Origin of the sequence: Streptomyces ficellus (genome assembly GCF_009739905.1) — a bacterium.
In the GTDB taxonomy this organism is placed as follows: domain Bacteria; phylum Actinomycetota; class Actinomycetes; order Streptomycetales; family Streptomycetaceae; genus Streptomyces; species Streptomyces ficellus_A.
Genome location: NZ_CP034279.1, coordinates 6975967 through 7031667, shown reverse-complemented (window position 1 = coordinate 7031667; position 55701 = coordinate 6975967). Strand labels below are relative to the sequence as shown.

54 protein-coding genes (2 of these 54 cut by a window edge) are annotated in these 55701 nt (G+C 72.2%); 24 read left to right on the top strand and 30 right to left on the bottom strand.

What is annotated here, in order from left to right:
- Nucleotides 1-609, top strand: partial view of a vWA domain-containing protein gene (locus EIZ62_RS31630; RefSeq protein ID WP_156696083.1) — the 3' portion only. It extends 432 nt beyond the left edge of the window; only the last 609 of its 1041 coding nucleotides appear in the window; its start codon lies beyond the left edge, outside the window; it ends in the stop codon at nt 607-609.
- Between the two features lie 246 nt (nt 610-855).
- On the opposite strand, the gene EIZ62_RS31625 is transcribed toward EIZ62_RS31630, so the two are convergent.
- On the bottom strand, nt 856-1344 hold the full coding sequence (locus EIZ62_RS31625) for a MarR family transcriptional regulator (protein ID WP_156696082.1): 489 nt from the start codon (nt 1342-1344) through the stop codon (nt 856-858).
- A 94-nt stretch (nt 1345-1438) separates the two neighbouring features.
- Here EIZ62_RS31625 and EIZ62_RS31620 point away from each other — a divergent pair, with 94 nt between their 5' ends.
- Nucleotides 1439-1816, top strand: a complete 378-nt coding sequence (locus EIZ62_RS31620; protein WP_156696081.1) for an HGxxPAAW family protein — start codon at nt 1439-1441, stop codon at nt 1814-1816.
- A 58-nt stretch (nt 1817-1874) separates the two neighbouring features.
- Here the strand turns inward: EIZ62_RS31620 and EIZ62_RS31615 are convergent, their stop codons facing one another.
- Nucleotides 1875-2126, bottom strand: a complete 252-nt coding sequence (locus tag EIZ62_RS31615; protein ID WP_425281890.1) for a DUF3253 domain-containing protein — start codon at nt 2124-2126, stop codon at nt 1875-1877.
- Nucleotides 2127-2234: 108 nt separating this feature from the next.
- Between EIZ62_RS31615 and EIZ62_RS31610 the strand changes: the two genes are divergently transcribed.
- Nucleotides 2235-3140: an NAD-dependent protein deacetylase gene (locus tag EIZ62_RS31610; RefSeq protein WP_156696079.1), complete on the top strand. Its 906-nt coding sequence runs from the start codon at nt 2235-2237 to the stop codon at nt 3138-3140.
- 145 nt (nt 3141-3285) lie between these two features.
- Here the strand turns inward: EIZ62_RS31610 and EIZ62_RS31605 are convergent, their stop codons facing one another.
- On the bottom strand, nt 3286-4029 hold the full coding sequence (locus EIZ62_RS31605) for a class I SAM-dependent methyltransferase (RefSeq protein WP_156696078.1): 744 nt from the start codon (nt 4027-4029) through the stop codon (nt 3286-3288).
- Nucleotides 4030-4291: 262 nt separating this feature from the next.
- Between EIZ62_RS31605 and puuE the strand changes: the two genes are divergently transcribed.
- Entirely contained in the window at nt 4292-5200 is a 909-nt protein-coding gene (gene puuE / locus EIZ62_RS31600) for an allantoinase PuuE (RefSeq protein ID WP_156696077.1), read from the top strand.
- Between the two features lie 58 nt (nt 5201-5258).
- Here puuE and EIZ62_RS31595 read toward each other — a convergent pair whose 3' ends face one another.
- The 4 genes from EIZ62_RS31595 to EIZ62_RS31580 all read right to left on the bottom strand — a co-directional run bounded on the left by EIZ62_RS31595 (nt 5259) and on the right by EIZ62_RS31580 (nt 9457).
- Nucleotides 5259-5639 (bottom strand): STAS domain-containing protein, encoded by a 381-nt coding sequence (locus EIZ62_RS31595; protein ID WP_167536453.1) that lies wholly within the window; start codon nt 5637-5639, stop codon nt 5259-5261.
- Between the two features lie 22 nt (nt 5640-5661).
- Nucleotides 5662-6945 (bottom strand): cobalamin B12-binding domain-containing protein, encoded by a 1284-nt coding sequence (locus EIZ62_RS31590; RefSeq protein ID WP_244376070.1) that lies wholly within the window; start codon nt 6943-6945, stop codon nt 5662-5664.
- Complete coding sequence (locus EIZ62_RS31585; protein ID WP_156696075.1) at nt 6942-8561, bottom strand: PP2C family protein-serine/threonine phosphatase; 1620 nt, start codon at nt 8559-8561, stop codon at nt 6942-6944. Before EIZ62_RS31585 ends, EIZ62_RS31590 begins: the two co-directional genes overlap by 4 nt.
- A gap of 479 nt (nt 8562-9040) precedes the next feature.
- On the bottom strand, nt 9041-9457 hold the full coding sequence (locus tag EIZ62_RS31580; protein ID WP_156696074.1) for a CBS domain-containing protein: 417 nt from the start codon (nt 9455-9457) through the stop codon (nt 9041-9043).
- 325 nt (nt 9458-9782) lie between these two features.
- On the opposite strand from EIZ62_RS31580, the gene EIZ62_RS31575 reads away from it, so the two are divergent.
- Nucleotides 9783-10343, top strand: coding sequence for a hemerythrin domain-containing protein (locus EIZ62_RS31575; RefSeq protein ID WP_156696073.1), 561 nt, complete (start codon nt 9783-9785; stop codon nt 10341-10343).
- 205 nt (nt 10344-10548) lie between these two features.
- Nucleotides 10549-11403 carry a tat (twin-arginine translocation) pathway signal sequence gene (locus EIZ62_RS31570; RefSeq protein ID WP_156696072.1) on the top strand — a complete coding sequence of 285 codons (855 nt, stop codon included), beginning with the start codon at nt 10549-10551 and terminating at the stop codon, nt 11401-11403.
- 17 nt (nt 11404-11420) lie between these two features.
- On the opposite strand, the gene EIZ62_RS31565 is transcribed toward EIZ62_RS31570, so the two are convergent.
- Nucleotides 11421-12332: a phenylalanine 4-monooxygenase gene (locus tag EIZ62_RS31565; RefSeq protein ID WP_156696071.1), complete on the bottom strand. Its 912-nt coding sequence runs from the start codon at nt 12330-12332 to the stop codon at nt 11421-11423.
- A 137-nt stretch (nt 12333-12469) separates the two neighbouring features.
- Nucleotides 12470-13366, bottom strand: a complete 897-nt coding sequence (locus EIZ62_RS31560; protein WP_156696070.1) for an SDR family oxidoreductase — start codon at nt 13364-13366, stop codon at nt 12470-12472.
- A 194-nt stretch (nt 13367-13560) separates the two neighbouring features.
- Here EIZ62_RS31560 and EIZ62_RS31555 point away from each other — a divergent pair, with 194 nt between their 5' ends.
- Nucleotides 13561-13947 carry a MazG-like family protein gene (locus EIZ62_RS31555; RefSeq protein ID WP_425281865.1) on the top strand — a complete coding sequence of 129 codons (387 nt, stop codon included), beginning with the start codon at nt 13561-13563 and terminating at the stop codon, nt 13945-13947.
- 52 nt (nt 13948-13999) lie between these two features.
- Here the strand turns inward: EIZ62_RS31555 and EIZ62_RS32870 are convergent, their stop codons facing one another.
- The 3 genes from EIZ62_RS32870 to EIZ62_RS31540 all read right to left on the bottom strand — a co-directional run bounded on the left by EIZ62_RS32870 (nt 14000) and on the right by EIZ62_RS31540 (nt 17569).
- A complete protein-coding gene (locus EIZ62_RS32870; RefSeq protein ID WP_341873994.1) occupies nt 14000-14527 on the bottom strand; it encodes a phospholipase in 528 nt (175 codons plus the stop codon).
- Nucleotides 14528-14714: 187 nt separating this feature from the next.
- The gene (locus EIZ62_RS31545) at nt 14715-15920 is read right to left on the bottom strand and encodes a PP2C family protein-serine/threonine phosphatase (RefSeq protein WP_156696069.1); all 1206 of its coding nucleotides are present in this window, start codon (nt 15918-15920) and stop codon (nt 14715-14717) included.
- The gene (locus tag EIZ62_RS31540) at nt 15917-17569 is read right to left on the bottom strand and encodes a sensor histidine kinase (RefSeq protein ID WP_156696068.1); all 1653 of its coding nucleotides are present in this window, start codon (nt 17567-17569) and stop codon (nt 15917-15919) included. Before EIZ62_RS31540 ends, EIZ62_RS31545 begins: the two co-directional genes overlap by 4 nt.
- Nucleotides 17570-17676: 107 nt before the next feature.
- Between EIZ62_RS31540 and EIZ62_RS31535 the strand changes: the two genes are divergently transcribed.
- The 4 genes from EIZ62_RS31535 (at nt 17677) to EIZ62_RS31520 (ending at nt 20579) form a co-directional block, all read left to right on the top strand.
- The gene (locus EIZ62_RS31535) at nt 17677-18447 is read left to right on the top strand and encodes a response regulator (RefSeq protein ID WP_208828118.1); all 771 of its coding nucleotides are present in this window, start codon (nt 17677-17679) and stop codon (nt 18445-18447) included.
- A 213-nt stretch (nt 18448-18660) separates the two neighbouring features.
- Nucleotides 18661-19542: a SigB/SigF/SigG family RNA polymerase sigma factor gene (locus EIZ62_RS31530; RefSeq protein WP_156696067.1), complete on the top strand. Its 882-nt coding sequence runs from the start codon at nt 18661-18663 to the stop codon at nt 19540-19542.
- Nucleotides 19543-19589: 47 nt separating this feature from the next.
- Nucleotides 19590-20021 (top strand): hypothetical protein, encoded by a 432-nt coding sequence (locus EIZ62_RS31525; protein WP_156696066.1) that lies wholly within the window; start codon nt 19590-19592, stop codon nt 20019-20021.
- 69 nt (nt 20022-20090) lie between these two features.
- Nucleotides 20091-20579, top strand: a complete 489-nt coding sequence (locus EIZ62_RS31520) for a hypothetical protein (RefSeq protein ID WP_156696065.1) — start codon at nt 20091-20093, stop codon at nt 20577-20579.
- A 57-nt stretch (nt 20580-20636) separates the two neighbouring features.
- Here the strand turns inward: EIZ62_RS31520 and EIZ62_RS31515 are convergent, their stop codons facing one another.
- From EIZ62_RS31515 to EIZ62_RS31505, 3 genes are all read right to left on the bottom strand, one after another.
- Complete coding sequence (locus EIZ62_RS31515) at nt 20637-21860, bottom strand: NAD(P)/FAD-dependent oxidoreductase (RefSeq protein ID WP_156696064.1); 1224 nt, start codon at nt 21858-21860, stop codon at nt 20637-20639.
- A 119-nt stretch (nt 21861-21979) separates the two neighbouring features.
- A complete protein-coding gene (locus EIZ62_RS31510; RefSeq protein WP_156696063.1) occupies nt 21980-22924 on the bottom strand; it encodes an RNA polymerase sigma-70 factor in 945 nt (314 codons plus the stop codon).
- A gap of 33 nt (nt 22925-22957) precedes the next feature.
- Entirely contained in the window at nt 22958-23659 is a 702-nt protein-coding gene (locus tag EIZ62_RS31505; protein WP_156696062.1) for a TetR/AcrR family transcriptional regulator, read from the bottom strand.
- A 130-nt stretch (nt 23660-23789) separates the two neighbouring features.
- On the opposite strand from EIZ62_RS31505, the gene EIZ62_RS31500 reads away from it, so the two are divergent.
- From EIZ62_RS31500 to EIZ62_RS31490, 3 genes are all read left to right on the top strand, one after another.
- Entirely contained in the window at nt 23790-24998 is a 1209-nt protein-coding gene (locus EIZ62_RS31500; RefSeq protein WP_156696061.1) for a saccharopine dehydrogenase family protein, read from the top strand.
- A 151-nt stretch (nt 24999-25149) separates the two neighbouring features.
- The gene (locus tag EIZ62_RS31495) at nt 25150-26664 is read left to right on the top strand and encodes an APC family permease (RefSeq protein ID WP_156696060.1); all 1515 of its coding nucleotides are present in this window, start codon (nt 25150-25152) and stop codon (nt 26662-26664) included.
- Nucleotides 26665-26867: 203 nt separating this feature from the next.
- Entirely contained in the window at nt 26868-27440 is a 573-nt protein-coding gene (locus tag EIZ62_RS31490; RefSeq protein ID WP_156696059.1) for a dihydrofolate reductase family protein, read from the top strand.
- A gap of 76 nt (nt 27441-27516) precedes the next feature.
- Here the strand turns inward: EIZ62_RS31490 and EIZ62_RS31485 are convergent, their stop codons facing one another.
- The 8 genes from EIZ62_RS31485 to EIZ62_RS31450 all read right to left on the bottom strand — a co-directional run bounded on the left by EIZ62_RS31485 (nt 27517) and on the right by EIZ62_RS31450 (nt 35897).
- The gene (locus tag EIZ62_RS31485; RefSeq protein ID WP_156696058.1) at nt 27517-28350 is read right to left on the bottom strand and encodes an endonuclease I family protein; all 834 of its coding nucleotides are present in this window, start codon (nt 28348-28350) and stop codon (nt 27517-27519) included.
- 239 nt (nt 28351-28589) lie between these two features.
- Nucleotides 28590-30104: a SpoIIE family protein phosphatase gene (locus tag EIZ62_RS31480; RefSeq protein ID WP_156696057.1), complete on the bottom strand. Its 1515-nt coding sequence runs from the start codon at nt 30102-30104 to the stop codon at nt 28590-28592.
- 201 nt (nt 30105-30305) lie between these two features.
- Nucleotides 30306-30494: a hypothetical protein gene (locus tag EIZ62_RS31475; protein ID WP_156696056.1), complete on the bottom strand. Its 189-nt coding sequence runs from the start codon at nt 30492-30494 to the stop codon at nt 30306-30308.
- Between the two features lie 43 nt (nt 30495-30537).
- Nucleotides 30538-31542: a TerC family protein gene (locus tag EIZ62_RS31470; RefSeq protein ID WP_156696055.1), complete on the bottom strand. Its 1005-nt coding sequence runs from the start codon at nt 31540-31542 to the stop codon at nt 30538-30540.
- Between the two features lie 155 nt (nt 31543-31697).
- Nucleotides 31698-32213 carry a tetratricopeptide repeat protein gene (locus tag EIZ62_RS31465; protein WP_156696054.1) on the bottom strand — a complete coding sequence of 172 codons (516 nt, stop codon included), beginning with the start codon at nt 32211-32213 and terminating at the stop codon, nt 31698-31700.
- Nucleotides 32214-32276: 63 nt separating this feature from the next.
- Nucleotides 32277-33500 carry a M20 metallopeptidase family protein gene (locus tag EIZ62_RS31460; protein ID WP_156696053.1) on the bottom strand — a complete coding sequence of 408 codons (1224 nt, stop codon included), beginning with the start codon at nt 33498-33500 and terminating at the stop codon, nt 32277-32279.
- A gap of 181 nt (nt 33501-33681) precedes the next feature.
- Entirely contained in the window at nt 33682-34191 is a 510-nt protein-coding gene (locus EIZ62_RS31455; RefSeq protein WP_156696052.1) for a WapI family immunity protein, read from the bottom strand.
- Between the two features lie 32 nt (nt 34192-34223).
- Entirely contained in the window at nt 34224-35897 is a 1674-nt protein-coding gene (locus EIZ62_RS31450) for a serine/threonine-protein kinase (RefSeq protein WP_156696051.1), read from the bottom strand.
- A gap of 418 nt (nt 35898-36315) precedes the next feature.
- On the opposite strand from EIZ62_RS31450, the gene EIZ62_RS31445 reads away from it, so the two are divergent.
- Genes EIZ62_RS31445 through EIZ62_RS31430 form a run of 4 tightly spaced genes read left to right on the top strand, consistent with a single transcriptional unit; the run spans nt 36316 to nt 41309 of the window.
- Entirely contained in the window at nt 36316-37785 is a 1470-nt protein-coding gene (locus EIZ62_RS31445) for an aldehyde dehydrogenase family protein (protein WP_156696050.1), read from the top strand.
- Nucleotides 37782-39374, top strand: coding sequence for an APC family permease (locus EIZ62_RS31440; protein WP_156696049.1), 1593 nt, complete (start codon nt 37782-37784; stop codon nt 39372-39374). Before EIZ62_RS31445 ends, EIZ62_RS31440 begins: the two co-directional genes overlap by 4 nt.
- 52 nt (nt 39375-39426) lie before the next feature.
- Nucleotides 39427-40992, top strand: coding sequence for a GMC family oxidoreductase (locus EIZ62_RS31435; RefSeq protein ID WP_208828116.1), 1566 nt, complete (start codon nt 39427-39429; stop codon nt 40990-40992).
- A complete protein-coding gene (locus EIZ62_RS31430) occupies nt 40992-41309 on the top strand; it encodes a hypothetical protein (protein WP_156696702.1) in 318 nt (105 codons plus the stop codon). The genes EIZ62_RS31435 and EIZ62_RS31430 overlap by 1 nt, the downstream gene beginning before the upstream one ends.
- Nucleotides 41310-42147: 838 nt before the next feature.
- Here EIZ62_RS31430 and EIZ62_RS31420 read toward each other — a convergent pair.
- The 5 genes from EIZ62_RS31420 to EIZ62_RS31400 form a co-directional block, all read right to left on the bottom strand.
- Complete coding sequence (locus EIZ62_RS31420; RefSeq protein ID WP_156696048.1) at nt 42148-42660, bottom strand: hypothetical protein; 513 nt, start codon at nt 42658-42660, stop codon at nt 42148-42150.
- Nucleotides 42661-42738: 78 nt separating this feature from the next.
- Nucleotides 42739-42918 carry a hypothetical protein gene (locus tag EIZ62_RS31415; protein WP_156696047.1) on the bottom strand — a complete coding sequence of 60 codons (180 nt, stop codon included), beginning with the start codon at nt 42916-42918 and terminating at the stop codon, nt 42739-42741.
- 177 nt (nt 42919-43095) lie between these two features.
- Nucleotides 43096-43863: a hypothetical protein gene (locus EIZ62_RS31410; RefSeq protein ID WP_244376068.1), complete on the bottom strand. Its 768-nt coding sequence runs from the start codon at nt 43861-43863 to the stop codon at nt 43096-43098.
- A 46-nt stretch (nt 43864-43909) separates the two neighbouring features.
- Nucleotides 43910-44248 (bottom strand): hypothetical protein, encoded by a 339-nt coding sequence (locus tag EIZ62_RS31405; protein WP_244376066.1) that lies wholly within the window; start codon nt 44246-44248, stop codon nt 43910-43912.
- Entirely contained in the window at nt 44242-44442 is a 201-nt protein-coding gene (locus EIZ62_RS31400; RefSeq protein WP_156696045.1) for a hypothetical protein, read from the bottom strand. Before EIZ62_RS31400 ends, EIZ62_RS31405 begins: the two co-directional genes overlap by 7 nt.
- A 1368-nt stretch (nt 44443-45810) precedes the next feature.
- Here EIZ62_RS31400 and EIZ62_RS31395 point away from each other — a divergent pair.
- A complete protein-coding gene (locus EIZ62_RS31395) occupies nt 45811-46272 on the top strand; it encodes a VOC family protein (RefSeq protein WP_244376064.1) in 462 nt (153 codons plus the stop codon).
- A 107-nt stretch (nt 46273-46379) separates the two neighbouring features.
- Here EIZ62_RS31395 and EIZ62_RS31390 read toward each other — a convergent pair whose 3' ends face one another.
- On the bottom strand, nt 46380-47123 hold the full coding sequence (locus EIZ62_RS31390; protein WP_156696044.1) for a siderophore-interacting protein: 744 nt from the start codon (nt 47121-47123) through the stop codon (nt 46380-46382).
- Between the two features lie 195 nt (nt 47124-47318).
- On the opposite strand from EIZ62_RS31390, the gene EIZ62_RS31385 reads away from it, so the two are divergent.
- Complete coding sequence (locus tag EIZ62_RS31385) at nt 47319-47978, top strand: GNAT family N-acetyltransferase (RefSeq protein ID WP_156696043.1); 660 nt, start codon at nt 47319-47321, stop codon at nt 47976-47978.
- Between the two features lie 111 nt (nt 47979-48089).
- On the opposite strand, the gene EIZ62_RS31380 is transcribed toward EIZ62_RS31385, so the two are convergent.
- Nucleotides 48090-49298 (bottom strand): erythromycin esterase family protein, encoded by a 1209-nt coding sequence (locus tag EIZ62_RS31380; RefSeq protein ID WP_156696042.1) that lies wholly within the window; start codon nt 49296-49298, stop codon nt 48090-48092.
- Between the two features lie 125 nt (nt 49299-49423).
- On the opposite strand from EIZ62_RS31380, the gene EIZ62_RS31375 reads away from it, so the two are divergent.
- The 4 genes from EIZ62_RS31375 to EIZ62_RS31360 all read left to right on the top strand — a co-directional run.
- Nucleotides 49424-50146, top strand: a complete 723-nt coding sequence (locus EIZ62_RS31375) for a TioE family transcriptional regulator (protein WP_156696041.1) — start codon at nt 49424-49426, stop codon at nt 50144-50146.
- A gap of 344 nt (nt 50147-50490) precedes the next feature.
- Entirely contained in the window at nt 50491-51837 is a 1347-nt protein-coding gene (locus EIZ62_RS31370; RefSeq protein ID WP_156696040.1) for an MFS transporter, read from the top strand.
- Nucleotides 51838-51901: 64 nt separating this feature from the next.
- On the top strand, nt 51902-53245 hold the full coding sequence (locus tag EIZ62_RS31365; RefSeq protein WP_156696039.1) for a condensation domain-containing protein: 1344 nt from the start codon (nt 51902-51904) through the stop codon (nt 53243-53245).
- 167 nt (nt 53246-53412) lie between these two features.
- Nucleotides 53413-55701, top strand: the 5' portion of a protein-coding gene (locus tag EIZ62_RS31360; RefSeq protein ID WP_156696038.1) for a non-ribosomal peptide synthetase. 996 nt of this gene lie beyond the right edge of the window; 2289 of the gene's 3285 nt are visible here — the first part of the coding sequence; the start codon lies at nt 53413-53415; the stop codon falls past the right edge of the window.

The following is a 55701-nucleotide window of genomic DNA, read 5'->3' as shown; positions in this document are numbered from 1 at the left end:
ATGATCGACACACAGAAGGACAACTGGACGCTGGCCGTTCTCGTGCCGGACCAGATGGGCAAGCGCGAAGCCACGCAGTACGGCTTCCCGAAGGAGAACATCGCCATCTGGGACGCCACCAGCACACAGGGCCTCGAAGAGGCCGGGCAGGTCATCCAGCAGGCCACCGAGAAGTTCATGGTCGGCCGCACCCAGGGCATCCGTGGCTCGCGGGCCGTGTTCTCCACCGGCGCGGAAGCGGTGAACAAGGACACCGTCGCCGCGGCCGGCCTCACCCCCGTGGAACCGTCGCAGTACCACCTGATCCCGGTGACCCGGGCGGCCGCGATCCGCGAATGGGTCACCGAGTCCGGCCACACCTACCGCACGGGCGGCGCCTTCTACCAGCTCAGCAAGCTGGAGAAGATCCAGGCACAGAAGCAGATCGCGGTCCTGGAGAAGGCGACCGACCGTGTCTTCACGGGACCCGAGGCCCGGGCCCTGCTCGGCCTGCCGGACGTGGAGGTGCGCATCAAGCCCGACCACAACGACGACTACACCATCTTCGTGCAGAGCACGAGTGTGAACCGCAAGCTCGTGCCGAACACCCGTCTGCTGCTGATGAACTGACGGCTCCACAGCACGTCGTGGGCGGCCTCCTCACACGGTGGGCGCCGCCCGCCCCGTAGGCATCTCCCGGCGGTCCCGGCTCCGCGCGGCCCGGGCCGCCGACCCCTGGCAGACGCACTGCCCCGGCGCGCGTACGGCGCCGGCGCGCGCACGGCGGCGAACCGGCCTGGCCGGCCGGCGGGCTGACGGAAGCGCGCGCCGGGCCCGGCTTCGCGCAGGGGCAGGGCTCGCCCCGGGTGCGCCGGGTCAGCCCGTTCCGCCGCTGCGGACCTCTTCCAGCGACGCGCGCATGATGTCGGTCGCGCGGGTGAGCCAGTCGGACAACACCGCCACCTCCTCCGCGGAGTAGTCGGCGAACAGCTCCGCGATCCGGCGGTAGTTGCCCTCGTAGACCTCGTACACACGGGCGGCGGCGGATACGTCGGCGACGACGCGCACGCGGCGACGGTCGCCCGGGTCGCTCTGCCGGTGGGCGTACCCCGCCCGCTCCAGACGGTTGATGACGCCCGTGACCGCCCCGGTCGTCAGCTTCGCCCGCTGGGCCAGGTCTCCGGCGCTGATCGGTTCGCCCAGGTTCTCCGCCTCCAGGATGAAACCGAGGCAGGTGACGTCGGTGACGTTCAGCCCCAGCCTCTGTGCGACGTCGTGCTGGGCGATGATCCCGAGCGCGATCAGGTGATCCATCTGGGCGTGGGCCTGTTCCGCCGTGGCGGGGGGCCGTACCTTGCCGTCCACCGGACTTTTCCTTACTCTCTAAGTAACTTAGTTCGCGAGATAAAGTTCTCTACCGACGCGGGGAGCCTATCTCCAGCCACGGGAAGGTACCGCCATGAGCGCACACGGAGACGTCGATCTGGGGCACACCGTCGCCGGCTGGACCGGTACGGCGCTGGGGCTGCTGGGCCTGTGCGTCACGGGGCTCGCGGTGATCACCGTGTCGCCGCCCCTGGCGCTCGCCGGAGCCGGGATCGTCGCCGCTGCCGCCGCTGTGACCTGGGCGCTGCACCTGCTCGGCTGGGGCAAGCCGAGCGGTCCGCGCCCGCGTGAGGAGTGGTCCTGGAAGGTCCGCGACCGTGCGGTGAGGCATGGGCACCCGGACTGTCTCGGTTGCCGTATGGCGGGCCGGCGCCCCATGGCGGCCGCCGCCCCCGAACCGGCTGCGCTCCCCCACCCGGCCACGGCGCCGGAGGTGGTCGCCGCGCGATGAGCCGTGGGACGGGCGAGCCGCGGCCCGCCGCCCGGCACGTCCACACGCCCTCGGTACGTCAACGGGCGCGGCGGATACGGATCGGGCCCCGGGCCTTCGCCGGCTCGACCGGGTGACCGCCCTGGGTGATCTCCACCTCCCCGGCCGCCACCAGCCGCCGCGCGGCGCGACGGGCCGGCTCCATGAGCGCGCGCCAGCCGTCCCCCTCCCCCGAGTACACCGCCCGGGCGGCGTCGGAGGGGCAGATCGTCGCGGTGGGGGCCCGGCGCTCCAGCAGCTCCAGAATGGCTCTCTCCAGGAGCCGGTCCATCCGCTGTTCGCTGTCCGTCACCCCACCAGTATTGCCCCGCGCGCGGGCCACGGGCGGGGCGCGGCGTGCGGGCAGCGACGTGCGCGGACGGTTCCGTACCCTGGCTGCATGCGCATGCGCCCCACCTTGAGCTGGACCCCGGCCGAGGACTGGCCGCCGGGCACCACGGACCCGCGGCCGGTTGCCGACGCGCTGAGCGCCGGTGGTGTGCTGGTGCTGAGCGGGGCGGGCCTCTCCACCGAGTCCGGCATCCCCGACTACCGGGGCGAGGGCGGGAGCCTGAGCCGACACACCCCCATGACCTACCAGGACTTCACGGGCGGCGCCCGGGCCCGGCGCCGGTACTGGGCGCGCAGCCACCTCGGCTGGCGCACCTTCGGCCGCGCCCGGCCGAACGCAGGGCACCGGGCCGTGGCCGCGTTCGAGCGGCACGGTCTGCTCGCCGGCGTGATCACACAGAACGTCGACGGGTTGCACCAGGCCGCGGGCAGCGCGAGCGTCGTCGAGCTCCACGGGAGTCTGGACCGGGTCGTGTGCCTCTCCTGCGGCACGTTCGGTTCGCGCCGGGAGCTGGCCCTTCGTCTGGAGGAGGCCAACGCGGGCTTCGCGCCGGTGGCCGCCGGAATCAATCCGGACGGCGACGCCGATCTCACCGACGACCAGGTCGGGGACTTCCGTGTGGTGCCCTGCGCCGTCTGCGGCGGCATCCTCAAACCGGACGTGGTGTTCTTCGGCGAGGCCGTTCCACCGCACCGGATCGATCACTGCCGGAGTCTGGTGCGCGAGGCGTCCTCGCTGCTGGTCCTGGGATCCTCGCTCACGGTGATGTCGGGCCTGCGATTCGTCCGGCAGGCGGCCGAGGCCGGGAAGCCGGTGCTGATCGTCAACCGGGATCCGACGCGGGGCGACCAGCACGCCCTGACCCGGGTCGCGCTCCCGCTGGGCGCGACCCTCACCACGGTGGCGGAGCGACTCGGCGTGCCCGTCGACGACGGGACGCCGCGGACCGGCTGACGCCGTCATGCGTGCACCGGCCGTCTGCCGCACACCGCCGCTCCGGTTCCGGCCGACCAGCCGGTCAGCCGGTCAGCCGGTCAGAGCTGATCAGACAGCCAGGAGCCGGACGCCCCGCCGGCCAGGCACCCCGCCGGCCAGGCACTCAGGCACGGCAGCGCAGCATCTCCAAGGGCGGGTTCGCGAGGAGGTCCGCCCAGAAGTCCTCGCCGAACTCCTGGATCCCGGCTTCGGACACCTCCAGGGGCACCCACTCCACCTCGCTGAAGCCGGCCGCCCGCAGGCACTTCTCGTAGACCTCCCGGCGCGGGGCCGAGGTGACGATGGTGACCGGCCGGGGATCGAGGAGGGCCGTGACGCGCACCTGCGGTCCGGTCTCCAGCTCCTCACCGGTCGGCTCGCAGCGGAACCCGTACCGTTCCAGGGTCGCGCTGTCGAACCGGTAGTCGGGCTTCTGGGCGAGCACGAAGAACCGTCCACCCGGCAGCAGGTTCCGGTGGATGTTGCGGCACATCCTCTCCATGGCCGCGACGTCCTCGGCGTAGTTGAGGCACTGCACGCCCAGCGCGATGTCGAAGCGCCGGTCCAGGGCCCGCAGTTCGGTCACGTCGCCGACCTCGTAGCGCACACCGAGCGGATCGCGCCGCTCGCGGTCGCGCGCGGCGGCGATCATCTCGACCGAGATGTCGACCCCGAAGACCTCGTCTGCGCCCCGCCGCTTGAACTCCCTGCTGTAGAAGCCGGTGCCGCAAGCCAGATCGAGGACCGACTTTCCGCTCACGTCCCCGACCATGCCGAGGAGGCTCGGCACCTCCCCATGAAGCATCAGCGGCAAGGACTTGAATCCCTCGAAGGCCTCGCCGATCTTGTCGTACTGCTGCACGCTCACGTGCCGTCCCCTCGTTTTCCTCGTCCTGTGAGCGACCGCGCCCGAGCCCTTCGGTCGCCAGAGGGCGCGTGTCGCGGCCGTGACGCACAGTCTGCTCCGTACCGGCCGGCCTTCGCACTGGCAGATGACACAAAGAAGGTGCACCGCCGACGTCGCTCGCGTGGTCCCGCCGCGCAGGAGGCGAGGACGGGAGGCGAGGACGGGAGGGACGCTGTGCGGAGGAGACGCTGTGCGGAGGGGACGCGGCGGTAGAGTGCGGCCCGTGCCTGAGCATGAGCGCGACCTCGTCGGGTACGGCGCCGAGCCGCCGCACGCCGCCTGGCCCGGTGGCGCCCGCGTCGCCGTCAGCCTCGTCCTCAACTACGAGGAGGGCGGCGAGCAGAACGTGCTGGAGGGCGATCCGGCCTCAGAGGGCTACCTCCACGAAATCGTCGGCGCGCCGCCCGTGGTGGGCGGTCGCGACCTGAACGTCGAGTCCATGTTCGCCTACGGCTCGCGCGCCGGGTTCTGGCGCGTCCACCGCACGCTCGCCGCGCACGGCGCGCCGCTGACCGTGTACGCCGTGGCGCAGGCGCTCGAGCGGAACCCGGAGGCGGCGCGGGCCATGGCGGCCGCCGGCTGGGAAGTGGCGAGCCACGGCCGGCGCTGGATCGACTACCGCCACGTCCCGGAGGACGGCGAACGCGCCGACGTTGCGCGCTCGATCGGGACGATCGAGCGGCTCGTCGGGCGCCGGCCCGTCGGCTGGTACACGGGCCGGACGAGCCCCCACACGCGGCGGCTGGTCGCCGAGGAGGGCGGCTTCCTCTACGACTCCGACGACTACTCCGACGACCTGCCGTTCTACGTCCGGGCAGCCGGCCGTCCACACCTCGTGGTGCCGTACGGCCTCGACACGAACGACTTCAAGTTCCTGCTGGTCCACGGCTTCACGACCGCCGAAGACATGCTCGCCTACCTCGTCGACTCGTTCGACGCGCTGCACGCCGAGGGCGCGGACCGGCCGCGGATGATGAGCGTCGGCCTGCACTGCCGGATCATCGGCAGACCCGGCCGCATCCGTGTGCTCGACGGTTTCCTGCGGCACGTCGCCCGGCGCGGCGGGGCGTGGGTCGCCACACGTGAACAGATCGCGCGGCACTGGCTCGCCACCCACCCCCCGGTGCGCTGAGCCGCTGCTTCAAACCCTGGTCCTCGAAAACCGGTTCCTCAGATCCGGGTCCGGCGGTTCAGGTCCCGGATCCGGGGTGGGGGCCCGGGCGGGGGCCGGGCTGCTGAAGGGCGGTCAGGTGTTCGTACGTACCGGTGAGTTCCATCAGGCGTCGCAAGGCCGGGCCGATGTGGTCCAGGTGGAAGCGGATGCCGTTCTCCTCGGCGGAACGGTGGATCTGCAGCAGTGCCGACAGCCCCATGGAGTCGACGAGCCCCGCCTCCCGGCAGTCCAGGCGCAGGTCCGTGACGTCGCTCCGGCCCTCCAGGGCCGCGCGCGCCTGCTGGAGGAATTCGCCGTAGGCGTCGTAGTCCAGGTCGCCGGTGAGAGCCAGGTGCACGGTGTGCGGCCCGGCGGGCGGCGGGGTCACGGCGGGGTCCGGGTCCGGGGTTGCGGTCACAGGTTCGTCCAGCGTTTCGGGGTCAGTGGCGGGGGTCGAGCGCGGCGCGCCCGGCGTCGAGGAGGCGGCGGGTGCGCGGGAAGTCGCGCAACTGTTCCTGCAGCAGGTCCAGGGCGGGCAGGAGGGAGCGGGCGGGCACTCCTCGGACGGTGAGGACGTCGGCCGTCCAGGTGAGGAAGTCTGTGAAGATCTCGTCGGCGTCGGCGTACAGGGCGGCGGTCAGGAAGTCGACGATGTGGGCGAGGTCCTCGGCGGTGCGCTCGCGCTGCTCGTCGCTGTAGCCGCTCATGGCGGGGAAGCGCCGCTCCAGGCGCTGGAAGGTGTCGCGCACCAGTTGCGGCGAGGACTTGGCGACCATGGTGTATTCCTGGTCGGCCAGGTGGGGCAGGTCGTCGACGGCCTGGTGGGGCGGCCGGGGCGGGGGCAGGGGGCCGGCGGCGAGCCTGTCGGCGGCGGTGCGCGCCTCGGGTGCCCAGGCGTCGGCGCCCAGCAAGCGGGCGTAACGGCCGTCGGTGCCGAAGGCGAGACCGCCGACCATGACCGGGGTGCCGGTGGCCTGGCAGGCGGTGATCGAGGTGTGGGCGAGGGGCAGGCGGGTGGGCAGGGAACTGGACAGGCACACCACGTCCGGTGCGGTGCGGTGGAGGTGGCCGATCAGGTGGGCGGTGGGCACCTGCGCCCCGAGGTAGTCGACCTCCCAGCCGCGCAGCCGGAGCGTCTCGGCCACCAGTCGGGCGGGCAGGGCGTGCCACTCCTGGTCCACACAGGCGACGGTGACCCTGCCCCGGTCGGCCGTGGGGCGGCGGGCGGGCAGAGTGGCGATGACGCGGTCGTTGATGGCGGTGGCGGCGTGCTCGCCGGCCACGCTCATGCGGTTGGCGGCCCACTCGAGACCCACCTTGTGCTGGACGACTCCGATGACGTCCAGCAGCACGGCCTCGGGTTCCAGCCCGGCGTCCAGGGCGTCACCGACGACGCCGGCCGCCGCGTGCTCGTCCCCCGCGAGGACGGCGGCCCAGTGCCTGTCGACGTACTCGTCGGCCCTGTCGTCCCGGTACGGCGCCACGGGGCGTGCGCCGACGTGGTGACGGGCCGGCTCGTCGTGCGGGCCGTTGGCGGGCGCGGTCGCGTCGTCGGCGGCGCGCGCGGTCGCGCCGTTGGTACGCGTGGTCGTGTCGTCTGTACGCGTGGTCGCGTTGTCGGCGCGCGCGGTCACGTCGTCGGCGGCGCGCGCGGTCGCGCCGTCATCGGCGCGCGTCATGGTGCCGTCGGCGCGCGTCGTCGTCCCGTTCGTACCCGTCGTCATGCCGTGTACCTACCGCGGGTCGTTCCGTCGACGGCGCTGAGGTGCGCGCCGCGGGGCGCGGTGATGGCCATGACGGCGATGTCGTCGTGACGCCCGTCGCCGATCCACTGGGAGGTGACCATCCGGATGTGTTCGACGACGGCCTCGGCGGGCATGCCGGCGCACTCGGCCGCGGCGCGTTTCAGGCGCTGTTCGCCGAAGAGGGAGTCGCCCAGCGGGCCGCCCTTGGCCTCGGTGACGCCGTCGGTGAACAGCAGGCACGTCTCCCCGGGCCCGAGGCGGATCTCGGAGCTGCGGGACCTGATGCTCGGAAGCACGCCGATCAGAGTGCCTCCTGTGTCGGCCTCCTCGACGGTTCCGTCGCGGCGCACGATGAGCGGCGCGGGGTGCCCGGCGGAGGTCAGCCGTACCGTCACGTCGCGGTCGTCGCGGCGCACGGAGGCCAGGACGAGGGTGGCGAAGCGAGTGTGGTGGCTGCTGCGAATGGCGTTGTTGAGCAGGCGCAGCATCTTGGCGTGGTCGCCGGCCAGGGGCAGCAGGGCGTGCAGGGTGTTGCGGATCTTGCCGGTGAGCACCGCGGCTTCCAGGCCCTTGCCGGCGACGTCGCCGAGGACGGCGAGCGTCTCGGGAAAGTCCTCGGTGGGCGGGTGGACGTCGTAGAAGTCGCCGCCGACGCGTTCGGTGTCCTGGCTGGGCCGGTATCCGCCGGCGTACTCCACTCCCTCGACGTGCCCCAGGGTGGGGGGCAGGAGTTCACGCATGAGGGTGTCGGTGATGGTGTTCTGCTCGGCGTACAGGCGTGCGGCGGACATCGCGACGCCGGCCCGGGCGGCGAACAGTCCGGCCAGTGCCTCTTCCGCGTCGGTGAACGCGGCCTGCGGGACCCGGCGCAGCAAAATCAGCGCTCCGGCTGGTACGCCGTGGCCGGGCAGGGGTGTGACGGCCAGTGATCCGATGTCCCCGAACCCTGGGGGGATCAGCCAGTCCGGGGCCGAGGCGGGGTCGATCCACCGTGAAGGCACCGGCGGGAAGCCGCGCAGCGCCTCGGCGAGGGCCGGCACGGAGTCGGGCACTTCGGCGACGGTGTCCCTCGTCAGCTCACCGCGGTGGTCGCAGACCACGATCGGCAGCTTCCTGGCCGCGGTGGGCGCGACGACCACAGCGGCGTCGGCCAGGTGCTCGGTCGCCAGGCGCGCGGTGACCTCCATGCAGCGGTTCAGGTTCAGCGACGCCAGCAGGGCGCTGGAGGCGTCGGTGAGGAACCGGGTGCGTTCGCGCTCCGCCTCCAGTTCCTCGCGCGCCGCCCGGTAGGCGGTGTCCTCCACCAGCCACCACGCCGTGCCGCCGCCGGCCAGGACGGAGGGGTGCGCCGAGAAGGACCGGTCTCCCACGGCGCCGCTGACGGGTACCGCGTGGGGTGTGTCGCGGGTGGCCGCGAGCCAGGCGGGGGCGGTCAGGGACCGGCCGGTGCGGGCGGCGGGCAGGAGGTCGCGTGCCGCGTCGTTGAGCTCCGCGACACGCCCGTCGGCGTCCATCACCACCACCGGGCAGGGGGCGGTGGCGGCGCTCACCGTGCTCACGGCACCGGTTCGGGGCCTGGCCGGGGAAGAAGTCATCTGACGGGGCCCCTGCGCGTGGACCCTCACCTCACTCTGCGAAGAAGACGGTTCCGAGCAGCGTCCCGCATTTGGGTTGCGCCGTGCAACCACGGTCACCCTCGCAAAGGCGCCGACGAGCGGTCCTGGCTGCGGAAAGGGCCGGAACGCGGGCGTCCGGGCCCCTCGCCGGGGCGGGGTGGTGCGAAGTCTCACACATGGCCGGTCCGGCCTGGCGGCCGTGAGCGGGTCGCCCCGCACACCCCGGCCTGGAGCCCGTTGACGCAGGTGACATGGATGGAGCCGAGGCGGACCTTGGGTGCGCGTCTACAAGGACGAGTCCCTCCGGCGCTGGGAGCTCCTGACAGCCCTGGGCCCCGGCCGGTGCGGCCGGGGCCTCGCAGGCGTCGGTACGCAGGCGTCTGTCCGTATGAGCCGGCCCGCAGGCGTCGGCCATGAGCATGGCCCGTGGGCGTCGGCTTATGGGCTGTCCATTCGTGTCAGTCGGTGGAGAGGGCCTGGAGGAGGTCACCGACCTTCGGGTCGGGCAGGGCGCGGGCGACATCGGCCTGGGCGACCATGCCGACCAGGTCGTGGCCGTCGATGACCGGCAGCCGGCGCACCTTGTGCTCGGTCATCGTGCGCAGGATCTCGTCCGCGTCGTCGTCCGCGCCGATGGTCACGGCCTCGCCCTGGGCCAGTTCCCCAGCCTTGCAGCTCGCCGGGTCCTTCCCCGCACCGAGCACCTTCACCACGATGTCCCGGTCGGTGAGCATGCCCTTGAGCTTGTTGTCCGTACCGCAGATGGGCAGCGCGCCGACACCGAGCTGCTTCATCTTCTTCGCGGCTTCCAGCACCGACTCCTCGGCACCGATGCATTCGGTGCCCTCAGTCATGATCTGTCGTGCCGTGGTCATGGTGTTCCCTCTCCGACGCTTCGCTCGTGTCCCGCCCGGGGCTCTTCGTCCTCCGGGCGGGGCGCTGACGCGTCACGTCTTCCCGATCGGCTCAGGCGCTAACGGGCCGGTGCCCAGATGGGTCCGGTCGGTCCTGCCGCACCACGGCCGGTGCGGCCGGCCCGCCCGGGGTGGCCCGGCGGGTCCTCCTCATGGGCCGCTCGGGTGACACGTGCGGCAAGGGCGGCACTGCGCCCGCCTCGTGCGGGGACCCATAGCCCCGACAGGCACCTGAGCCGAGCCGCCTGTCCCGACCGACCACGACAGAGAAGAGGAGTGACGGATCATGGGTCACGGCGGGAATGTCATCCAGGAACTCACCACCGATCACCGCGAGGTCGACGAGCTCTTCGCGAGGATCGAGTCATTGCCCGCCGGCGACGAGCAGCGGCGGGAGCTCGCCGACGAGCTCACCATGGAGCTGATCCGGCACGCCGTGGCCGAGGAGATGTACCTGTATCCGGCGGTGCGCCGGTTCGTGGACGACGGTGACGACCTGGCGGACAAGGAGATCGAGGACCACAGCGAGGTCGAGCGCATGCTCACGGACCTCGAGGGCTGCCACCCGGGCGACGCCCGGTTCGACGCCCTCATCAACCGCCTCAAGGCGGCGGTGACCACGCACGTCGCCGACGAGGAGAACCGGCTGTTCCCCCTGCTCGCCGAGTCCTGCTCCCCGCAGTCCCTCGACGAGCTGGGAGACAAGATCCGTAGCGCGAAGAAGACCGCCCCCACCCGTCCGCACCCCGCCGCACCCGACACGCCGCCCGCCAACAAGCTCCTCGCCCCGGGCGCCGGAATGGTCGACCGGATGCGCGACATGCTCACCGGTCGCGGGAAGGGCTGACTCCGGCCCACAGCGGCGCGGGCACGACTCGCTTCTTCGTGGGTGGGGGGCAACCCCCGTCCGGGGGGGTAACCCCCGTCCGCAGAGGGAGGTTTGCTCCAGAGACCGGGCGGTCGTGCCCGCGGTAGCTTTCTTGTCCGGAGGGCCCGGCGGTCGGGCCCTGCGGAAGGAAGCTGCCGCCCACGAACCGAGAGCCCGAGCCCTGATGACCAGTCGTGCCCTGTCCCTCCTCACCGCCACGCCACGGCGGCAGGCCGGATTCCTGGCCTGTGCGGCCGGAGTCGTCCTCGTCGCCTTCTTCCTCGCGCCGAACGCGCTGGCCCGGAGTTCCATCGACACGGGGAACGTCGGCGACGCCTTCCGCGAGGGGTTCGTCTCCCATTGGGCGTCGGGCGGCCGGGACCTGCCCGCCCGGCTGGATGCCGCGGTCGCCTTCTGGTTCCGCTTCCACCTGGTCAAGGCCGGCGTCTCCGCGCTGCTCCTCGCGGTGGCCGTGGCGCTCGCCGTCGTGCTCGGGCGGCGATACCGGCAGCTGTCCGGCGGGCGGAACCGCGGGCGGACGGGGCGTGTTCCCGGCGCGCTCGCGTTGCCCCGGGCGCTCGTCCTCGCCGGGGTGCTCGCGCTGTTCGCGCTGGTCGCTCTGGTGGCCAATCTCCAGGGCGCGGTGGCACCGTTCTCCTCGCTGCTTCCCTTTCTGACGAGCGGCGGTGGCCACGGGGAACTCGGCGCGACGCTCGACGAGGTCCGGCAGCAGCTCGCCGCCCTCCCCGCCGGTGAGCGCTCCCCCGCCCTCGCCTTCATGGTCGGTGACTTCGCCGCCTACCACGCCGTGCTGGCCGTGATGGCCGCGCTGGTGGCGGTCGCTTCGGCCGGCGCCGCCGCCGTGCTGTTCAGGCGGCTCAGGGCGTCACGGGACGTACGGTCCCGGCGGGCGCGGACGTGCGGGGCGGCGGCCACGGCGGTCCTGGCGGCCGCCGCCCTCGTCATAGCCGTCGCGAACACCACCAGCGCGGCCGACTCGCCCCGGGCACTCGCCCTGTTCTTCGCCGGGGACTGGTGAACGGCGGGTGGCTGCCGTCACGCACGGGGTGGGCAGGCCATGAAGCCGCGTTCGGAGAGGGCGGGCAGGTGGTAGCGGTCGCGGGTGGTCTCGTCGAAGTCGTCGAGGAAGCCGTGGAGGAGGTCGGAGAGATGCGCAAGGGAGCCGACCGTGAAGAGGACGGGCTGGTAGCCGGCGACCTGGTAGGGCAGCCGGGCCAGTTCGGCGAGGTCGAAGGGGCGCAGGTCCGCCCGGGCGAAGCGCCCCAGCTCGCCGTAGGACGACAACAGGGCCGCCCCGTACGCTCGGGGGCGCCCTTGTTCGAGGGTGACGCCGTATTCGAGGGTGAACCAGTAGACGCGGCTGATCAGGTCCAGGGCGTCGTCCGTCTCCACCCGGGCGGCGGCCCGGCCCACCGTGCGGTACAGGTCGGCGAAGAGCGGGTCGGTGAGGTGGATGCCGTGGCCGAACACGTCGTGCAGGACGTCCGGCTCCGGTGTGTAGAGGGGCATCGCCGGGTGCCTCACGTACTGCACGGCGTGGAAGTAGCCGTCGGCCATGGCGCCCAGGAAGCGTTTGTTCGGCACGATGCCGCCCGCCAGGGTGAACCGGAAGCCGGTCAGGGCCTCCAGGCGGTCGGAGACCTCCTCGTGCTGCGGAACGCCGTCGGCAGGGACGGGCGCGAGGGCGCGGGCGCGCAGGACTTCCCGGCAGGCGAACCTCTCCTGGGGGTGCTGCAGGGCGGCGTACACGGTCCGCCAGGTCGCGTGCTCGGACGCGGTGTACGACACGGCAGGAGAGGGGTCCCCGACCCAGTGCCCCTGCGCCAGTCCGGCGATGCTGTTCCTGCGGCGGACGTAGTCAGGGTCGGCGAAGCCGGGATGTTCCTCGGCGCGGCCCATGAGGGTTCCGTGGGCGTCCAGCGGGGTCAGACCCGTCCAATCAATCATGAACAGATCCTGAACCGCGCGGCTCCGGGCACTCCGTTCCGGGGGCGGGGCTCACCCGGACCGGTGAGCGCGCCTCCTCCAGGGTGCGCACGCGGGACGCCCGTGTCACTGGTGCCCCGTGCCACTGGTGCCCCCTGTCACTGGTGCTCCGAGCGGTGACGCCGCAGTGCGTGCCAGTCCGCCCGTCCGCCGACGCCCAGCAGGCCGGTGGGCTCCACCGAGCTGTCGCGGGCGAGGCGGGGCAGGGCGCGGCGCGATACGGCGGTGACGGCGTACGGGAAGAGTGGCCGCAGGGGCTGGACGAGCCGCAGCCAGGGCGGCGCGTAGACGGTCGCGGACTTGTGGTCGACGCCCTGGGCGACCCAGGAGGCGACGCGCTGGACCGGGTAGGTCTTGCGGGCGCCGGGCGGCATGTGGGCGCGCAGCTCGCGCAGCACGGTGTGGCGGTCGGCGTCGCGGATCATGTCGGTGTCCGTCCAGTGCACGTACGCGATGCCCACGCCGATGCGCTGGTGGGCCAGCTCGGCGCGCAGGGACTGGGCGAACGACTCCACGCCTGCCTTCGAGGCGCAGTAGGCGCTCATCATGGGTGCGGAGCCGAATGCCGCGGTGGAGGCGACCTGCAGGAAGTAGCCGTGCGAGGCCAGCAGGCCGGGCAGGAAGGAGCGGGCGGTGATGGCGCTGCCGATCAGGTTGACCTCGATGACGCGTCGCCAGCTCGCCGCGTCCGAGGTCGCGAAGGGGCCGCCCTCGGCGACTCCGGCGTTGGCGATCACGACGGAGGGGGCGCCCAGGTCGTCGGTGACGGCCTCGGCGGTGCGGCGCATCGCCTCGTCGTCGGTGACGTCGACGGCGTAGCAGCGCGTCTCGACGGGCAGTGGCCGGGCGGCCTTCTCCAGGCGTTCAGCCTCCAGCCCGAGCAGCGCCACCCGCATGCCGCGGTTGGCGAGTTCCCGTGCCAGGGCGGCGCCCAGCCCGCGGGCCGCGCCGGTGACGACGGCCGTTCGTCCCCGCAAGGCGTCCGACTGGCCCATGACGGTTCTCCCTGTTCGGTCCGGTACCGGCTGCCGGACGGCCCTGCGGGCGCCGGCTCCCGCCCATCCGATCATGCCGTCGCGTTCCCGGCACGGCAGCGCGTCGACGATGGGCGTTCCGGAGCGGGGAGCCGGACGCGTACCGTCCGCGTCGGGCATCACTCCGACCGGCGCGAGTTCACGAGGAAGTGCGTATGGACGGCATGGACGGCAGCGACGTCATGCATGGCGCGGACGGCGCGGGTGGCACGGACCGCGTCTGGGGCGGTGTGCAGCGGCTGCGGGGATGGCTGGACGCGGAGGCCGGGTCACCGGAGGCGGGGGACGTGCGGCTGCTGCGCATCTTCAAGATCAGCGAGGAGGTGGGGGAAGTGGCGGAGGCCGTCCACGGGGCGCTGGGCGTCAACCCTCGCAAGGGCGCTTCCCACTCCTGGGGTGACGTCGAGGAGGAACTCGCCGATGTGATCGTGACGGCCATGGTGGCGCTCGCCACGATCACCCCGCGGCCGGAGGACGTCCTGGACGCCCGGGTGCGGTACCTGGTGCGCCGGGCTCTGGGCAGCGGGCCGGACGTGCGGTAGGACCGGGGCGTCCCTGACCCCAGCAGGGTCAGGGACGCCCGGGTCGCGCGGCTCAGAGGTGGCCGAAGGCCACGACCGCGTCGTAGTACTTCTTGGCGACCTTGCGGCACGCCTTGCGCTGGGCCTGGGTGATCGGGCCCCACTGCTTGTCGCAGGTCCAGTTCATGTCGTACAGGAACGTCTTGTCGACCCGCTTCTTGTTCGCGCCGGTGAAGGCGTTCAGCTTCTTGTAGTTGCGGTATCCGAAGTCATGACGCGCACAGGCCGCCCAGAAGTGGAAGCCGCCCGGGTTGTCGGACGCGCCGGAGCAGCCGTCGGTCTTCCAGTTGAAGCCGTACTTGTTGCTTCCGGTGGTCCGCCACTTCTCCCGGTCCACCGTCCAGTCGCCGGCCGCGTCCTGGCTCGCGGCCGTCAGGTGCGAGAGCCGCTTGAGCTTCTGGGCCTTGGTGGGCGCGGCGGCCGCCGCGGCCGTGGTCGTACCGTCGGCGGACACGCTTCCGGCCACCGCCGGGGTGGCGAGCGAGAACACCAGGATGCTGCCGAGCGTTGCGCCCGCCAGGGAGTTGCTGAACTTCTGCACTGTTGTCTCTTCCCCTCGTTGCCGTCCGGGTGGTCACCCCGGAGGTCCACGCGACCTTGATCGCGCAGCGAAGGTAATCGTACATACGAACGCATCTCCCGGGGACGCAAACCGCCCCTTGAATGCACACAACTGTCCGTGGGATGCGGTCAGTTGTGAGAACCGGGGGCGTCGCGGCCTGCGGCGGTCAGGGCCGGGTGGGCCGGGTGCCCCAGTCGAGGCGGAGCACGGCCACGTCGTCGGTGTGCCGTCCGGCGTTCAGCTCGTTGGCCTCCTTGATGAGAAGGTCGACGTGGGCGGCCGGGTCCGCGGTGGGCTGGTTCCCGATCAGCGCGAGCAGCCCTTCGACGCCGAGCCGCTCCTTGGTGGCGCCGTTGTGGCCTTCGGTGAGGCCGTCGGTGTAGAGGGTGAGGGCTCCGGTGGCCGGGAGCGCGAGGACCGTGGCCGGCCAGCTGCGCAGTTCGGGGGCGATGCCCAGGGCGACGCCGTGGGCGGCGGTGAGTTCTCTGGTGCCTTCGGGTGTGGTGAGGAGGGGTTCGTGGTGCCCGGCGAGGTGGAGGGTGGCGGTGGCGGCCTTCTGGTCGAGGGTGAGGATGGTGCAGGTGGCGAACATGTGACGGGTGCCGCGTTCGGCGATCAGGATGCGTTCCATGAGGTGCAGCAGGTCGTCGCCGCGGTGGCCGCCGAGCACGAGGGAGCGCCAGGCGATGCGGAGGCAGACGCCGAGGGCGGCGGCGTCGGGGCCGTGTCCGCTGACGTCGCCGATGACGGCGTGCAGCAGTCCCTCGTCACCTTCGACGACGTCGAGGAAGTCCCCGCCGAGCAGGGCCATCGACGCCCCGGGCAGGTAGCGGGAGGTCACCGTCACCGTGGAGGTGTCGAGGATCGGCTGCGGCAGCAGTCCGCGCTCCAGCCGGGCGTTCTCCTCGGCCCGCAGCCGGGCGGCCTGGGCCTCGGCGCCGGCGCGTTCGGTCTGGCTGCGGTAGACGGCGTAGCGCACCGTCCGGTACAGCAGGTCCGCCTCGACCTTCCCCTTGACGAGGTAGTCCTGGGCTCCGGCGGCCATGGCGTCGGTGCCCGCCTGGGCCTCGGAGAGGCCGGTCAGGACGATGACCGCGGTGTGCGGGGCGAGGGCACGGACGGCGGCGACCGCGTCGATGCCCGACACGTCGGGCAGGTGGAGGTCGAGGAGGATGCAGTCGATCGCGGTGCCGGCCAGCGCGGTGCGCGCCTCGGCCAGGGTGGGCCGGGTGATCAGCTCGTACCGCAGCCCGGTGTCGTACAGCAGCTCCTCGACGAGCAGGGCGTCGCCCAGGTCGTCCTCGATCAGCAGGATGCGGTACGTCGGCTCGCCGGCGGCTGCCGCGGGGCCGGTCACGGTCGCCGCGGTCATCGGGCGGGCTCGGGGTCGGAGCGATCGGACTCGGAGCGCTCGGACTCGGACCGGTCGGACTGGGAACGATCGGACTCGGGGAGGGCGGACGGGCCGGTGCTCTCCGCCGGCTCGGGCGCCAGGGTGAACGTGATGCGGGCGCCGTCGCGATAGTCGGTGTCGACGCCGATGGTGCCGCCGTGGAACTCGACGATCTTCTTGCACATCGCGAGGCCGATGCCGCTGCCGGAGTAGACGTCCTTGGTGTGCAGCCGCTGGAAGATCACGAAGATCTTGTCGGCGTACTCGGGGGCGATGCCGATGCCGTTGTCGGTGACGGTGAACCGCCACAGCTCGCCCTCGCGGGCGGCCGTCACATGGATCTTCGGGGGCTCGTCCGGGCGGTGGAACTTGACGGCGTTTCCGATCAGGTTCTGCCAGAGCATGCCCATCTGGGTGGGGTCGGCGACCAGGGTGGGCAGCGGATCGTGGGTGATCGTCGCGCCGGCCTCCTCGATGCCGACGCTGAGCGCGGACAGGGTGCCCTCCAGGACGGTTTCCAGATCGACGCTCTGGTGGGCGTTGTGCAGCCTGCCGACCCGGGAGAAGTCGAGCAGGTCGTTGATGAGCTTCTGCATGCGGTTCGCGCCGTCGACGGCGAAGTCGATGTACTGGTCGGCGCGGGCGTCCAGCTGTCCGCCGTAGCGCCGCTGGAGGAGCTGGGTGAAGCTGGAGACCTTGCGCAGCGGCTCCTGGAGGTCGTGCGAGGCCACGTACGCGAACTGTTCCAGCTCGGCGTTGGACCGCTGGAGGTCCGCGGCCTGGGCGTCCAGCCGGACGCGCGCCTCCTCGACGAAGGCCAGTTCCCGCACCAGGCGGCGGCGCATCGAGTCGATCTCGCCGCTCAGGCGCCGCAGGTCGGCCGGTCCGGTCGGGGTGATGGGGTGGTCGAAGTCACCCCCGGCGATGGTGCGGGCGTCGGCGCCGAGCTGTTCCAGCGGCTCGTTGATGCCGCGGCGCAGCCCCTCGAAGATCAGCGCCGTGAGGACGACGACGAGCACCGCGATGGCGCTGAACACCCAGTTCCGGACCACCAGGGTGGCCATCAGGTCGTCGTTCGTCCGGGCACTGTCCGCGCGCAGGCGTTCCTGCTGGCCGCGCAGGGCCGCCCGTACCTCGTCGAAGGCCTCCTTGCCCTCGGCCGCCCGCTCGGTGGCCAGGCGCGAGGGCGAGCCGGGCGGTTCGGCGGCCACGGGGCGTGCGACCCTCTCCTGCCACCCGGACAGGGCCGTCCGTACCGCCTTGAGGTCGGCCAGACCGGCGGGGTGGCCGCGGAGCAGCCGCGACAGCCGGGCGTGGTTCGCCCGCTCCTCGGCGAGCCCCTGCCGGTAGGGGCCCAGGAACTCGGGCGTGCCGGTGAGCCCGTACCCGCGGATGCCGGTCTCCTGGTTGAGGATGGCCGACTCGAGGCGGATCGCGGTGGTCAGGGCGGGAGTGCGTACGTCGACGAGTTCCTCGCTGATCGACTCGGTCCGTGACAGGACCCACGCTCCGGTCGCTCCGAGCAGGGTCAGGACCACCAGGGACACGGCCGCGCCCATGCGAAGCCACCGCCGCGTCGTCCACGCGGACATGCCCCGCGCTCGCGGTTGCTTCTCATCGCCGGTCATCTCGTGGACTCCTCGCTGTGACAGCCGCCTGGAGGTGCGACCAGGACACTTTAGAGGGCGACAACGCTTGTTGTCGCGGGGCGGCCTTGGGACCTAGAGTGCCGGGTGTGCCAGGCAAGAACTTCGAATTGCGGACCACCCCGCAGGAGACGGCCGCCCTCGCGGATGCGGCGGTCGGTGATCTTGCGCAGCGCCTCTCCGACCAACTGTTGGAAGCCTCGTCGCACCCGGCGCCGGACGACCCGGCACCGGCGCTGGCCATGCTCCACATGCTGGACCACCTCCAGCAAGCCACCGAACGGCTCCAGCGGGAGGCGGCCGTGGCGGCCGCCCGCGCCGGAGCCGGCTACCCGCAGATCGGCGCGGCCTGCGGCATGACCCGCCAGGGCGCCCGACGCCGCTGGCCGGGGCTCTTCCACCACTCCCACGACCGACCCACGGAGCATCCGATGACCCCCACCCCCGCCCGCCCCTTCGACGTCCTGCTCGTCGAGGACGACGTCGCCGACGCCATGCTCATCGAGGAAGCCCTCTCCGAGCGCGGGGCCCGCAACCTGGTCCAGGTCACGGACGGGGTCGCCGCGCTGGAGCACCTGCGCGCCCCGGACACCCCGCGGCCCGACCTCATCGTGCTCGACCTGAACATGCCCCGGATGAACGGGCGCGAGCTGCTGAAGGTCCTCAAGACCGACGAGGACCTGCAGACCATCCCCGTGGTCGTCCTCACGACGTCCACCGCCCCGGACGACGTGACCGGCGCGTACAGCAGCCACGCCAACGCGTACGTGACCAAGCCGGTGAACCTGGAGCAGTTCGAGCAGGCCGTGCAGAGCATCGACGCCTTCTACCTCGACACCGCCACCCGGCCCCGCCCCTGACCCGGGCGGGCAGGCGGTCGGTCGGTCGCGCCGACGCCACACGGAAGTCGTACCGAGGTCGTACCGGCGTACGACACCGTGACGTGTGTTCGCCGGTCCGGGCCGTATCCGGCCCGGTCCGTGGGGTTCTGACGGGGTTTTTCACCGGGCGGACATGCATGCGTCCGGTGCGGGCAGGAGTCGCTTGCCCTGCTCTCCGACGAAGGCGGCGTCATGACGTCCTCCGTGAACAGCCACGCGACCACGGCCGTCGGCCCGGGCCCGGAGCCGTCCGGTGTCCCGGAGGACCTGCCGTGGATCGAGGACGCCGCCGACGTCGCCCCCGGGGACGCGCGGGCGCTGTCCCGCGTCTTCCTCGCGCGGCTGCGGACCCTGGAGGAGGGCACCGGGGAGTACCAGTACGTCCGCGGCACGCTGATCGAGATGAACCTGTCCCTGGTCGGTTTCGCCGTGCGCCGCTTCCGCGACCGGGGCAACGGCGAGACGGAGGACATCACGCAGGTCGGCACCATCGGTCTGATCAAGGCGATCGACCGGTTCGACCTGTCTCGCGAGGTCGAGTTCACCTCCTTCGCGATCCCCTGCATCGTCGGCGAGATCAAACGCTTCTTCCGCGACGCCACCTGGGCGGTGCACGTCCCTCGGCATCTGCAGGAGCTGCGTTTCACCCTCGCCCGGAGCAGGGAGGTCCTCGCCACGGCGCTGAACCGGCCGCCCACGGTGCGGGAACTCGCGGCGCATCTGGACATGGCGGAGGAGAAGGTCGTCGAGGGGCTCGTGGCCGCCAACGGCCATGTCGCCGGGTCCCTCGACACCCGGGCCGGCGACGACGAAGCGGGCGACGGCGGCGGACCCGGGTACGCGGAGACGATCGGCGGACCGGACCCCGCCCTGGAGCTGTTCGAGGACCTGCACGCGCTCGGCCCGCTGCTGCGGCGGCTCGACGACCGAGAACGGGCCATCCTCGAGATGCGCTTCGGCCAGGAGATGACCCAGGCGGACATCGGCCGCCACCTGGGCCTGTCCCAGATGCACGTCTCACGGCTGCTCGCCCGCACGCTCACCGAACTGCGCACCGGCCTCCTGGGCCAGTGACCCGCACCACCACACCAGCGCCCCTCCCGGAGAAAGGACGCCCCGGCATGCCCGCCGAGCACGACGCACCTCACGAACCGGCCGCCCCCGCCGTGACCGGGCCGGTGCCGGATGTGCAGCTCCAGATGCTGGTCCGCCTGGTCGGCCAGGACCCGCAGGCCGCGCTGCCCCTGACCCTGGTCATCGGGGGCGGCCTGCTCTACGGGGACCTAATCTCCCACGAGGCCTGGACGACCGACTGGGCACGCAGGCTGCGCGGTGTCGACGGTCCCGGTGCCCAACTGCTGGAACGGTTCCCCGAACAGGTGGACCAGGTGGTCGCCGACGAACGGGGGCACCTGGCCGGACAGGGCCTCCCCCAGTGGCTGCACCTGCGCGACGCCACCTCCGTCGCCGCGACGGGCAGGGCGGTGGTCATGCCGCTGTGGCGCGGCCGGCTGGGCGACGTGTCGGGCTGGTCCCTGGGCAAGCCCGAATAACCGGCTCCGTCCGACCGACCCACGAAAACCGTGTGCGGGCGCGGCCGGCCCGGGCGTACGGTGCCGCGTATGCGCGTCACGTTCACCAAGGGACCCGGCATCTCGTACGACATCGCCGTCCAGCGCGAGCGCGGCCCCGAACTGGCGCCGCGCAACGGTCCGGGCGGCCACGCCCATCTGCCGCACGACCTGGTGCATCTGCTGGTCGAGGCCGAGGCCGGCCTGCGGGGCGGGGTCTTCGGACGGCTCGCGGCCGGTGACAACGGGCTGTTCTGGCCCGCCGATCCGGCGGAGCGCCGCAGGGCCGGTCGCCGCCGCAGGTCGAAGGGGCAGAGGCCGACGCCGCGGGAGCGTGCCGACATGGCCAGGTCCGAGGAACTGGCCATGATCGCGCTACCGGTCTGGGAGCTGCGCCAGGGCCACATCGCGCACCTGCCGGCGTACCTCGCCCCGGTGGCCGTCCCACCGGTGGTGGAGCGGATCGTGGACCGCTTCGACGTGTACGCGGCGCGCTGGCACGCGCTGCCCGTCGGCGGCTCGCTCACCGTGCGGTGGTGAGCCCGCCCCCGCGTCCCGGCGCGCGTCCCGGCGCGCGTCCCGGCGCGCGCGGGGCGCTCAGGCCGGTGTCGACGTCCTGACGGCCGGTGCGGTCCGGGCCGCCGCCTCCTCCCGTACGGCCCGCACGACGCGGCGGCGGACCGGCAGGCCGAGGGTCGGGTGGGCGACGCCCCAGGCCGCGCCCTTGCAGACCAGCTCCTTGTAGACGGCGGCGAGCCGGCCGGTCAGCGCGGCGTCGACGGCCCGGTCGTCGGCGGTGACGTACTGGATGAGGCCTTCCCTGCGGCCCAGCGACACGCACTGGTTGAAGTAGCGGATCGGCAGGTCGGGGAGCTTCCCGCCGGTCAGGCGGGCCGCGATGGCGTCGGCGGCCTGCCACGCGGCGGGCGTGCCGGAGGCGCAGGACATCCGCAGCGGCTTGTCTCCGGGGCCCATCGCCATGGCCGCGTCGCCGACGGCGTACACGTCCGGGTGCGAGACCGAGCGCATGGTCCGGTCGACCACGATCTGGCCCGTGCCCGTGACCTCCAGGGTGGTCGCCGCGGCGATCGGGTGCACCGCGAAGCCGGTGGTCCAGACGGTCACCGCGGCCGGGACCGCCCGGCCGTCGGCGAGGGTGACCCGGCCGGGCTCCACGCCGGTGACGGTCGCGTGTTCGTGGACGGTGACGCCGAGCCCGGCGAAGACCTTCCGCAGGTGCTCGCGACCCTTGCCGGAGAGCCAGTCGCCGAGGCCGCCCCGGGCGGCGAGGGAGACGGCGAGGTCCGGGCGGGCCTCGGCGATCTCGCTCGCGGCCTCCACGCCGGTGAGGCCACCGCCGACGACGACCACCGGCTGTCCGGCGTCGAGGGCGGCCAGCCGCTCGCGCAGCCGGAGCGCTCCGGCGCGGCCGGCGATCTCGTGGGCGTGCTCGGTGGCGCCGGGGACGCCCTGGTCGTTCCAGCCGCTGCCGAGGGCGTACACGAGGGTGTCGTACTCCAGCTCCTCCATGGCGCCGCGCGTGCCCGGGCCCGTGACGGTGACGGTCTTGCGGTCGGCGTCGACACGGGTGACGTCGGCGAGCCGCAGCTGGACGCCGGTGCCCCGGAACATCTCGCTGAAGGGCCGGGGCCGCAACTGCCGCCCCACCGCGAGCTCGTGCAGCCGGACGCGCTCGACGAAGTCGGGGTCGGCGTTGACGAGGGTGATGGTGACGTCGTCGCGGTGCAGCCGCCTGGCGAGGCGGCCGGCCGCGCTCGCTCCGGTGTAACCGGCGCCGAGGACGATGATGCGGTGCTGCATGGTCTTGCTCCTGTCTGCGGGGTCCGCCTGTTGCCTTCTGCGGTGACGCCCCTTGAACCGGGCAGCCCGGCGTTTCCTGACAGGAACAGAATGTGACCCCCGTCACATTCATGTGCGAATCAGAAGGCGACGAACGCCGGCTCCCCGTGGTCGGCGCCCGCCCACACCCCGGTCGCGCGCCGGAGCTTGTCGGGGTTGACCTGGTTGCGGAACGCCGCGATGCCGTCGGCGGTGACCTCCAGGCACATGACGCCGACGACCCGGCCGTCGACGACCGCGACGACGGCCGGGCCGCCGTTGGCGGTCGTCGCGTGGATCTCGGCCGTCCCGCCGACGAGGGCCCGCTTGGCCGGCGCGGGCCGGAACAGGCCCCGCATGAACCGCGCGACCGCGACGGCACCCTCGAACGCCTTGGCGCGGGCCGGGACCTTGCCTCCGCCGTCCCCGATCGAGACGGCGTCGGCCGTCAGCAGCCGCACCAGCGGCTCGGTCCGCCCGCTCCTGGCGGCGGCCAGGAACTCCTCGACGACCCGGCGCGCGGCGGCCGCGTCGATCTCGGTCCGGGCCCTGCCGTCCGCGATGTGCTTCCTCGCGCGGTGGAGGAGCTGCTGGCAGGCGGCCTCGCTGATGTCGAGGATCGCGGCGATGTCCCGGTGCGGGTGGTCGAACGCCTCCCGCAGCACGTACACCGCCCGCTCGTGCGGGGACAGCCGCTCCATCAGGGTGAGGACGGCGTACGAGACCGACTCCCGCTGCTCGGCGGCCTCGGCCGGTCCGAGCATCGGGTCCCCCTCCAGCAACGGCTCGGGCAGCCATCGCCCCACGTAGGTCTCGCGGCGGGCGCGGGCGGAGGTGAGCTGGTTGAGGCACAGGTTGGTGAGCACCTTCGTCAGCCACGCCTCGGGGACCTCGACGCGTGCGACGTCGGCGGCCTGCCAGCGCAGGAAAGTCTCCTGCACGACGTCCTCGGCCTCCATCGCGGAACCCAGGAGCCGGTAGGCGATGGCCTCCAGGCGGGGCCTCGCGGCCTCGAACCGGTTCACGTCCTGCGTGGTCAGCGGCATGGTCCGGATCCTAACCCGCGCGGTTCAGGCGTTTCAGGCGCCCCTCAGTGCCGCCTCGGCGCTGTCCAGGAGCATGTCCAGGGCGGTGGGATAGGCACTGTGGTTCATACGGGCCACCAGCAGGGGCGCCGTGGCCGCGATGTTCGGGTGGGTGTCGGGGGACAGCCGGGCGTAGGTCGCGCGCCAGACCGCCTCGTCGGCGGCGCGGGCCTTCTCGGGCAGGGCCAGGCTCGCGGCGTCGAGCGCGGCGAAGGCGAGCGTCTGGTCGATGAAGGCGTGGTAGACGCGGACCACTTCGGGGTCGGGCAGGCCCGTGGAGCGCAGCACGCGCAGGACCGCCTCGTCCGCGGCGATCTCGTTGGCACGGCCGCTGACGCGACTGGCGGTGAGGACCGCGGCCTCGGGGTGGGCGAGGTAGGCGGTGTAGATGCGCAGGCCGAGCTCCCGCAGGTCCGCACGCCAGTCCCCGGTGGTCCGCCAGCCGCGCATCGCGCGCCCGACGAGTTCGTCGGCGATGGCCAGCGTGAGGTCGTCGGTGCCGCGGAAGTAGCGGTACAGGGTGCTGGGGTCGGCGCCGAGCGCGGCGCCGAGGCGACGTACCGTCAGCCCTTCCCGGCCGTGCTCGTGCAGCAGCCGCAGGGCCGTCTCGACGATCAGCCGGTCGGACAGGACCACACCCTGCTTGGTCGGTTTCCGGCGCCGCCGGTCCGCCTCCGGCACCACTCGCTTCGCCATCGGGCTCCCTCCACGCAGCGTCGTCGCAGCCGCCCCCGAGCTTATGCCAACACGCTTGACGTTGTCTTCGGCGGGCTCGTTTCATGGCGCTCCCGGGCTTCGGCCCCTTCCTGTGAAAGGCTCCATCGCCATGCGCATTCTGCTTGTGGGCGCCGGTGGCGTGGGCACCGCGATCACCCGTATCGCGGCCCGCCGCTCGTTCTTCGACCACATGATCGTCGCCGACTACGACCCGGCCCGTGCGGAAGCGGCGGTCGCCGCTCTCGACAACGGGGAAGGGCGGTTCAGCCCGGCCCGCATCGACGCCTCGGACCGTGCGGCCGTCGCCGCGTACCTCGCCGAACAGCGTTGTGACGTGCTGCTGAACGCCACCGACCCGCGGTTCGTGATGCCGCTGTTCGAGGCCGCGCTGGAGGCCGGCGCGCACTACCTCGACATGGCGATGTCCCTGTCCGCCCCCCATCCGGCGCGCCCCTACGAGGAGTGCGGGACCAAGTTGGGCGACGCCCAGTTCGCGCGCGCGGCCGAGTGGGAGGAGAGCGGCCGCCTGGCGCTGGTGGGCGTGGGTGTCGAGCCGGGCCTCTCGGACGTGTTCGCCCGCTACGCGGCGGAGGAACTCTTCGACGAGATCGAGGAGATCGGAGTGCGGGACGGCGCCAACCTCACGGTCGACGGCTACGACTTCGCACCGTCGTTCTCCATCTGGACCACCATCGAGGAGTGTCTCAACCCGCCGGTGGTCTGGGAGAAGGACCGGGGCTGGTTCACCACCGAACCCTTCAGCGAGCCGGAGGTCTTCGACTTCCCCGAGGGCATCGGCCCGGTGGAGTGCGTCAACGTCGAGCACGAGGAGGTGCTGCTCATCCCGCGCTGGGTGGAGGCCGGACGGGTCACCTTCAAGTACGGGCTGGGCAACGAGTTCATCGAGACGCTCAAGACCCTGCACAAGCTGGGCCTCGACCGGACCGACACGGTGCGCCTGCCCGGCGGCGCGGAGGTCTCGCCGCGGGACGTGGTCGCCGCGTGCCTTCCCGACCCGGCCACGCTCGGCGACCGCATGCACGGCAAGACCTGCGCCGGCACCTGGGTGAAGGGCGTCAAGGACGGCGAGCCGCGGGAGGTCTACCTCTACCACGTGGTCGACAACCAGTGGTCGATGAGCGAGTACGGCTCCCAGGCCGTGGTGTGGCAGACCGCCATCAACCCGGTCGTCGCCCTGGAACTGGTGGCGAGCGGTGTGTGGAGCGGCTCCGGGGTGCTGGGTCCCGAGGCCTTCGCGCCGCGCCCCTTCCTGGACCTGCTGACCGCCTACGGCTCCCCGTGGGGCATGCGCGGGTAGCCGCACCGCCGCCGTCGCCCGCCCCGCCCGCGCCGCGGCGGGGCGGCACGCCGGAGGACGGGTGCTCGCGCGGCCCACCTCCCGGCTCGAGGATCGTGTCACCACCAGGCGACGCCGACTCCCACTCCCACCCCCGAGGAAGTGAGCGAAGATGAAGGACGAGATCGCGGGCGCCGACCCGCCCCCCGGCCTGAAGGACGACGCGATCGGCTTCACCGACGCGCTCGTCATCGGCCTGAACTCCACCTCCCCCGCCTATTCGCTGGCAGCGGTCATCGGCCCGATCGTCGCCCTCGTGGGCGTCTACGCCCCGGGCATCATGATCGCCTCCTTCGTGCCGATGCTGCTGATCGCGTCGGCGTTCTTCTACCTCAACCGGGTCGACAGGGACTGCGGCACCACGTTCTCGTGGGTCACCCGGGCGATGGGTCCGTGGACCGGCTGGCTCGGCGGCTGGGCCGTCGCGATGACGGGTGTGCTGGTCATCGGGTCGCTGGCGGACGTGGCGGTGACGTTCGGCCTGCTCACCGTCGGCCTCGACAGCTGGGCCGAGAACGACCTGGCGCGCCAGGGACTGACCGTCCTGCTCATCCTGGTCATGACGGCGGTGTGCGTGATCGGCACCGAGGCGTCGGCCAGGCTGCAGAACGTGCTGATCCTCGCCCAGGTCGCCTGTCTCCTGGTGTTCGCCGTCGTGGCCCTCTACCGCGTGTACGCCGGGACCGCGGAGCTCGACTCGATCACGCCCGCGGTGAGCTGGATCGACCCGTTCGGCGCCGGTGGCGCGGCCCTGACCGGTGGCCTCCTGCTGGGCGTGTTCGCCTACTGGGGCTGGGAGTCGGCGGTCAACCTCACCGAGGAGGTCCGGGGCCCGTCCAGCGCGGCCGGCCGGGCGGGTGTCTGGTCGACGATCGTGCTGCTGGTGACCTACGTGTCGGTCGCCTTCGCCGTGGTGGCCTACGCGGGCACCACCTTCCTCACCGAGAACGCCGGCGAGGAGGAGTACGTCTTCGCCCTGCTCGCCGGGAACGTGATGGGCGGCTGGGACTGGGTCGTGCTCCTGGCGGTCTCCACCTCCGCGGTGGCGTCGACGCAGACCACGATCATCCCCGCGTCCCGCACGGTGCTGTCGATGGCCCGCCGGCAGGCGCTGCCCACCCACTTCGCCCACATCCACCGCCGCTTCCGCACCCCGGACGTCAGCACCTGGTGGGTGGCGGCCGTGGCCATCGCCTGGTACCTGGTGGTGAACCAGATCAGTGCCAACGCGCTCTTCGACTCGCTCACGGCCCTGTCCCTGCTGATCGCGTTCTACTACGCGCTCACCGGCCTGGCCTGCGCCGTCTACTACCGGCACCACCTGACCAAGAGCGTGCACCACTTCCTGTTCATCGGCGCCGGACCGGTCATCGGCGCCGTACTGCTGACCTGGCTGCTCGCCGAAGCGGTCATCGACATGGCGGACCCCGAGCAGAGTTACAGCGGTGTCTCGTGGTTCGGTCTCGGCCCGCCGCTCGTCATCGGCCTGGGCATCCTGATCACGGGAGTGGTCGTCATGCTGCTGCGGCGCGGGTTCTCCGGTACGTACTGGTCGGAACGGCCCGGCGTCGCCGCTCCGGACGACGGTGACGGCTCGCGATCGGCCCGCCGGCGCCGGGGCGAATGACGGGCAGTGAACCGGCGGGGCCGTGGGCCGCCGGGCCGTGGTGGGCGGGACCGGGCCGGGACCGATGAGTTTCGGTGTGAAGGGTGGTCAGAGATCATGCGTGGGTGTGACGCGGCCGCCGCCGGGGCGGAGGCGCGCACCCACCGCACCACACCCACCGCACCGCACCGCGCTCAAGCAGCTACGAGAGGCACAGGATCCCCATGCGTACCCTGATCAGCACCGCTTTCGTCTCGCTCGACGGCGTCATGGAGGCCCCCGGCGGCGAGCCGGGTTACCGGAACTCCGGGTGGACCTTCAAGGAGGTCGACTTCCTCCCCGAGGCGTTCGAGATCAAGAGCCGGGAACAGGACGAGGCCACCGCGATGCTGCTGGGCCGCGTCAGCTACCAGGCGTTCAGCGCGGTGTGGCCGAGCATGGCGGACTTCGCCGGCTACAAGGTGATGCCAAAGTACGTCGTGTCCACCACGCTCACCGAGGACGACCTGGTCACGGACTGGGGCGACACCACGATCCTGCGCTCGCTCGACGACGTCGCCGCGCTCAAGCGGACCGAGGGCGGTCCGATCATCGTCCACGGCAGCGCCTCCCTCAACCAGGCCCTTTCGGACGCCGGGCTGATCGACCGCTACCACCTGCTGGTCTTCCCGCTCCTCCTCGGCGCGGGCAAGCGGCTCTTCAGCGCCACGGACAAGGACACGCAGAAGCTGAAGCTCGTCGAGCACGAGGCGTACGCCAACGGCCTGCAGAAGAACGTCTTCGACGTCGTCCGCTGAACCCGGCGGTACACCCAGCGGCGAGGACCGGTGGCCGCACCCGGGAGCGGGTGCGGCCACCACTGGTGACGGGACGTCACTTCCAGATGGCCGCCACCCACTCGGGGTGGTCCACGAACGGATTCCGGTTCTTCTGTATCGCGAATATCTTGTCGTTGCGGGACTTCTCGAAGGCGTCCGGCGGGTCGGTCTCGTGCCACTGCTTGAGGACGGACAGGCGGCCCATCGCGGGTGCGCTGCCGTTGCCCACGCGGTCGTTGGGTTCCAGGTCGGGGAAGCCGTCGGTCCCGTCGTACCGGACCGCCATGTAGAGGATCATGCGGGCGACGTCACCCTTGACCTCGGCCCTCGGCTCGAACGAGTCGCCGTCGACGAGGCTTCCGGGGGCCTCGTCGACCGCGTCGCCGCCGTTGTCGAAGTCCAGGTTGCCCCGGACGGCGTTGACCGAGGCGTCCTCGGGACGCAGGTGGTGGATGTCGGAGCCGGGTCCGGGTGACGTACCGAAGTCACCGTGGCTCTTGGCCCACACGTGCTCCCTGTTCCAGTCGTCCGTGCCACCGCCGTTGGCGTCCTTCGCCTGCGACCGGCCGCTGTAGAGCAGGATGACGTTGGCGGGGTTCCGCGGGTCCTCGTCGGTGGTCTTCAGCGCCTCCCAGACCTCGTCGTACGAGAGGGTGGTCTGGCGGCTGACGATGTCGTGCAGGGCGGTCTTGAGTTCGTCGCCGGTCTTCCCGGCGGCGCCTTCGTAGTAGGCGTCGTCCAGCGCGGCCGCGGCGGTGACCGGGGGTGCGTCCGGTGGGGCGGGCGCGGGACCCGTCGCGAAGGCGGCGGCGGGCACGGCGACCGCGCCCGCCGCGACGACGGCCAGGACGGGACGGCGCCAGGGGCGGCGCTGACGGTGAGCGGACATGATGTGGGGGGTGTCCTCTGCGGGTCGGCGGGCACACCGGGTCTTCGCCGTGGTTGCGGCGGCCGGCGTGACGCCGGCAGGGTGCCCGACAGGCGGATGGTGCGGGGTGGTTCAGGCCAAGGAGCCTGCCAGTCCCCCGCGCGTGGCGAGTGGACACCGCGCGTTCATCCTGTGCCGAGACCGTAAAGAGCCACGTAGCGCTTTCCTGTCATCACTCTGCGCGTCCATCGGCGGTCGCCTCAGGTGTGCGGGTCCGGTGTGCCGGTGGGGCGGGGGCCCGTGCGTGCGACGAGCAGCGCCACGTCGTCGTGGTCCCCGGCGTGGCGCAGGTTCCGCAGGAGCAGGTCGCAGGTGTCCTCCAGTGACCTGCCCGGATCGTCCAGGACGTCCAGGAGGGTGTCCAGCCGGGTGTCGATCGGCTGGTCCCGGGTCTCGACCAGGCCGTCGGTGTAGAGGACGAGCTGGTCGCCCGCCCCGACGTCGACGCGGGTGGTGTGGAAGGCGACGCCGATACCGCCCAGCGGGGCGCCGGTCGGCAGGTCGAGCAGTTCGCGCGTGCCGTCCGCGTGGAGGAGTACGGGGGGCAGGTGGCCCGCGAGGGAGACGTGGCACTGCGACGCGTCGGGGTCGTACACCGCGTAGACGCAGGTCGCGATGGTGTCGAGATCGTCGGTGATGTGATCGAGGTGGTGCAGGAGGCGTCCGGGGGGCAGGTCGAGGTCGGCCAGGGTCCGGGTGGCGGTGCGCAGTTGCCCCATGGCGGCGGCGGCCACCACGCCGCTGCCCATCACGTCGCCCACGACGAGGGCGGTCTTGCCGGCGCGGAGGGGGATGACGTCGAACCAGTCGCCGCCGATCTCCATCGTGGCCTGTGCGGGGCGGTAGCGGTAGGCGACCTCCAGGCCCGGCCGGCGGGCGGGCGGGTGGGGCAGCAGGCTGCGCTGGAGGGTGAGGGCGGTACGGCGCTGCTCCTCGATGGCGCGGTGCCGGTCGGTGACGTCCACGCTGGAGGTGGCGACCCCGAGCACCTTCCCGTTGGGGGATTCCAGCCGGTAGTAGGAGATGGACCAGGCGTGGTCGTGGTCCGGGTCGGCCGGGGTGCGGCCGACGACGTACTGGTCCACGATCGGCACGCCGGTGGCCAGGACTTCGCTCGTCGCGGCCGCGAAGCGGGGGTCCAGGTACGGCAGCACCTCGTGGACGTGCCGCCCGACGTGCTCGGCGGCGGGCACGCCGTTCATGCGTTCCTCCGCCGGGTTGACGGAGATGTAGCGCAGGTCCGTGTCCAGGACGCCCAGCCCGATCGGCGACTGGGACACCAGCTGGGCGGACAGGGCCAGGTTCCGCTCGACGTTCCGCAGTATCGCCTGGTCCGCGGCCAGGCCGAGGGCGTAGTAGTCGCTCTGGTCGTCCTGGAGCCGCATGTTCCGGAACTCCACCAGCCGCGTGGAGCCGTTCTTGTGGCGGACGGGGAAGACGCCGGCCCAGCTTTCGCCCTCGTCCATGACCTTGGCGAACAGCGCCAGGACCTCGTCCAGGTGCACCTCGTCGATGAGCAGGTGCCCGGCGAACCGGCCGAGTGCCTCCTCGGCGCTGTAGCCGAAGAGCTTCTCCGCCTGGGGGCTCCAGAGGTCGATCCTGCCCTCGTCGTCCAGCAGGACGGCGGCCACGTTCAGCGCGTCGAGCAGCCCGCCCGGCGCCGGTACGGCGCCCGTCCGGGCGGGATCGTCCGGCGAGGCCCCGGTCGCACCCATGGGCGGGCCCTCCCTTCCGGCCGCCGGCCAGGCAAGTCCCTTCCATCGTCCCTCTCCCCCGCCCGCGCGGCACATCACGCCCGTACGCGAAGCCGGGGCGTGGTGTGGCCGACGGGCGGGGCGGCACGGTCGACGGACGCCGGGCCGGCGGCGGACGGCCGCGCGTCGGGGCGGCGGTGGAGCGGGTCGCGCCGGGGGCGCCTACCGGCGCGTGTGCGGCTTGCGCCGGGGGTCCAGCCGGTAGTCGGGGCACTGGGCGTTCTCGCACGCGCCCGGCCCCCAGGTGGGGACGAACACGCCGAGCGTCTTGTGGCGGGTGGCCACGGCGGGGACTTCCTGCTTGCAGGCCGGACACGTGTAGGTGTCGACCTCACGCTTCGTCTTGACCATTTCTTTACGATATGCCCGTTATCGCCGTCTGGGAAGGGGGCGACTAGGGAGCGGGACCGGGCGGATCGTAGCCGGGCGGATCGGGACCGTCGCCGGTGTCCGACCGCTGCTCCGCGGGGGCGGGCCTCCGGAGGCTGAGCACCACCGATCCCGCGAGGACGACGACGATGACGGCCAGACTCACCGGCGAGGGGATCTCGGGGACGGCGGGGCTGACCAGCTTGTGGGACGCCTGGAGGATGAGCTTCACCCCGATGAAGGACAGGATGATCGCCAGGCCCTTGCTGAGGTAGTGGAAGCGGTCCAGGAGGCCCGCGAGCATGAAGTACAGGGCACGCAGGCCGAGGATGGCGAAGGCGTTGCTGGTGTAGACGATGAAGGCGTCGTCGCTCACGGCGAGGACGGCGGGGACGCTGTCGACCGCGAAGATCAGGTCGGCGGCCTCGATCGCGGCGACGACGGCGAGCAGCGGCGTTGCCACCCGCTTGCCGGCCTCGACGACGAAGAACCTCGCCCCCGCGTAGTCGTCGCGGACGGGGATGACCTTGCGGAGCATCCGTACGGCGAAGCTCTTGCCCGGGTCGAAGCTCTCCTCCTCGTCCTTCAGGAGTTTGTAGGTGCTGTAGAACAGCACCGCCGCGAACCCGAACAGGACCGCGGTGAAGCGGCTGACCACGGCCACGCCCAGGGAGAGGAAGACGCCCCGGAAGACGAGGGCGCCGATGACGCCGAAGAACAGCACCCGGTGCTGGTAGGCGCGGGGCACCCGGAAGTAGGCGAAGATCACCGCGAAGACGAAGAGATTGTCGACGGACAGGCTCTTCTCCAGCAGCCAGGCCGTCGTGTACTCCGTACCGGCCGTCGGGCCCAGGACGACGAAGACGACACCGCCGAAGATGACGGCGAGCCCCACCCACAGCCCGCTCCAGGCGGCGGCCTCCCGGAAGCCGATGACGTGCGCCGTGCGGTGGGCCAGCAGGTCCACCACCAGCGACACGACCACCGTCGCGGCGAACGCCCCCCACAGCCAGAACGGGACATCAAGCACGCCAGCAACCCTCACCCGGTGCACGCCACAATGCGCTCTTACACCGAGTGTCCGGCATCCCGGCCCACGGGGCGCGACGGAGCCCCCCGGCTGCCACCGGCCGCGCTGCCACCGGCCGCGCTGTCTGCGGCCGAGCAGTCAGCGGTCGCGCGCCGTCAGCCGTCGCCGGGCTCGATCAGCAGCCGGGCGTAGTTGCTCATCGATCGCTGGTAGCGCGGCAGGTGGCCGGCCAGGGCGCCGATGACCAGGGAGAGGCCCTCGCGTTCCCGGCCGAGGTCGGCGAGGCACAGCGCGAGGGTGGCGCGTACGGCGTCGTCCAGTTCGTCGGAGGGCGCGTCCAGCTCGGGGGTCAGCAGTGCGACGCCCTCCTCGGCGCGGCCGACGTTGCGCAGGGAGCTGGCCAGCTGGATCTTCGTACGCCGTCCGCGGTACCCGTCGAGGCCGCGTGCCAGTGCCTCCTGGTAGAGCGGCACCGCCTTGTCGGAGTGTCCCGTCGAATCGAAGGCACATGCCCGTTCGAAGGGTACAACCGGGCTGTCGTCGGGCAGTTGGGCCACCAGATCGTCGATCAGCGCCCGGAACTCCGCCTCACGGCCATCGGCGTAATCGTCGAACGTCGCCCACGCGGCCGCCAGCCGGTCTTCCCACGCCGGGGTGATCTTCTGAGTCATGCGGAGTACCTTGCCGCACCCCCGCCCGGGCCTGTCAAACACTTTCCCGTTCCGGCGGTGACGTCAGCCCGCCAGGTGGTGCAGGGCCACCGCGGCGTGCAGGGCGATACCGGTCACCATGGCGTCCTCGTCGAAGACGACACGGTTGGAGTGGCAGTCCGGGGCGCCCTCGGCGGGGACGCCTGCGGGGCGGGCGCCGAGCAGGGCCATCGCTCCGGGGACGCGTTCGAGGACGTACGAGAAGTCCTCGGCGCCCATGACCGGGTCGGTCAGGTGCCGTACCGGGCCGGGGCCCAGGAGGCCGGTCGCCGCCTCGACGACGGTGGCGGTGAAGTCCGGGTCGTTGACCACGGGCGGGTAGCCGGCGCCCAGGTCGACGTCGGCCTCCGCGCCGTGGGCGGCGGCCACGTTGCGGGCCACCCGTTCCACGACGGTACGCATCCGCTGCCGGGACGCGGGCGTCAACGTCCGGCAGGTGCCGTACAGTTCCGCGGACTCCGGGATGATGTTGGTGGTCGTACCCGCCTGGATACGGGTGATGGTGACCACCGCCGGGTCGAAGACGTCGACCGTGCGGGTCACGGCTGCCTGGAGGGCCTGGACGATCTCGCAGGCGACGGGGATCGGGTCGAGGGCGAGGTGTGGCGCGGAGGCGTGACCGCCACGGCCGCGCACGGTGATGTGGATCATGTCGGAGGCGGCGAACGTCGGGCCGGGTCGCACGTGCACGGTGCCGGTCTCGAAACGGGTCATCACGTGCAGCGCGAACGCCGCGTCCACGCCGCGTCCGTCCACGGTGTCCAGGACGCCGTCCTCGATCATCCGCGCGGCGCCGCCGCCGCTCTCCTCGGCGGGCTGGAACATGAGGACGACCCGGCCGGCGAGCCGCTCCCGGCGGGCGGACAGCAGACGGGCGGCGCCGACGAGCATCGCGGTGTGCAGGTCGTGCCCGCAGGCGTGCATGGCTCCCGGCACCTGGGAGGCGTCGGCGAGCCCGGTGTCCTCCTGGAGGGGCAGGGCGTCCATGTCGGCGCGCAGCAGCACGGTCGGGCCGGGCCGGGCGCCGTCCAGGGTGGCGACCACCGAGCTGAGCCGGTCCCCCACGGCGATGTGCAGGGGCAGCCCGGCCAGGGCGTCGAGGACGGTCCGTCGCGTCTGCGGGAGGTGCAGGCCCAGTTCCGGTGTGCGGTGCAGACTCCGGCGCACGTCGACGACGCCGGGCAGGAGCCGCCGCGCCTCGTCGAGCAGAGTGTGCGTGCCGGTCCGCGGCGCTGGCGAGGCGGTCATCGTGGCTCCTTCGGGGCCGTGGGTGGCGGTCCGGGCGGTCCGGTCCTCCACTCCGGACGAGCGCCCCCACCGTCGCTCCGGTCGGTCGCTCCGGCGGAGGTGTGCCGTCCGGACCGCCATGGTGACACCGGCCGCCGCGAAAGGGTCCGGAACGTGGCCGGGACGTGTCCCGTCGAACCCGTCAGCGCCTCGGGAACGGCGCCAGCGCACGCTCCCACTGGTCTGCCGCGTGCAGGAGCGCGGCCGTGTCCAGCCGCACCTCCACGGCCGGCTGCCGCGGGTCCGCGCCCTCGTCGCACTCCTGCCACGGGGGCTCGCCGGCCGCGGAGAGGTGCACGTGGAGCACGGCCGTGTCCTCGCTCCGGCCGGCGAGACGGAAGGCCAGGACCGGTTCGATGAAGGTCAGGTCCGCGGAGAGCCCGTCCTCGCCACCGGGTTGCCGAGGCGCTGCCGCGCGACCGGCCGCCGGGACACGACCGGCCGCGACGGCGCGCAGCCAGGCGGCCAGTTGCTGGGCCTCGTCGGTCAGCAGGCAGGGATCGGTGAGGGACCGGGCGCCGTCGGGAGTCGTCACGGAGGCCCGGACGACGAGCCAGTTGTCGTCGTGGGGGTCGCCCGTCGCCGTGGGGAACTGGTAGCGCAGAGGGCGCAGTTCGAGCCGGCCGGCGGCTGCCGGATCGCCCAGTCGCATCGCCGGGGGCTCCTTCGGTGTGCTGGACACGGTCACAGGTCTCCGATCCGGTACTCGGCGCGTGCCCGGTCCAGCAGGCCGTCCGCGGTCGCCCGGGCCGACTTCCCTGCGGGTACGTCGACGTTCAGGGTGAGCCGCTCCTGCCGGGAGTTGACCACGACGAGCGTCTTGGACAGCCGTCGGGGCGCGCCGTCCTCGTCCTTGCTGTACGTCACGGTGAGGACCGCGGCGTCACGCCCCTGTTCGGTGGTGGGTGCCACGGTGGCGACGGCGGCGGAGCCGCCCTCCGGCGGGGAGTCCGTCTCGTACTCCTGCTTCCAGCGCTGCGCCGTCGCGAGGGCGGTCTCGGTGGTCCGCTCCTTCTTGTCGACGAGGAGGGAGGCGTCGCCCTTGGGCGAGGTGTAGCGGGTGGCCAGGTAGGCGCCGTCCGAGCTGTCCACGTCGTCGGCGGTGGTGATGCTCCAGTCGGCCGGGGCCGCGAGGGTGACCCGCATGCGGTACTCCTCGTAGCGCTTCCAGCCCTCCGGCAGGTCGTCACCGCCACGGAACGGCAGCACCAGCGCGACCAGCAGGGCCGCCAGCAGGACGACGCCCCCGGCCAGGGGCAGTGGCCGGAGCAGGCGGCGCTTCAAGGGGTCACGCGGTGGTCGCGCGGCCGTTCCGTCGGGGTGCCCGCCCGGCGCGGCGTCGGGGCCGGGGGTCCGGGTCGGGGGGTGCGCGGCGGCCCGCAGGACGGGCAGCGCCGCCGGGGCGCTGATCCGGTTCTCGGGCTCCTTGCGCAGCAGGCCGGTGAGGACGGCGGTCAGTTCCGCCGAGTGCTGGGGCGGCGGCAACTCGGCGAGCAGGACGGCCTGGAGGGTGGAGGGCGTGGTCTGCCGGCGGAACGGCGACACGCCCTCCACCGCCTGATAGAGCGTGACGCCGAGGGACCACAGGTCGGACTCCGGGCCGGGGCGGCGCCCGAGGACCCGCTCGGGGGCGATGTACTCGGGCGAGCCCACGAAGGCCCCGGTCTCGGTGAGCTTCTGTTCGCCCTCCATGTGGGCGATGCCGAAGTCGGTGAGGACGACGCGGTCGTGCCGGCACACCATCACGTTGCCCGGCTTCACGTCGCGGTGCAGCACCCCCGCCTCGTGCGCCGCGGTGAGGGCGCCGAGGACGGCCAGACCGATCCTGGCGGCCTCCTGCGGGGACAAGGTGCCCTCGTCGAGGAGTTCGGCCAGCGACTTCCCGCGCAGCAGTTCCATCACGATCCACGGGCTGTCGCCCTCGGTGACCACGTCGTGGATGGCGACCACCGAGGGGTGGTCGATGCGCGCGGCCGCGCGGGCCTCCCGCTGCATGCGCTGGTACGCGGTGTGGCGTTCCGCGGCGGTGAAGTGGTCGGGAACCCTGGGCTCCTTCAGCGCCACGTCGCGGTCGACCACCTCGTCCCGGGCCCGCCACACGGTGCCCATCCCACCGGCGCCCAGCCGTTCCAGCAGCCGGTAGCGGCCACCGACGAGACGTCCCGCGCCGGCCTCCGGTGCGCGGTTGCCTTCCTCGCCGCCCGCGCCGGCCGCCGGTGCGCGGGCGCCCTCCTCGCCGCCCGCGCCGGCACCGGCCGGCGCCCCGTGCTGCGGCTCTCGTGCCGCCGGAAGCGGAGGCCGCAACCCGTAACTCGTCGGCTCTTCACTCCGGCCACGCCGTCCCCCGTCGCTTTCCATGCGCCTATGATGCACAGGCCCTTGGAGCGGTGGTGCCCGTCGGCCGTCACCGTGCGCAGCCGGAATCACAACGTTATGCGGGGGGGGCGTCCCCGACGGTCCCCAAGCGGCCGTACGCGCCTGCTCCCGCTCGCTGCGATGCGGCTCGTTTTCTTGCCCGAGGGCGACACGCACCTGTCGAAACCTACGCCGGCGGCGCATGCCGTGAGCGCACCCGTCCGGTCCAGCGGCCGTCCGTCCGGGTGACCGACCTCGCGCGCGAGGTGTCGGGCAGCGCTGCGGCGGTCCGGGCCGGCGTCCGGTGCGCGCGTGCGCCTGGTCGCAGGACGCCACGCTGCGGTATGCGGCCACCGCCGCTACTGTCGGTGCTTGAGTCACCGGACGTCCGAAGGGGCGCCGTCCGACCCTGGAGGTCGCCATGCCGGAACTCTTCATCGGCGGAGCATGGATCGCCGCGTCCGAGGGCGGGACACGGGAGATCCGCTGCCCCGCCGACGGGTCGCTGGTCGCGACGGTCGACGAGGCGGGGCCCAAGGACGCCGCCGCGGCGATCGCCGCGGCGCGCGAGGCGTTCGACCACGGGCCCTGGCCCCGTACTCCGGCCGCCGAGCGTGGCGCCCTGCTCCTGCGCACGGCTGACCTGCTGGAGCGCGACCAGGAGGACTTCGCCCGCGCCGAGTCGCTCGACACGGGCAAGCGGATCGTCGAGAGCCGCTACGACATGGCCGACATCGCCAACTGCTTCCGCTACTTCGGCAACCTGGTCGCCGCGGGCGGTGGCGACCGCGTCGTGGACACCGGGGACCCGGGCGTCGACAGCAGGGTGGTGCACGAGCCGGTCGGCGTGTGTGCGCTGATCACACCGTGGAACTACCCACTGTTGCAGACCGCGTGGAAGGTGGCGCCCGCGCTCGGCGCCGGGAACACCTTCGTGCTCAAGCCCAGCGAGCTGACCCCGCACACGGCGATCATGCTGATGCGGCTGCTCACCGAGGCCGGTCTGCCTCCGGGCGCCGCCAATCTGGTACTCGGTGCGGGCGCCACCGCGGGTGCGCCGCTGACCGAGGACCCGCGGGTCGATCTCGTCTCCTTCACCGGTGGCCTGGTGACCGGCCGGCGCATCATGGCGGCGGCCGCCCCGACCGTGAAGAAGGTGGCCCTGGAGCTGGGCGGCAAGAACCCCAACATCGTCTTCTCCGACGCCGATTTCGAGGCGGCGGTCGACCACGCCCTGATGGCGGTCTTCCTGCACTCCGGGCAGGTCTGCTCGGCCGGTGCGAGGCTGCTGGTCCAGGACGACCTGCACGACGCGTTCGTCGACGCGATCGTCGAGCAGGCCCGGCGCATCCCGCTCGGCGGCCCCTTCGACGACGACGCGCGCACCGGTCCGCTGATCTCCGCCGCCCACCGCGACAAGATCGAGGCGTACGTGGCCGCCGGGGTGGCCGAGGGCGCGGTGGTGCGCTGCGGTGGCGGGCGGCCGGAGCAGCCGGAACTCCAGCAGGGCTTCTACTACCTGCCGACCGTCCTGGACGACTGCAACGCCGGGATGTCCGTGATCCGTGACGAGTCGTTCGGTCCGGTCCTGACGGTGGAGCGGTTCCACGACGAGGACGAGGCGGTGGCGCTCGCCAACAGCACCGTGTACGGGCTGGCGGGTGCGGTGTGGACCGGCGACACGGACCGCGGCCACCGGGTCGCCTCGCGGGTCCGCGCCGGAACCATGTGGATCAACGACTTCCATCCGTACGTACCACAGGCAGAGTGGGGTGGCATGAAGCAGTCCGGCTTCGGACGCGAGCTGGGACCCGCCGGGCTGGCGGAGTACCAGGAGGCCAAACACGTCTGGCGCAGGCTGTCGCCGGTGCCGCAGAGGTGGTTCGCATGAGCGGTACGGGAGCGGGACCGGGCGCGGGAGGCGCGGGAGCGGGACCCGGCGGCGGAGCCGGAGCGACGGAGCCTCTGGGCGGCAGCGAGGCGGTGCAGGGTGACGACTCGATCGCCGAGCTGGGCTACCGCCCCGAACTGAAGCGTACGCTCGGCAACTTCCACACCTTCGCCGCCGGCATCAGCTACATCTCGATCCTCACCGGCACCTTCCAGTTGTTCTACTTCGGTGTGACCTTCGGCGGACCCGCCTACTGGTGGTCCTGGCCCATGGTCTTCGCCGGTCAGCTGATGGTGGCGCTGTGCTTCTGCGAGCTGGCCGCCCGGTACCCGGTCGCCGGTTCGGTCTACAACTGGGCGAAGAAGATGGGCGGCCCGCACGTGGGCTGGCTCGGCGGCTGGATGATGACGACGGCCACCATGGTGACGCTGTCGGCCGTCGCGCTCGCCTACCAGATCACGCTGCCGCAGATCGACCCCTGGTTCCAGTTCGTCGGGGACGGCAGCGGGTCGGGCGACGCGGCGAAGAACGCCGTGCTGCTCGGAACCGTGCTCATCGTCTTCTCCACGCTGGTCAACGCGTTCGGCGTGCAGCTGATGGCCCGGATCAACTCGGCCGGCGTGTTCATCGAGCTGATCGCGGCGATCGGCCTGATCATCTTCCTCGCGGTGCACATCACCCGCGGGCCGGGCACCGTGCTCACCGAAACCTACGATCTCGGCAGCGGCCAGAACCTCGGCTACCTCGGCGCGTTCCTCACCGCCTCCCTCGCCTCGGCGTACGTCATGTACGGCTTCGACACGGCCTCCTCCCTGGGCGAGGAGTCCCACGACCCCAGCCGCAACGCCCCCCGGGCGATCCTGCGGGCGCTGATCGCGTCCTTCCTGATCGGCGGACTGATCCTGCTGTTCGCCCTGATGGCCGTGCCCGACCTGGCGGCCGAGGAACTGTCCACCGGCGGCCTGCAGTACGTGGTGCTGGAGACGCTCGGCTCCACGATCGGCGAGATCTTCCTGTGGTGCGTCGTCGTCGCCATCACGGTGTGCGTGCTCGCCGTGCACGCCGCCGGCATCCGGCTCATGTTCGCGATGGCCCGGGACAACAACCTGCCGGCCGGCTCCGTCCTGGCCAAGGTCAGCCCCCGCTTCAAGACGCCGGTGATCCCCGCCGTCGTGATCGGCCTCATCGGTGTGATCATCCTGGTCATCAACATCAACCAGCCGCAGATCTTCTCGGTGATCACCAGCATCGCGATCATCATGATCTACGTGGCCTACCTGATGGTCACGGTGCCGATGCTGCTCCAGCGGCTGCGGGGCACCTGGCACCCGAAGGAGGGCCGCTTCTCGCTCGGCCGGTTCGGACTGCCCGTCAACATCCTGGCCGTGCTGTGGGGCGTGGCCATGTCGATCAACCTGGCGTGGCCGCGGCCCGAGGTCTACAACGCGACGGGTCCGCAGCACTGGTACCTGCGCTGGGGGGCGTTCCTGTTCATCGGCATCGTCGCCCTCGGCGGTTTCGCCTACTACTGGTTCGTGCAGCGGCACCGTACGGGCGTACTGGAGGAGCACCGGGCCGACGCCCCCTGACCGCCACCCGCACCACCACCACCCGCCCCTGCCCTTCGCTCTGGGAGAGAACATGACCGCGGAGATGCCGTCGCCGCCCGAGTTCGACTACGTCGTCGTCGGCGGCGGAACGGCCGGGGCCGTCGTCGCGGCGCGGCTGACCGAGGACCCCGGCGTCAGCGTCTGCGTGATCGAGGCGGGACCCTCGGACGTCGGCGACGACAACATCCTCCGGCTCGACCGCTGGATGGCGCTGCTGGAGTCGGGCTACGACTGGGACTACCTCGTCGAGCCCCAGGAGAACGGCAACAGCTTCATGCGCCACGCCCGGGCGAAGGTCCTGGGCGGCTGCTCCTCCCACAACTCCTGCATCGCCTTCTGGGCGCCGGCCGAAGACCTCGACGAGTGGGCCGCGCTGGGCTGCACCGGCTGGAGCGCGGCCGACTGCTTCCCGCTCTACCACCGGCTGGAGAACAACGACGCCCCCGGCGACCACCACGGCCGCTCCGGCCCGGTGCGGCTGCGTACGGTGCCGCCCGCCGACCCGTGCGGCCGGGCCCTGCTGGAGGCGTGCGCGGCGGCCGGGATCCCGACCACGCCGTTCAACACCGGCACCACCGTCGTACGGGGTGCCCACTGGTTCCAGATCAACGCCCGCGAGGACGGCACCCGTTCGTCGGCCTCCGTCTCGTACCTGCACCCGGTGATGGGCCGGCGGCCCAACCTGGAGGTGAGGACCGGGCTCCAGGCCAGGCGTCTGCTGTTCGCCGAGGACGGCCGCTGTTCGGGCGTGGAGTTCCTGCTGCCCGACACCGTGCACACCGGCACGGTCGCCGCCCGGCGCGAGGTGATCGTCGCCTGCGGAGCCATCGACTCGCCGAAGCTGCTGATGCTGTCGGGCATCGGCCCCGGGGAGCACCTGCGGGAGGTGGGCGTCGACGTCAGGGTCGACTCCCCCGGTGTCGGGTCCCACCTCCAGGACCACCCGGAGGGCGTGATCATGTGGGAGGCGAAGCAGCCCATGGTCACCACCTCGACGCAGTGGTGGGAGATCGGCATCTTCGTCGACACCGAACCGGGACTCGACCGGCCCGACCTGATGTACCACTACGGCTCGGTGCCCTTCGACCTGAACACCTACCGGCGCGGCTACCCCACGTCGGACAACGCCTTCTGCCTCACCCCCAACGTCACCCGGGCCCGCTCCACCGGCACCGTCCGGCTGCGTACCCGCGACTTCCGGGACAAGCCGAAGGTCGACCCGCGGTACTTCACGCACGACCACGACATCCGGGTGATGACCCACGGGCTGCGCCTGGCCCGCGAGATCGTGTCCCAGACCCCGATGGCCGAGTGGGCCGGTACGGAGCTGGCCCCCGGCACCGGCGCCGAGACGGACGAGGAGCTGTTCGCGTACATCCGCGAGACGCACAACACCGTCTACCACCCGGCGGGCACCGTCCGCATGGGAGCCGACGACGACCGTGAGTCGCCGCTCGACGCCCGGCTGCGCGTCAAGGGCGTCCGGGGCCTGCGGGTGGCCGACGCGTCGGTGATGCCGTTCCTGCCGGCCGTGAACCCGTGCATCACCACCATGATGATCGGCGAGAAGTGCGCCGACATGATCAAGGAGGGGTGATCGCCCGCGGGGACACGCCGCCGGAGAGGACCCCCGACGGGCGTTTCGTCGTCGTCAACGGGCGCAAGTGGCAGGCGACGGACCCGTCCCTGCCGGAGGACGCGGCCGCTCGGCTGCGTCACCACCTCATGGCGGCCCGCCGCGCGGTACGCGCCGCGACGACCGCGGGCGACCCCGACGCGGAACGTGCGGCGCGGGCACGGGTGCACCGGGCGAGGGTCGCCCTGGGCGAGCGTGGCGAGCCGTGGTGGGAACAGTCCGAGCAGCAGCGGCGCCGCCGCTGGGAGGACGGGCTCGCCGAACTGGACGGGACGTGACGTGACGTGGCGTGGCGTACGGACGTGACCGCGATAAGGACGCTGGGCATCGGCCGCTGGGACCACTTAGCGCGGCCATGTCGGTGCCGTACTGGGACAGGTCGAGCGTCGGCGACTTTCAGTGCCTCGGCGACCTGTTCGGCCAGGACCGTGGGCGGGTTCGCCGACGCGCTGGGTCGACCGTGACGGACATCCACGGCGCGACGCTGGCGGTGGCGTGCGGGGTGGTGCGCACCAGCTCGCCCAGCACCTTCTTCGCCAGCTGCGGTGCGTGCGGATCCTGACGGGCTTTCACGTCGTCACCGAGGGCCTCCCGGCGCCGGGGGTGATCTGGATGGTGACCGACGCGGCCTTGATCTGGTCGTCGGTGCTCTGCACCACGCTGGTGGGCGCCATGAGGCTGCCGCCGGGGAGCGAGGAGCGTCGTGATAGTCATGTTCCCCGTCGCCCGGTCGTGGACCAACCGACCGTCTTGCCGCTGGTCGGGTCGTGGGCCTTGATCAGGGTGGTGGAGGCGCCCACGCCCGGCAGGTCCAGCGCATAGGGGCGCGGCAGCAGCAGCCTGCGGTAGGAGGTCGCTCGGCCCGGGAGGCGCGGCGGCGCCAGGCGAACTTGGCCCAGTAGTAGCCAGGGCGGACATGTTGTGGCGCCGTGCGGCGGCGAGCACGATGACCGCGATGGTCACTGGCAGGGTGACGGGCGCCTGGGTGGCAATCAGGCCGTCCACCGTCGAGGCCATCGACGCGATGATGATCGCGCTTTTGGACAGTCCGCCGAACCCCGGGTTTGCGGGTCCGGAACGGCTCGACCATCAAGTACCGCGGCACATCGTGGGTACTCACCGCGCTCCCTCCCCGCCGGTAGTGTCCTGGTCGATGTCGTTGACGCCGTCCAGGACCTCGATGGCCGCGGTGCCGGTCCCGGCACCCGCTGTCGACGCTCCCGCCGCCGCTGCGGTGGTCGCCCCGGCCGTACTGCCGCCGGTCGAACTCTCGCCGCCGGAGCTGGCGTCGGCGCTGTCCGCGCCGTCCTCCGCAGCAGCTCTTGCAGCACCGTCCTTGCCGCTCGCCTGCCCTGACACCCTGGCACCGGCCTGGGTCCGGGGGGCCTGCGCCACAGCGTCGCCGCCCGCGTCGCTGTCACCGCTGCTGGAGCTGCCGCCGGTAGCGGCACCCGTGCCGCCGCCCAGACTGCCCATGTTCTGCTCCACCAGCTTCGCGTGGTCCACAGGGCTTGTCGGCGGTGCACCGTCGCCCCCGCCGCCCTCGGCCTCCTTCGCGTCGAGGTAGGAGGCGGCGGCGTTGAGCGCGGTACTGATCCCGCCGGACGCCAGACCTCCGCCGATTGCCACGCCGAACGGCGCGAAGATCTTGGTGAGGGGCGCGGGCGCGACGATCGCCCGGACCAGGGTTGCGACGCCGCGCAGCCCCTAAGCAACCGTCTGCGCCTGGCCGAACTCGTTGCAGCCGGTGCAGATGATGACGGCGAGAAGCGGCTTACAGGTGACGATGACCAGGCCACTCGCGATCAGCTTGGGTGCCCACTGGCGGGTGACGTCACCGTTCACCCGGCCGCCCTTGTCGACCGCCTTGCTGGCCTCGTCGCCCACCTTCTCGCACAGCTGCGAGACGTCGTCCCCGACGGTGATGACGTCGATGACGGGTGAGAGTTTGCAGGCGATCTCTACGCCGCCGCCGATCAGCCCCTTGTCCCCTGCCGCGGGCGGAGCGGCCGACCAGTCAGAGCAGCTCCGCCATGGCGACGAGCAGCGCAGCCAGGCGCCGTATCACGATGCCTCACGGATGGCTGTCCAGCCGGCCTCGTTAAAAGCGATGTCGCCAGGGGCACCCATCTTCGGCTTGGGCTTGCCCTGCGACATCTGCTTGGCCCGCATACTCGCGGCCGACGTCAGCTTCCAGTCACCGTCCTGCCACTGCACACCCAGCAGGCTGCGGGTGTACGTGGCGGACTCCTTCGCCGTCTCCCCCGTCTTCTGCGTGACGCGGGCCAGCACATACGCACTGACCTCGTCCCCGGACCGCTGCACCACCTGGTAGCCGACCACGTGGCTGCGCACGTACGCGCCCGGCGGCAGCGGCTGCCCCGGGCTGACCTTCATCTCCCGGGCCAGCGTCTCGTCGGCGCTTGCGGCGTTGGCTTCGATCCGCTGGGCGTTCTGGGCAGAGTGGTCGGTCTTGCCGATGAAAGAGCGGTAGATGCGCAGCTGTTCGTCGACCGTGGACCGGTCCGCCTCGATGGTGGTCGTGCTGGCGGCCTTCATCATCGCCGCCGCCCCCTCGGTGGAATGGGGGAAGCCGACTTCGCTGCCGTACTGGTCGGTGCGCTGCCCGCGCGGGAGCGCCACCCACCGCTCGGGCTCGGTCCATTCCTCCGGAGCCGCGTAGGTCGGCACTGGGCTGGTGCCGCCGAACGGAGCCGCGCTCACGACCTGGCCACCCTTGGCGGGCGCGCCCGGGCCTGATTCGTCTCCGCCGAAAATCACGTAGCCGGTTAGCGCGAGTACCGAAACGAGCGACGATCCGGCCAGCCACATGGTGGGAGTGTTCCAGGTTCCCCTCGTACGTGCCATCGTCAGCCGCCTAACCTGCGATGCCGTTGAGGGTGGCGATCAGCGAACCCGACAGCAAGATCGCTGCGATGCCGCCGCCCATCCATTTGAACGGCTCACTGCCGCCGCCGTTACGCGACTTGTCGCTGACCGCCAGCTTGTACACGCCGAACGCTGTACCGCCGACCCGGGCCAGAATTAGCAACCACAGGCCGTATCCGACCGCGACAGGGCCGTCCGTATTAGGGATCTTGGTAAGGGTGGCGGGCGGAATGAGTCCACCGCCTTCCTCCTTCGGCGCGGGGTCTTCGAGCGCCCCCGGGGGTCCGGCGAGCGTGTAGAGCTGGGTGGGCATGCTCATCGTCAGCATCCTTCCATCGTGCGCCGCAGCTTGTCGGCCGCAGTCTGAACGTCGCTGTGCTGAAGCGCCTCGTCCGGGCCCTTCACGGCCCACGACGTCGGCAGGTACGGCACCCCCGCGATCCCCGCCAGGCGTGCCTCGAGGGCGCGCACGAGATAGCGCGCGTCGGCCACCGACCGGGTGGGAGCGTCGGCGGCAACCACCAGCCAGGGCTGAGCTACGGGCCCAGCGCAGCAGCATCTGCTCCACGCACGTCGCCCCGTACACCATGGTGTCCGCCAGCAGCACCGGCTGAGCGCCGTACGGGATCGGCTCGCTCGGGAGCCAGCACACGGCCCCCTGCCGGCGTCACCGTCGAGCATCCGCGCAACCGTCGGCACTGCAATGCCGTACCCGTGCACAGGGAGCAGCGCGTAACGCGGTCCCACCATCGCGCCGCCACCCAGGGCTGAGGTCACCGACTGGGTGATCACGCCACAACTCTCCCTAAAGTCTTGATTTCAACTACGGGCACCGGCCCGCAAGAAGATAGAGATTAGCGCGTGCCAATGACAGACCTACTCCACACTGTCCGCACCGGCATGCGAAGCGAGCTCCACACGCGGCGGTCACCGCACCGCCTCACTGGCCGGGCATATCTACCGACCGGCACGAAGCCCTTTCGGCACGCCAGAAACATTCCGGCGGACCGGTTTTTCTTCCCGCTCCCGTGGCAGTAAGAGCCATGGCACCGGAAACACCCTCCAATTCGACAAGCCGAAACACCCGCCATGCATACGGACAGCCCTGCTGGGGCGCGAACGCAATGGACGCAGGCGAACCGTAGAGGGCGGATAACCCGTCGCCATATCCGCTGCAATACTCATCCCTCGCAGACCCGAAGGTGGCATCATGCCGAGTTCCGCCCGGATCCCGCATGCACGACCTGTTCATGCGCAGCCCGCGGAGCAACGACAACGCCAACTGCTGGCACCTAAACCGATTTTGTCGGTAATCCCGCGCGGCGGGTTTCGCTGCACGGACTCATGACCCCACAAAAGGAGCCCATACCGGGGGACGGACGTGAAGGTACTCATACGAGGCGCCGCCGCGCTTCTGGCGATCGTCGTCATGCTAGTCCTCGGCCGGCTGTCGCTCGTCACGATCGCCGTCGACGCCACCGAAACGCCGAGAGCGAGTGCTAAAACATGTCGGCGCCCAGGGTCCCGCCCAGTTCTTGCACCTGGTCCACCTGGGGCCGGGACGCCAACGGCAAGGCCTCAACCCTGGGACATCGCAGACGCCGTCATGGCGCAGGGCCGCATGATGTGCTCCCTGCTCCAGCAGGCCTCCGACTCCGGATACGGCGGCGACGTACGGGCGCTGTCGCTCGCCGCCTACAACGCCGGATGGTGGCGGGTACAGCAGTACCACGGCGTACCACCGAAGACCTTCACCGGCGCGAGACCTACAACTATGCGCAGACCATCCCCCGCAACTCCCCAGCCTAGCGCGGTCAGGATCTGGCCGAGGGGAATTCCGCGGCGACAGATGGCACCTGACCGATACTGGCTGCACCTGCCAGACCGCACATGTCCGACACCGGCATGGGCACCAACCCGGGTACGAGCAGGGAGAGCAGACAGAGTGGGCTGAGCCGGGCGCGCAGCGCGACCCGCCTCCCGGCCCAGGACCTCGACCGCGCGCGGCGCTTCTACGCGGAGAAGCTCGGCCTGGAGCCCGTCGACGAGCGGCCCGGCGGGCTGCTGTACCGGTGCGGCGGCACCGAGTTCGCCGTGTTCCGGTCGACGGGAGTCTCTCCGGGCACCTTCACCCAGATGGGCTGGGAGGTCGACGACCTGGAGAGCGTCATGTCGGAGCTGGCACAACGCGGTGTGGTGTTCGAGGAGGTCGACGCGCCGGGGTTCCGCACGAGCGGCGGGATCTCCGAGATCGAGGGGAACTACCCGAGCAAGGGCGCACGGGGCGAGCGGGGCGTGTGGTTCCGTGACAGCGAGGGCAACCTGCTGGGCATCGGCGAACTCGTCGTCTGACGGCCGGCCCGCCCGGCCGGCCCGCCCGGGTGGGGGCCAGGTGCGTGGGTCGGCGGGCGGGGCGCCGTGGCCGTGGCGTACGGGCGCCCCTGTCCGGCCGGCGGACCTCAGGCCGCGGTGGGCCGCCAGTAGCCGAGGCCGTTCACCCGCTGCTTGGGCAGGCGGAGGTCCTTGCGCAGGTATCCGGTGAGGGTGCGGGTGGTCGCCGTGTCGCAGGCCAGCCACACGTAGGCCGACTCGGGGTCGGCGACCAGCGCGGGCAGCTCGGCGCGGATGCGTTCGACCAGGGCGGCGCCGTCGCCGGAGCGGGGGACGAGCCGCAGGTCGTGCCGGTCGGGGTCGAGCCGTACGGGCAGGTCCGCGTCCGCCTCGTGGTGGGTTTCGAACCAGATGGTGGCCGGTGTCTGCCGGTAGGCGTCGAGGAGGGAGTTGATGGCCGGCAGCGAGGCGGGGTCGCCGATCATCAGCAGGCGCTCGGGGGCGGGCTCGGGGGCGGCGAAACCGGTCCCCTGCACGGTGGCTTCGAGAGTGTCGCCCACGGTGGCGTTGCGTGCCCAGTCGCTGGCCACACCCTCGTGCAGGGCGAACTCCAGGGCGAAGGTGCCCGCCGCCGGGTCGGGGTCGACCAGGGTGTAGGCGCGCTGGTGGGGCTTGCCGTTGTCGGAGAACCACAGGCGGACCCACATGGTGGGGTGCGCCGAGTCCCCGGCCGCCGCGAGCAGTCCCCCGTCGGTGAACTCGATCCGGCGGTAGTGCGGTGTGACCTGCTCCGCCCCCGTGACCGTGAACGTGAAATCCTTGCCCCGCAGCAGCTTGAGGACCACGCCCTCCCAGCCCTTGCCGACGGCCATGCCCACCCCTTCCCTTGCACCAATGGTTAGGCGAGCCTAACCTACGCCTGGTGCGGGGGCGGTGTGAGCCCGACCGCATGCCCGAGCCGCCGGTGGCGCCGGGCGCCACCGCGAACGGCTCTCCACCCTGCCCCGAGGCGAACCCGCCCGGGCCGCCCCCGCCCGACCCCTCTTCACGAAAGAACGGAAAACCGCATGAGACCCGAGTCCACTGCCCTCGTTTCCGCGCGCCCGGACGTGTACTCCGAGACCGTCGAAGGCCTCGGCACCTTCCGCTTCACCCCCGTCGACCCCGCGGCGGACTCCGCCGTGCTGCACACATGGGTCGTCGAGGAGCGCGCACAGTTCTGGGGCATGAACGGCGCGAGCCGTGAACTGGTCCAGGAGATCTACGAGGACGTGGACCGCCGCGACACCCATCACGCCTTCCTGGTGCGGCTGGACGGTGAGCCGGTGGCCCTGTTCCAGACGTACCAGCCCGCCGAGGACCGCGTCAGCCTGTGCTACGAGGTGCGGGAGGGGGACATCGGCGTCCACCTGATGCTCGCCCCGATCACCGGCCGCCCCCGCCCGGGCTTCAGCCGTATCCTGGCCGGGGCGCTCACCCGCTTCGCCTTCCGCGACCCGGCGGTCCTGCGGGCGGTGGCCGAGCCCGACGCCCGCAACGACAAGGCACTCGCCCTGCTGAGCCGGCTCGGGTTCGTCCGGCACGCGGAGATCACCCTGCCGGAGATCGACCTGCCCGAGGTGTACCTCCCCGAGAAGCGTGCCGTGCTCGCCTTCCTGGACCGTCCCGAGGTCCTGCCGTCCGTCGAGGACCTTGCCCTGCTCGCCCGGACCGCCGTTTCGCCCTGAGGTGCCTCAGCGGCGCGGTGACCGGCCCGGCCCGGGGGGCGGGCCGGTCGCTCGTGCCGCGTACATGTCCCGCTCTGACGGCCCCGCTCAGACGTCCGCTCAGACGTCCGCTCAGATCTCCTTGACGAAGACGACGGCGTCGTTCTGTTCGACGGCCGACGGGTCGAGGGAGAAGTAGGTGTGGTCGGCCGGCACCCTGGGCGCCGGCTTCCCTTCGACGAGGGTGGCGAGCCGGCCGGGGTCGATGACGGCCCGGTCGTGGGGCAGGGTCGAGAAGATGCCCTCGAGGGTGTCCGCAGGGGGTACGTCCGCACCGCGGGAACCGAACGTCGTGGCGGCGAAGGCGTACTGGTCGCCGAGACGGGTGCCGACGACGGCGCCCGCGCTCCACCACCGGGCCGAGCGGCCACCGAGCCGCAGGTCGCTCTCGTCGCGCTGCAGGTGACGGTTGTGGCCGAAGGCGAGGGTGGGACCGCGGCGGGCCTCGCGCCGCACGATGGCGTCGAGGTTGTCGGCCATCATCGCGCCGCGCAGGGTCACGAGCGTGTCGAAGCGGGTGGGGCCGGTGCCGGCCATGGCCGCGTGGTAGCGGAGGAGCCCGGTAGCGGTACGGGCCTGCAGTTCGGCCCGCCAGAAGTCGTCGGCCGAGGTGACGGCCGTCAGGTGCGGGGCGTGCGCGGCGAGCAGCACGCCCAGGTCGTCGGCGATCAGGCGCAGTTCCCGGGCCTCGCGGGTGCGGCCGACGGACCGCGCGGGGTCCATCATCGCGGCCTCGTCGGTCCAGCGGTCGTCGGACCCGAGCAACGCGTCCAGGGCGTCGTTGGTCGCATCATCGTTGAGGGCCGCGTCGAGGTCGGGCGCGAGGTGCGGTGCGAGGTAGCCGCGCAGGGCGAGCAGGGCCTGGCGGGGGGCGGCCGCACCGGTGATCTCCAGGGGGCCGTCGAACCCGTAGAAGCGGAGCCGTTCGCTCGGAGGGCATGGTGCGTTGTGGGCGCGCATCCAGCGCACGAGTTCGCGGTTGGCGGGTGAGGCGCCGAAGCCGTGGCTGAACCCACGGGCCATCACGTCGTCGAGGGTGCCGATGCCGTCGGTGACGTACGCGTCGACGAGCAGGGCCGAGAGGCAGTCGCTCTCGATGGCGATCGACCGGTACCCCTCCTCCTCGACGAGGTGGCGGAAGAGCTCGTTGCGCAGTTCCGGAAAGGCGTCGACGCCGTGGGTGGGTTCGCCGAGTCCGAGGAGACGGGTGGAGGGAGGGACGAGGGCGGTGAGGGCGGTGCCGGAGAAGGGACGCGCGGCGTCCTGGATCGTTGCCGTCATGACCTCAACCGTATCGTTGAAGCCTCGGTGTAAGGTTTGGCGTCTTCAGGACGACTTGTGTCGTCAAGTCGCATGCAAGCAACGCTAGTTGCTGTCTCAGGGAAGGAAGAACCTTCAAAGTGCGGATGCGACCCATCGACCTGGCGCGCGAGCACGGTCTGTCCACGCAGGCGGTGCGCAACTACGAGGACGCGGGGATCCTGCCGCCCGCGGAACGCTCACCGAGCGGCTACCGCCTCTACGCTCCGCGCCATGCGGCGGCGTTGCGGACGTTCCTCGCGCTGCTCCCCGGGCACGGGCACGCGACCGCCGGGGCGATCATGCGGGCGGTGAACGGTGACGCGACCGAGGAGGCCCTGCGGCTGATCGACGGGAGCCACACCCAACTGGCGGGTGACCGGCGCACGCTGGAGGAGGTGGAGCAGGCGCTGCGCGGCCTCGCGGCGCCGGGCGAGCCGGAGCGGGGCCGGGAGCCCGGTGTGACGTTCATCGGGCCGCTCGCGCGCCGGCTCGGCATCCGGCCGGCGACGTTGCGCACCTGGGAGCGGGCCGGACTGGTCACGCCCCGGCGCGACCCGCACACCGGGTACCGCTCGTACACCGCCGCCGACGTGCGTGACGTGCTCCTCGCCCATCAACTGCGTCGGGGCGGGACAGGGTTGCGGCAGATCGCGCGGGTCCTGGACCAGGTGCGGTCGGCGGGCGGGCCGGAGCCGCTTCAGGCGACGCTGCGGGAGTGGCGTGCACGGCTCACGGCGCGGGGCCTGGCGATGCTGACGGGCGCCGCCGCGCTCGACGCGTACCTGACGGTGACGGCGGCCGACACCGCGGGTACTGCGGAGGACTGAGGCAGGCGGGGCGGGCGGACGGGACGGGGTCCGGGGCGGGTTCGGGGCGGGGGCCGGGTGCCATAACGGTCGGAACGAGTGCCTCCGGCCAGGGGCCGCCGCGCATGACGGCTTTCGGCCAGAACACCGTGCGAACCGTTCGTACGCGTGGTCGACTGGTGTCACTCCGTGACCGGTACCGGAAACCCCTGCGCCCTCTGGGCGCACGACACCTGTGATTCATCCATCAACAAGCCGAGTCCGACGCAAATTTTCCCGGATGGACACCAATTCGCAGCAAGAAATGACCGAAAGCGCTCATCTCGTTTTGACTACTGAACGGCTGTTCAGTGAAGGTCCTTCACATGCCCGCCACAATCCGAACCGCCAAGAGCGGCCCCTTGCGCATGCGCGACTTCCGCATGCTGCTCGCCGGAGCCGCGGCCGGACAGCTCGGCGCCCACATCACCCTGGTCGCCCTGCCTCTCGTGGCAGTGCTCGAACTCGACGCCACCGCCTTCGAGGTGGGGCTGCTCACGGCCGCCGAGACCGCCGCGTTCCTGGTCATCGGGCTGCCCGCGGGGGCCTGGGTCGACCGGATGCGCAAGCTGCCGCTGATGGTCCGGGCGGACCTCGTACGGGCCGTGGCCATGGCGAGCGTCCCGGCAGCGGCTGTGGCCGGCGTCCTCACGATGGCACAGCTGTACGTGGTCGCCCTGGTGACCGGCGTCGCGACCGTCTTCTTCGACGTCGCCCACCAGAGCTTCCTGCCCCAACTGCTGCCCCGCGACCATCTCGTCAGGGGCAACGGGGCCCTGGAGACCGTACGCTCGTCCGCCCAGGTGACCGGTCCCGGCATCGGCGGTGGGCTGGTCCAGCTCCTCGGCGCCCATCTCGCCGTCGTCGCCGACGCGATCGGCTATCTCCTCTCCGCGCTCTTCCTGTGGGGCATCCGGCACCGTGAGCCCCGCCCGGTCCCCGTTCCCGGCTCGTCGCTGCGCGCGGACATCGGCGAGGGGCTGCGCTTCGTGCTGCGCCAGCCGCTGCTGCGGGTGATCGCCGTCGCCACCGGTCTCGGCAACTTCTTCACCGCGGTGCTGATGGCCACACAGACCGTGTACCTGGTCCGTGTCCTAGACCTGGCGCCCGGAACGGTCGGTCTCGTACTGTCCGCCGCCGCCGTCGGCGGACTGCTGGGGGCCGTGGGGGCGGGCGCGCTCGCCGCCCGAGTGGGCCAGGGCCGGATCATCTGGCTCTCCGTCCTGGTGACGGGGCCCTTCGCCCTGCTGTGGCCGCTGTCCGAACAGGTGGGCGGTGGGGCCCTGTTCGCGCTCGGCTCCGCGGTCGTCTTCTTCGGTGCCGTGGTCTACAACGTCGCCCAGGTGAGCTTCCGTCAGGGGCTCTGCCCGCCGAAGCTGCTCGGCCGGATGAACGCCACCCTGCGCTTCCTGATGTGGGGCACGCTCCCCCTCGGGGCGCTGGCCGGCGGGGCGCTCGCCGACGGATTCGGCGCCCGTACCGCGCTGCTGTGCTGCGCGGCCGGCTTCCTCACCGTACCGCTGCCGCTCGTGCTCTCGCCGCTGCGCCGGACGCGGGACCTGCCCACCGGCCCCGAGGACCCGCAGCCCGCCGCACCCGGCACGGACCCGCGGACCGGGACGGACCACCAGAGCGACACGGACCGACGGACCGAGTCCGCCCCGCTCGGCTGACCGGCCGTCACCGGCCGCCGCACGGCCGGCCCGTCCCGGGCCACCGCCCGACAGAGAGGATCACGTGCTCAGCATCACGACCCAGTACCTGGCTCGCTACCACGCACTCGACAGCGGTGCGGGCGCACCCGCGGTGCTGCCCGTCACCGGCGCGCAGCGCCGCTTCGTACTGGTGCGTTCGCTCGACCCCGCCGGCCGGCCGGACCTCGTTCCGATGTTCTTCGCCTTCCCGCGCGGCACGGTGGACCTCGAGCGGCTCGCCGCCGCGGCGACGCGCCTCGCGGCCCTGCACCCGGTGCTGCGGGCCCGACCCGCCGTGGTGCGCGGCACCCCCGTGCTCCGCGTCGAAGAGCCGGACGTACCCGTCGTACGGGTGCCCCGGGCGCCCGGCGAGGACGCCGCCACCGCGTTGCGCCGGGCCCTGGGCACATGGGACCGCGAAGGCCCGCCCCTGCGGCTGTTCCTCTCCGACGAGGAGACGGCACCCGATCACGAAGCCACCACCGACGCCGGTCGCGAGGTGCTCGCGATCGTCCTCGACCACACCGCGTGCGACGGCCGCTCACTCGCCCGGATCGTCACGGACCTCGGTGCCGCCTACGCCGACGGGCCGTACGCCGAGGCGCCGGGGCCCGCGGACGTCGCCGCCGAACTGGCCGCCTACCGTGAAGCCGTGCTCCTCCAGCTCGACGCCGAGGAACGCGCCGCCTCGCCCGAGGCGCTGGCCCACTGGGGCGACCGGCTCCGGGCGGTGCGCGACCAGTCCCCGGCCCCGCGGCCCGGTGCCCCCACGGCGGGTGGGCTGCCGAGCGGTTCGGCGTCGCTGGTGCTGCCCGCGACCGCCGGCGGGGTGCCCTTCCCCGAGCTGCTGGACGCCTGTCGCCCCGCCGCACGCGCCCTGTACGGCCCCGGGCACGTGGTACCGCTCGGCTACCCGTGGGGCGGCCGACCGCCCGGCGCGGAGCGGGTCCTCGGCTGCTTCCTCAACACCGTGGTCTTCCCGGCCGCGACCGGGGCCGCCCCGACCTGCCCCGAGGTGACGGCCGACGCCTGGTGGGACGACCTGGACCGGGCCGACGTACCCTTCGACGCCGTCGTGCACGCGGCCCGGGCGGCCGGCTCGGGCTGGTCCGGCCGCCTCGACGGGCTGCTGACCGTGGACGACGCCACCCAGCGGCCCCCGCTCCGGCTGGCCGGCGTGGAGGGCCGGGAGGTCCACATCGACGGAAGACCCGTGCGCGGCCCCTTCGCCGTCTCGGTGACACAGGGGCGCGCACTGCACCTGCGCATGGCGTGGGACCGCGCGGTGATCGCCGACGACGCCGCCCGCGAGGCCTTCGACGCGATGGCCGACGCGCTGACGGGCGCGGCCGCCACGGCGGCCCGGACGGCGCCCCCGTCCGACTGACCACCTCCGTACCGCGATCCACCGCCGTACACCGCGGTCCACCATTACCTACTTTTCCCTACTGCGATCAGGTCCGACCGCGCGATCCGCGGCGGCCCCGCACCGCCCGCCGGGCACGACCGTGCCCCGCACACCATCACCCGACCCGACAACCCCAGGGATCGCTCATGCTTCCGCTCTCCTCCTCGCAGGAGATCGTCTGGCTGCACGAACAGGTGCAACCGGGCAGCCGTGCCTACAACTTCACCGCCGCGCTCGACCTGTGGGGCCCGCTCGACACCGACGCGCTGCGCCTCGGCCTCGCCGCCACACTCGACCGGCACGCCGGCCTCCGCCTCGAACTGGTCGCCGTCACCGGCGCCGTGCCCGGCCAGCGGGTCGCCGAGCGCTGCGAGCCCCGGCTCCGTACCGTCGACCTGACCACGGCCACCGACCCCGAGGCGGCCTTCCAGGAGCTGTTGCGCACGGAGGCGGAGACCCCGCTCGACACCTACGAGGCGCCGCTGATCCGCTGGACGCTCGTCCGTCTGGGCGACGAGCACCACCGGCTCGTCCATGTCGAGCACCACCTGATCCACGACGGCCACTCGTTCGCGATCCTGCTCGACGACGTGTTCCGCGTCTACCGGGGCCACGTCCTGGGCGAGCCGGTCACCCTGCCGCCCGCGCCCTCCTACGCCGACCACGTCGAAGCACAGGAGCCGGGGAAGCGGGACGAACAGCGCGGCGCCGGACTGGACTTCTGGACCTCCGAGCTGAAGGGCCTGTCCTACGACATGCCGCTGCCGGGCCTCGCCCGGCCCGGCACCCGGCGCCGGCACCACGGTGGCCAGCTCCGTCAGTCGATCGGCGCGGACCTGGCCGAACGGCTGCGCGACCACACCCGCGCCCGCGGCCTGACCCCGTTCTCCACACTCCTCGGTCTCTTCGCCGAACTGCTCCGCCGCCACGGCCGCCGCTCGCAGCTGGTCGTCGGCACCGCGGTGGGCAACCGGCCGCGCGGGCACGAGCAGACGGTCGGCATGTTCGTGAACACCATCCCCCTCCCGCTGCGGCTGGAACCGGCCGCCCCGGCCGAGGACACGATGGACGAGGTGACCGACGTCCTCATCCGCGCGCTGCCGTACCAGGACGTGCCGGTGCAGGAACTGACCCGCGCGCTCGGCCTGCACACGTCGGGGGCCGACAACCCGCTGTTCGACGTGATGTTCAGCGCCCATGACGCCGAGCTGCCCGAGATCGACGTGCCTGGCCTGGACATCACCCTGTTCGAGGGCTTCAACACCGGCACCACCAGGTTCGACCTGGACGTCGTGCTGCTGCCCGACGACCGGCGCGGTGTCGGCGTCCGGCACGGTGCCGCCGGCATGACCCTGGTCTGGGACTACGACGCCGACATGTTCGGCGAGGACGTGGTCCGGCTGCTCGCGGGCCGGTTCCTGGACCTGCTGCGGGCCTACCTCGACACGCCGGGCGCCGCGCTGGCGGACCTCGCGCCCGCGGACCCGGGTGCATCGCCCGACGCGGGTGCATCGCTCGACGCGGGTGCATCGCAGGAACCGACCGCCCCGCCGGGCTCGGGTGCATCGTTCGACCCGAACGCTCCGTTCGACCCGCTCGCCGGTCATGACGCGTCGCTGCCCGCGCTGCTCACCGGTGCCCGGCGCCTCACCTACGGCGACCTCGACGCACGGGTCACCGCCCTCGCCGAGCGTCTGCGGGCGGCGGGAGTGACCGCCGGTCAGCCGGTGGCGGCGGTGCTGCCGCGCGGCGCCGACGCGGTCGTCACCCTGCTCGCCTGCCTCCGGACCGGGGCGGTCCACTGCCCGCTCTCCCCGTCGGACCCGCCCGCCCGGCTCGACCTGCTGCTGCGACGGCTCGCTCCCGCCCTGGTCCTCACCTCGGCCGAACACCCGGTGACCGTCCCCGAGGAGCTGCCGGCCGCCACGGTCGACGCGCCGGAACTGCCGCGGGCGCACGCCGCCGAGGTCGTCCCGGACACCGCGTACATCATCCACACCTCCGGCTCGACCGGCACGCCGAAGCCGGTCGCCGTGGGCCGCGCGGCGCTGGTGCACCACATGACGGGGATGGCCGACCGGTTCGGCCTGCGCCACGGCGACCGGGTCCTGCTGTTCGCCCAGCCGTCGTTCGACGTGTCCCTCGAGGAGGTGCTGCCGTCCCTGCACGCGGGGGCGTGCCTCGTCGTCCCCGAGCGCGAGGTCCCCACGGGAACCGAGCTGGCGGAGCTGCTGGCCGACGCCCGGGTCACCGTGGCCAACCTCCCCACCAGTTACTTCCTCGCCACCCGGGAGGACCTGCGCCCCGCCCTGCGCGAGGGCCGCTGGTCGCCGCGACTGCTCGTGCTCGGCGGTGAGCGCATCCCGGCCGACGCGCTGCGCGCCTTCCTCGCGGACACCGACGCCACGGTGCTCAACGTCTACGGCGTCACCGAG

Bases quoted from the DNA above. Each gene is read 5' to 3' on its own strand.
- EIZ62_RS31620 (WP_156696081.1), top strand. From the start codon at position 1,439: ATGAGCGCACACGGAGACGTCGATCTGGGGCACACCGTCGCCGGCTGG.
- EIZ62_RS31615 (WP_425281890.1), bottom strand. From the start codon at position 2,126: ATGGACCGGCTCCTGGAGAGAGCCATTCTGGAGCTGCTGGAGCGCCGG.
- EIZ62_RS31610 (WP_156696079.1), top strand. From the start codon at position 2,235: ATGCGCATGCGCCCCACCTTGAGCTGGACCCCGGCCGAGGACTGGCCG.
- EIZ62_RS31590 (WP_244376070.1), bottom strand. From the start codon at position 6,945: ATGACGACGGGTACGAACGGGACGACGACGCGCGCCGACGGCACCATG.
- EIZ62_RS31585 (WP_156696075.1), bottom strand. From the start codon at position 8,561: ATGACTTCTTCCCCGGCCAGGCCCCGAACCGGTGCCGTGAGCACGGTG.
- EIZ62_RS31580 (WP_156696074.1), bottom strand. From the start codon at position 9,457: ATGACCACGGCACGACAGATCATGACTGAGGGCACCGAATGCATCGGT.
- EIZ62_RS31575 (WP_156696073.1), top strand. From the start codon at position 9,783: ATGGGTCACGGCGGGAATGTCATCCAGGAACTCACCACCGATCACCGC.
- EIZ62_RS31570 (WP_156696072.1), top strand. From the start codon at position 10,549: ATGACCAGTCGTGCCCTGTCCCTCCTCACCGCCACGCCACGGCGGCAG.
- EIZ62_RS31565 (WP_156696071.1), bottom strand. From the start codon at position 12,332: ATGATTGATTGGACGGGTCTGACCCCGCTGGACGCCCACGGAACCCTC.
- EIZ62_RS31560 (WP_156696070.1), bottom strand. From the start codon at position 13,366: ATGGGCCAGTCGGACGCCTTGCGGGGACGAACGGCCGTCGTCACCGGC.
- EIZ62_RS31555 (WP_425281865.1), top strand. From the start codon at position 13,561: ATGGACGGCATGGACGGCAGCGACGTCATGCATGGCGCGGACGGCGCG.
- EIZ62_RS31545 (WP_156696069.1), bottom strand. From the start codon at position 15,920: ATGACCGCGGCGACCGTGACCGGCCCCGCGGCAGCCGCCGGCGAGCCG.
- EIZ62_RS31540 (WP_156696068.1), bottom strand. From the start codon at position 17,569: ATGACCGGCGATGAGAAGCAACCGCGAGCGCGGGGCATGTCCGCGTGG.
- EIZ62_RS31530 (WP_156696067.1), top strand. From the start codon at position 18,661: ATGACGTCCTCCGTGAACAGCCACGCGACCACGGCCGTCGGCCCGGGC.
- EIZ62_RS31525 (WP_156696066.1), top strand. From the start codon at position 19,590: ATGCCCGCCGAGCACGACGCACCTCACGAACCGGCCGCCCCCGCCGTG.
- EIZ62_RS31520 (WP_156696065.1), top strand. From the start codon at position 20,091: ATGCGCGTCACGTTCACCAAGGGACCCGGCATCTCGTACGACATCGCC.
- EIZ62_RS31515 (WP_156696064.1), bottom strand. From the start codon at position 21,860: ATGCAGCACCGCATCATCGTCCTCGGCGCCGGTTACACCGGAGCGAGC.
- EIZ62_RS31510 (WP_156696063.1), bottom strand. From the start codon at position 22,924: ATGCCGCTGACCACGCAGGACGTGAACCGGTTCGAGGCCGCGAGGCCC.
- EIZ62_RS31505 (WP_156696062.1), bottom strand. From the start codon at position 23,659: ATGGCGAAGCGAGTGGTGCCGGAGGCGGACCGGCGGCGCCGGAAACCG.
- EIZ62_RS31500 (WP_156696061.1), top strand. From the start codon at position 23,790: ATGCGCATTCTGCTTGTGGGCGCCGGTGGCGTGGGCACCGCGATCACC.
- EIZ62_RS31495 (WP_156696060.1), top strand. From the start codon at position 25,150: ATGAAGGACGAGATCGCGGGCGCCGACCCGCCCCCCGGCCTGAAGGAC.
- EIZ62_RS31490 (WP_156696059.1), top strand. From the start codon at position 26,868: ATGCGTACCCTGATCAGCACCGCTTTCGTCTCGCTCGACGGCGTCATG.
- EIZ62_RS31485 (WP_156696058.1), bottom strand. From the start codon at position 28,350: ATGTCCGCTCACCGTCAGCGCCGCCCCTGGCGCCGTCCCGTCCTGGCC.
- EIZ62_RS31480 (WP_156696057.1), bottom strand. From the start codon at position 30,104: ATGGGTGCGACCGGGGCCTCGCCGGACGATCCCGCCCGGACGGGCGCC.
- EIZ62_RS31475 (WP_156696056.1), bottom strand. From the start codon at position 30,494: ATGGTCAAGACGAAGCGTGAGGTCGACACCTACACGTGTCCGGCCTGC.
- EIZ62_RS31465 (WP_156696054.1), bottom strand. From the start codon at position 32,213: ATGACTCAGAAGATCACCCCGGCGTGGGAAGACCGGCTGGCGGCCGCG.
- EIZ62_RS31460 (WP_156696053.1), bottom strand. From the start codon at position 33,500: ATGACCGCCTCGCCAGCGCCGCGGACCGGCACGCACACTCTGCTCGAC.
- EIZ62_RS31455 (WP_156696052.1), bottom strand. From the start codon at position 34,191: ATGCGACTGGGCGATCCGGCAGCCGCCGGCCGGCTCGAACTGCGCCCT.
- EIZ62_RS31450 (WP_156696051.1), bottom strand. From the start codon at position 35,897: ATGGAAAGCGACGGGGGACGGCGTGGCCGGAGTGAAGAGCCGACGAGT.
- EIZ62_RS31445 (WP_156696050.1), top strand. From the start codon at position 36,316: ATGCCGGAACTCTTCATCGGCGGAGCATGGATCGCCGCGTCCGAGGGC.
- EIZ62_RS31440 (WP_156696049.1), top strand. From the start codon at position 37,782: ATGAGCGGTACGGGAGCGGGACCGGGCGCGGGAGGCGCGGGAGCGGGA.
- EIZ62_RS31435 (WP_208828116.1), top strand. From the start codon at position 39,427: ATGACCGCGGAGATGCCGTCGCCGCCCGAGTTCGACTACGTCGTCGTC.
- EIZ62_RS31410 (WP_244376068.1), bottom strand. From the start codon at position 43,863: ATGTGGCTGGCCGGATCGTCGCTCGTTTCGGTACTCGCGCTAACCGGC.
- EIZ62_RS31405 (WP_244376066.1), bottom strand. From the start codon at position 44,248: ATGCTGACGATGAGCATGCCCACCCAGCTCTACACGCTCGCCGGACCC.
- EIZ62_RS31395 (WP_244376064.1), top strand. From the start codon at position 45,811: ATGTCCGACACCGGCATGGGCACCAACCCGGGTACGAGCAGGGAGAGC.
- EIZ62_RS31390 (WP_156696044.1), bottom strand. From the start codon at position 47,123: ATGGCCGTCGGCAAGGGCTGGGAGGGCGTGGTCCTCAAGCTGCTGCGG.
- EIZ62_RS31385 (WP_156696043.1), top strand. From the start codon at position 47,319: ATGAGACCCGAGTCCACTGCCCTCGTTTCCGCGCGCCCGGACGTGTAC.
- EIZ62_RS31380 (WP_156696042.1), bottom strand. From the start codon at position 49,298: ATGACGGCAACGATCCAGGACGCCGCGCGTCCCTTCTCCGGCACCGCC.
- EIZ62_RS31375 (WP_156696041.1), top strand. From the start codon at position 49,424: ATGCGACCCATCGACCTGGCGCGCGAGCACGGTCTGTCCACGCAGGCG.
- EIZ62_RS31370 (WP_156696040.1), top strand. From the start codon at position 50,491: ATGCCCGCCACAATCCGAACCGCCAAGAGCGGCCCCTTGCGCATGCGC.